The organism is Caulobacter sp. UNC358MFTsu5.1, assembly GCF_000712075.1.
In the GTDB taxonomy this organism is placed as follows: Bacteria; Pseudomonadota; Alphaproteobacteria; order Caulobacterales; family Caulobacteraceae; genus Caulobacter.
The window spans coordinates 57672-110897 of sequence record NZ_JONW01000010.1 but is presented as its reverse complement, the minus strand read 5'-3'; the positions used below and the strand labels follow the sequence as shown (position 1 = coordinate 110897).

The 53226-nt window shown below is 70.1% G+C and carries 58 protein-coding genes, 2 tRNA genes and 1 pseudogene (2 of these 61 running past the window's edge); 26 read left to right on the top strand and 35 right to left on the bottom strand.

The window, feature by feature from the left end:
* Window positions 1-509, bottom strand: the 5' portion of a protein-coding gene (locus BR39_RS0119885) for a hypothetical protein (protein ID WP_156035843.1). Its footprint begins 151 nt before the window's first position; only the first 509 of its 660 coding nucleotides appear in the window; its start codon is at window positions 507-509; its stop codon lies off the left edge, out of view.
* Between the two features lie 188 nt (window positions 510-697).
* Between BR39_RS0119885 and BR39_RS0119880 the strand changes: the two genes are divergently transcribed.
* From BR39_RS0119880 to BR39_RS0119865, 4 genes are all read left to right on the top strand, one after another.
* Window positions 698-934 carry a BolA/IbaG family iron-sulfur metabolism protein gene (locus tag BR39_RS0119880; protein WP_029915439.1) on the top strand — a complete coding sequence of 79 codons (237 nt, stop codon included), beginning with the start codon at window positions 698-700 and terminating at the stop codon, window positions 932-934.
* 5 nt (window positions 935-939) lie between these two features.
* A complete protein-coding gene (locus BR39_RS0119875; protein ID WP_029915437.1) occupies window positions 940-1836 on the top strand; it encodes a hypothetical protein in 897 nt (298 codons plus the stop codon).
* A gap of 78 nt (window positions 1837-1914) precedes the next feature.
* Window positions 1915-2256 (top strand): Grx4 family monothiol glutaredoxin, encoded by a 342-nt coding sequence (gene grxD / locus BR39_RS0119870; protein WP_029915435.1) that lies wholly within the window; start codon window positions 1915-1917, stop codon window positions 2254-2256.
* Window positions 2257-2335: 79 nt separating this feature from the next.
* Entirely contained in the window at window positions 2336-2755 is a 420-nt protein-coding gene (locus BR39_RS0119865; RefSeq protein ID WP_029915433.1) for a thioesterase family protein, read from the top strand.
* Here BR39_RS0119865 and BR39_RS0119860 read toward each other — a convergent pair.
* Together BR39_RS0119860 and BR39_RS0119855 are read right to left on the bottom strand one after the other, a co-directional pair.
* Window positions 2739-2978: a hypothetical protein gene (locus BR39_RS0119860; RefSeq protein WP_029915431.1), complete on the bottom strand. Its 240-nt coding sequence runs from the start codon at window positions 2976-2978 to the stop codon at window positions 2739-2741. The two genes, BR39_RS0119865 and BR39_RS0119860, sit on opposite strands and share 17 nt — an antisense overlap.
* 32 nt (window positions 2979-3010) lie before the next feature.
* Window positions 3011-3382, bottom strand: coding sequence for a hypothetical protein (locus BR39_RS0119855; protein ID WP_029915429.1), 372 nt, complete (start codon window positions 3380-3382; stop codon window positions 3011-3013).
* Window positions 3383-3488: 106 nt separating this feature from the next.
* Here BR39_RS0119855 and BR39_RS0119850 point away from each other — a divergent pair, with 106 nt between their 5' ends.
* Window positions 3489-4604 (top strand): serine hydrolase, encoded by a 1116-nt coding sequence (locus BR39_RS0119850; protein ID WP_051695949.1) that lies wholly within the window; start codon window positions 3489-3491, stop codon window positions 4602-4604.
* Here BR39_RS0119850 and BR39_RS0119845 read toward each other — a convergent pair.
* The 9 genes and pseudogenes from BR39_RS0119845 to BR39_RS0119810 form a co-directional block, all read right to left on the bottom strand.
* Window positions 4601-4942 (bottom strand): hypothetical protein, encoded by a 342-nt coding sequence (locus BR39_RS0119845; protein ID WP_029915423.1) that lies wholly within the window; start codon window positions 4940-4942, stop codon window positions 4601-4603. The genes BR39_RS0119850 and BR39_RS0119845 overlap by 4 nt on opposite strands.
* 94 nt (window positions 4943-5036) lie before the next feature.
* A pseudogene (locus BR39_RS0119840) lies at window positions 5037-5681 on the bottom strand (M48 family metalloprotease); the annotation flags it as partial.
* A gap of 18 nt (window positions 5682-5699) precedes the next feature.
* Window positions 5700-6002 carry a zf-TFIIB domain-containing protein gene (locus BR39_RS27475; protein ID WP_029915420.1) on the bottom strand — a complete coding sequence of 101 codons (303 nt, stop codon included), beginning with the start codon at window positions 6000-6002 and terminating at the stop codon, window positions 5700-5702.
* Between the two features lie 248 nt (window positions 6003-6250).
* Window positions 6251-6868 carry a 30S ribosomal protein S4 gene (gene rpsD / locus BR39_RS0119830; RefSeq protein ID WP_029915418.1) on the bottom strand — a complete coding sequence of 206 codons (618 nt, stop codon included), beginning with the start codon at window positions 6866-6868 and terminating at the stop codon, window positions 6251-6253.
* 164 nt (window positions 6869-7032) lie between these two features.
* The gene (locus BR39_RS0119825; protein ID WP_081916927.1) at window positions 7033-7446 is read right to left on the bottom strand and encodes a biopolymer transporter ExbD; all 414 of its coding nucleotides are present in this window, start codon (window positions 7444-7446) and stop codon (window positions 7033-7035) included.
* Window positions 7447-7503: 57 nt separating this feature from the next.
* Window positions 7504-8082 (bottom strand): transglutaminase-like cysteine peptidase, encoded by a 579-nt coding sequence (locus tag BR39_RS25910; protein WP_051695947.1) that lies wholly within the window; start codon window positions 8080-8082, stop codon window positions 7504-7506.
* 253 nt (window positions 8083-8335) lie between these two features.
* Window positions 8336-9184, bottom strand: coding sequence for an S-formylglutathione hydrolase (fghA, locus tag BR39_RS0119815; RefSeq protein WP_029915412.1), 849 nt, complete (start codon window positions 9182-9184; stop codon window positions 8336-8338).
* The gene (locus tag BR39_RS26600; RefSeq protein ID WP_156035841.1) at window positions 9181-9786 is read right to left on the bottom strand and encodes a hypothetical protein; all 606 of its coding nucleotides are present in this window, start codon (window positions 9784-9786) and stop codon (window positions 9181-9183) included. Before BR39_RS26600 ends, fghA begins: the two co-directional genes overlap by 4 nt.
* 1 nt (window position 9787) lies before the next feature.
* The gene (locus BR39_RS0119810) at window positions 9788-10897 is read right to left on the bottom strand and encodes an S-(hydroxymethyl)glutathione dehydrogenase/class III alcohol dehydrogenase (protein ID WP_029915409.1); all 1110 of its coding nucleotides are present in this window, start codon (window positions 10895-10897) and stop codon (window positions 9788-9790) included.
* 175 nt (window positions 10898-11072) lie between these two features.
* On the opposite strand from BR39_RS0119810, the gene BR39_RS0119805 reads away from it, so the two are divergent.
* The gene (locus tag BR39_RS0119805; RefSeq protein WP_156035840.1) at window positions 11073-11486 is read left to right on the top strand and encodes a hypothetical protein; all 414 of its coding nucleotides are present in this window, start codon (window positions 11073-11075) and stop codon (window positions 11484-11486) included.
* Window positions 11486-11701, top strand: a complete 216-nt coding sequence (locus BR39_RS0119800) for a helix-turn-helix transcriptional regulator (RefSeq protein ID WP_029915405.1) — start codon at window positions 11486-11488, stop codon at window positions 11699-11701. The genes BR39_RS0119805 and BR39_RS0119800 overlap by 1 nt, the downstream gene beginning before the upstream one ends.
* 93 nt (window positions 11702-11794) lie before the next feature.
* On the opposite strand, the gene BR39_RS0119795 is transcribed toward BR39_RS0119800, so the two are convergent.
* The 3 genes from BR39_RS0119795 to BR39_RS0119785 form a co-directional block, all read right to left on the bottom strand.
* Window positions 11795-13108: a DUF1254 domain-containing protein gene (locus tag BR39_RS0119795; protein ID WP_029915403.1), complete on the bottom strand. Its 1314-nt coding sequence runs from the start codon at window positions 13106-13108 to the stop codon at window positions 11795-11797.
* 64 nt (window positions 13109-13172) lie between these two features.
* Window positions 13173-14645 (bottom strand): OmpP1/FadL family transporter, encoded by a 1473-nt coding sequence (locus BR39_RS0119790; protein WP_051695946.1) that lies wholly within the window; start codon window positions 14643-14645, stop codon window positions 13173-13175.
* A gap of 76 nt (window positions 14646-14721) precedes the next feature.
* On the bottom strand, window positions 14722-15543 hold the full coding sequence (locus BR39_RS0119785; RefSeq protein ID WP_035018754.1) for an RNA methyltransferase: 822 nt from the start codon (window positions 15541-15543) through the stop codon (window positions 14722-14724).
* A 102-nt stretch (window positions 15544-15645) separates the two neighbouring features.
* On the opposite strand from BR39_RS0119785, the gene BR39_RS0119780 reads away from it, so the two are divergent.
* The gene (locus tag BR39_RS0119780; RefSeq protein WP_156035839.1) at window positions 15646-16671 is read left to right on the top strand and encodes a serine hydrolase; all 1026 of its coding nucleotides are present in this window, start codon (window positions 15646-15648) and stop codon (window positions 16669-16671) included.
* Here the strand turns inward: BR39_RS0119780 and BR39_RS0119775 are convergent.
* Window positions 16655-18049, bottom strand: a complete 1395-nt coding sequence (locus BR39_RS0119775; RefSeq protein ID WP_029915397.1) for a PLP-dependent aminotransferase family protein — start codon at window positions 18047-18049, stop codon at window positions 16655-16657. The genes BR39_RS0119780 and BR39_RS0119775 overlap by 17 nt on opposite strands.
* 140 nt (window positions 18050-18189) lie before the next feature.
* On the opposite strand from BR39_RS0119775, the gene BR39_RS0119770 reads away from it, so the two are divergent.
* The 3 genes from BR39_RS0119770 to BR39_RS0119760 are packed head-to-tail and all read left to right on the top strand — an operon-like array spanning window position 18190 to window position 19812.
* A complete protein-coding gene (locus BR39_RS0119770; RefSeq protein ID WP_197026734.1) occupies window positions 18190-18774 on the top strand; it encodes a DUF1579 domain-containing protein in 585 nt (194 codons plus the stop codon).
* Between the two features lie 2 nt (window positions 18775-18776).
* The gene (locus BR39_RS0119765; RefSeq protein WP_051695944.1) at window positions 18777-19358 is read left to right on the top strand and encodes a hypothetical protein; all 582 of its coding nucleotides are present in this window, start codon (window positions 18777-18779) and stop codon (window positions 19356-19358) included.
* A 4-nt stretch (window positions 19359-19362) separates the two neighbouring features.
* Window positions 19363-19812, top strand: coding sequence for a GNAT family N-acetyltransferase (locus BR39_RS0119760; RefSeq protein ID WP_029915394.1), 450 nt, complete (start codon window positions 19363-19365; stop codon window positions 19810-19812).
* On the opposite strand, the gene BR39_RS0119755 is transcribed toward BR39_RS0119760, so the two are convergent.
* Window positions 19809-22223: an ATP-binding protein gene (locus tag BR39_RS0119755; protein WP_369795662.1), complete on the bottom strand. Its 2415-nt coding sequence runs from the start codon at window positions 22221-22223 to the stop codon at window positions 19809-19811. The genes BR39_RS0119760 and BR39_RS0119755 overlap by 4 nt on opposite strands.
* A 298-nt stretch (window positions 22224-22521) precedes the next feature.
* On the opposite strand from BR39_RS0119755, the gene BR39_RS0119750 reads away from it, so the two are divergent.
* From BR39_RS0119750 to BR39_RS0119740, 3 genes are all read left to right on the top strand, one after another.
* The gene (locus BR39_RS0119750; protein WP_029915390.1) at window positions 22522-23736 is read left to right on the top strand and encodes an NADP-dependent isocitrate dehydrogenase; all 1215 of its coding nucleotides are present in this window, start codon (window positions 22522-22524) and stop codon (window positions 23734-23736) included.
* A 163-nt stretch (window positions 23737-23899) separates the two neighbouring features.
* A complete protein-coding gene (locus BR39_RS0119745; RefSeq protein WP_029915388.1) occupies window positions 23900-24478 on the top strand; it encodes a DUF2939 domain-containing protein in 579 nt (192 codons plus the stop codon).
* 144 nt (window positions 24479-24622) lie between these two features.
* Window positions 24623-25606, top strand: coding sequence for an AEC family transporter (locus tag BR39_RS0119740; protein ID WP_029915386.1), 984 nt, complete (start codon window positions 24623-24625; stop codon window positions 25604-25606).
* Here the strand turns inward: BR39_RS0119740 and eutC are convergent.
* Window positions 25557-26378 carry an ethanolamine ammonia-lyase subunit EutC gene (gene eutC / locus BR39_RS0119735; protein ID WP_029915384.1) on the bottom strand — a complete coding sequence of 274 codons (822 nt, stop codon included), beginning with the start codon at window positions 26376-26378 and terminating at the stop codon, window positions 25557-25559. The genes BR39_RS0119740 and eutC overlap by 50 nt on opposite strands.
* A complete protein-coding gene (locus tag BR39_RS0119730; protein ID WP_029915382.1) occupies window positions 26375-27757 on the bottom strand; it encodes an ethanolamine ammonia-lyase subunit EutB in 1383 nt (460 codons plus the stop codon). Before BR39_RS0119730 ends, eutC begins: the two co-directional genes overlap by 4 nt.
* A 210-nt stretch (window positions 27758-27967) precedes the next feature.
* Here BR39_RS0119730 and BR39_RS0119725 point away from each other — a divergent pair, with 210 nt between their 5' ends.
* The gene (locus tag BR39_RS0119725; RefSeq protein ID WP_029915379.1) at window positions 27968-28831 is read left to right on the top strand and encodes a DUF1080 domain-containing protein; all 864 of its coding nucleotides are present in this window, start codon (window positions 27968-27970) and stop codon (window positions 28829-28831) included.
* Between the two features lie 35 nt (window positions 28832-28866).
* On the opposite strand, the gene BR39_RS0119720 is transcribed toward BR39_RS0119725, so the two are convergent.
* Both BR39_RS0119720 and BR39_RS25465 read right to left on the bottom strand, forming a co-directional pair.
* Window positions 28867-29514 (bottom strand): YidH family protein, encoded by a 648-nt coding sequence (locus BR39_RS0119720; protein ID WP_197026733.1) that lies wholly within the window; start codon window positions 29512-29514, stop codon window positions 28867-28869.
* 78 nt (window positions 29515-29592) lie between these two features.
* The gene (locus tag BR39_RS25465; protein WP_035018751.1) at window positions 29593-30813 is read right to left on the bottom strand and encodes a hypothetical protein; all 1221 of its coding nucleotides are present in this window, start codon (window positions 30811-30813) and stop codon (window positions 29593-29595) included.
* A 56-nt stretch (window positions 30814-30869) separates the two neighbouring features.
* Here BR39_RS25465 and BR39_RS0119710 point away from each other — a divergent pair, with 56 nt between their 5' ends.
* From BR39_RS0119710 to BR39_RS0119695, 4 genes are read left to right on the top strand one after another with little or no spacing between them, the layout of a single operon-like run.
* The gene (locus BR39_RS0119710) at window positions 30870-31601 is read left to right on the top strand and encodes a ferritin-like domain-containing protein (protein ID WP_029915375.1); all 732 of its coding nucleotides are present in this window, start codon (window positions 30870-30872) and stop codon (window positions 31599-31601) included.
* Window positions 31601-33388: a carbamoyltransferase N-terminal domain-containing protein gene (locus tag BR39_RS0119705; RefSeq protein ID WP_029915374.1), complete on the top strand. Its 1788-nt coding sequence runs from the start codon at window positions 31601-31603 to the stop codon at window positions 33386-33388. Before BR39_RS0119710 ends, BR39_RS0119705 begins: the two co-directional genes overlap by 1 nt.
* On the top strand, window positions 33385-33597 hold the full coding sequence (locus tag BR39_RS0119700) for a DUF5989 family protein (protein WP_029915373.1): 213 nt from the start codon (window positions 33385-33387) through the stop codon (window positions 33595-33597). Before BR39_RS0119705 ends, BR39_RS0119700 begins: the two co-directional genes overlap by 4 nt.
* 2 nt (window positions 33598-33599) lie before the next feature.
* The gene (locus tag BR39_RS0119695; protein WP_029915372.1) at window positions 33600-34577 is read left to right on the top strand and encodes a class I SAM-dependent methyltransferase; all 978 of its coding nucleotides are present in this window, start codon (window positions 33600-33602) and stop codon (window positions 34575-34577) included.
* A 672-nt stretch (window positions 34578-35249) separates the two neighbouring features.
* Here the strand turns inward: BR39_RS0119695 and BR39_RS0119690 are convergent.
* Window positions 35250-35325, bottom strand: a tRNA-Ile gene (locus BR39_RS0119690).
* Between the two features lie 194 nt (window positions 35326-35519).
* Here BR39_RS0119690 and BR39_RS0119685 point away from each other — a divergent pair.
* Window positions 35520-36275: an SIMPL domain-containing protein gene (locus BR39_RS0119685; protein ID WP_029915371.1), complete on the top strand. Its 756-nt coding sequence runs from the start codon at window positions 35520-35522 to the stop codon at window positions 36273-36275.
* Between the two features lie 44 nt (window positions 36276-36319).
* Here the strand turns inward: BR39_RS0119685 and BR39_RS0119680 are convergent, their stop codons facing one another.
* Both BR39_RS0119680 and panD read right to left on the bottom strand, forming a co-directional pair.
* On the bottom strand, window positions 36320-36781 hold the full coding sequence (locus BR39_RS0119680; RefSeq protein ID WP_029915370.1) for a hypothetical protein: 462 nt from the start codon (window positions 36779-36781) through the stop codon (window positions 36320-36322).
* Between the two features lie 2 nt (window positions 36782-36783).
* On the bottom strand, window positions 36784-37140 hold the full coding sequence (gene panD, locus BR39_RS0119675) for an aspartate 1-decarboxylase (protein ID WP_029915369.1): 357 nt from the start codon (window positions 37138-37140) through the stop codon (window positions 36784-36786).
* Between the two features lie 212 nt (window positions 37141-37352).
* Between panD and BR39_RS0119670 the strand changes: the two genes are divergently transcribed.
* Both BR39_RS0119670 and BR39_RS0119665 read left to right on the top strand, forming a co-directional pair.
* Entirely contained in the window at window positions 37353-38018 is a 666-nt protein-coding gene (locus tag BR39_RS0119670) for a hypothetical protein (RefSeq protein WP_029915367.1), read from the top strand.
* A gap of 4 nt (window positions 38019-38022) precedes the next feature.
* Window positions 38023-38940 carry a M23 family metallopeptidase gene (locus BR39_RS0119665; RefSeq protein ID WP_029915366.1) on the top strand — a complete coding sequence of 306 codons (918 nt, stop codon included), beginning with the start codon at window positions 38023-38025 and terminating at the stop codon, window positions 38938-38940.
* On the opposite strand, the gene BR39_RS0119660 is transcribed toward BR39_RS0119665, so the two are convergent.
* The 9 genes from BR39_RS0119660 to glmU form a co-directional block, all read right to left on the bottom strand.
* On the bottom strand, window positions 38937-39320 hold the full coding sequence (locus tag BR39_RS0119660) for a VOC family protein (RefSeq protein WP_029915363.1): 384 nt from the start codon (window positions 39318-39320) through the stop codon (window positions 38937-38939). The two genes, BR39_RS0119665 and BR39_RS0119660, sit on opposite strands and share 4 nt — an antisense overlap.
* Window positions 39317-40183 carry an alpha/beta hydrolase gene (locus BR39_RS0119655; RefSeq protein WP_029915361.1) on the bottom strand — a complete coding sequence of 289 codons (867 nt, stop codon included), beginning with the start codon at window positions 40181-40183 and terminating at the stop codon, window positions 39317-39319. Before BR39_RS0119655 ends, BR39_RS0119660 begins: the two co-directional genes overlap by 4 nt.
* Before the next feature lie 20 nt (window positions 40184-40203).
* On the bottom strand, window positions 40204-41994 hold the full coding sequence (locus BR39_RS0119650) for a long-chain-acyl-CoA synthetase (protein ID WP_029915359.1): 1791 nt from the start codon (window positions 41992-41994) through the stop codon (window positions 40204-40206).
* 85 nt (window positions 41995-42079) lie between these two features.
* Entirely contained in the window at window positions 42080-42985 is a 906-nt protein-coding gene (locus BR39_RS0119645; RefSeq protein ID WP_029915357.1) for an aspartyl protease family protein, read from the bottom strand.
* A 73-nt stretch (window positions 42986-43058) separates the two neighbouring features.
* Entirely contained in the window at window positions 43059-44438 is a 1380-nt protein-coding gene (locus tag BR39_RS0119640; protein WP_029915355.1) for a class II 3-deoxy-7-phosphoheptulonate synthase, read from the bottom strand.
* An 84-nt stretch (window positions 44439-44522) separates the two neighbouring features.
* Entirely contained in the window at window positions 44523-45806 is a 1284-nt protein-coding gene (locus tag BR39_RS0119635; protein ID WP_029915353.1) for an O-antigen ligase, read from the bottom strand.
* Window positions 45803-47197 (bottom strand): glutathione-disulfide reductase, encoded by a 1395-nt coding sequence (gor, locus tag BR39_RS0119630; RefSeq protein ID WP_029915350.1) that lies wholly within the window; start codon window positions 47195-47197, stop codon window positions 45803-45805. Before gor ends, BR39_RS0119635 begins: the two co-directional genes overlap by 4 nt.
* Before the next feature lie 69 nt (window positions 47198-47266).
* Window positions 47267-47947 carry a ribose-5-phosphate isomerase RpiA gene (gene rpiA / locus BR39_RS0119625; protein ID WP_029915349.1) on the bottom strand — a complete coding sequence of 227 codons (681 nt, stop codon included), beginning with the start codon at window positions 47945-47947 and terminating at the stop codon, window positions 47267-47269.
* The gene (gene glmU / locus BR39_RS0119620; RefSeq protein ID WP_029915347.1) at window positions 47944-49338 is read right to left on the bottom strand and encodes a bifunctional UDP-N-acetylglucosamine diphosphorylase/glucosamine-1-phosphate N-acetyltransferase GlmU; all 1395 of its coding nucleotides are present in this window, start codon (window positions 49336-49338) and stop codon (window positions 47944-47946) included. The genes rpiA and glmU overlap by 4 nt, the downstream gene beginning before the upstream one ends.
* Window positions 49339-49425: 87 nt before the next feature.
* Between glmU and gph the strand changes: the two genes are divergently transcribed.
* Together gph and BR39_RS0119610 are read left to right on the top strand one after the other, a co-directional pair.
* Window positions 49426-50139 carry a phosphoglycolate phosphatase gene (gene gph, locus BR39_RS0119615; protein ID WP_035018794.1) on the top strand — a complete coding sequence of 238 codons (714 nt, stop codon included), beginning with the start codon at window positions 49426-49428 and terminating at the stop codon, window positions 50137-50139.
* A 46-nt stretch (window positions 50140-50185) separates the two neighbouring features.
* Window positions 50186-50260 (top strand) — tRNA-Val (locus BR39_RS0119610).
* Window positions 50261-50325: 65 nt separating this feature from the next.
* Here BR39_RS0119610 and BR39_RS0119605 read toward each other — a convergent pair.
* Window positions 50326-50655: a hypothetical protein gene (locus BR39_RS0119605; RefSeq protein WP_029915344.1), complete on the bottom strand. Its 330-nt coding sequence runs from the start codon at window positions 50653-50655 to the stop codon at window positions 50326-50328.
* A 219-nt stretch (window positions 50656-50874) separates the two neighbouring features.
* Here BR39_RS0119605 and BR39_RS0119600 point away from each other — a divergent pair, with 219 nt between their 5' ends.
* Window positions 50875-51492 (top strand): hypothetical protein, encoded by a 618-nt coding sequence (locus tag BR39_RS0119600; protein WP_029915342.1) that lies wholly within the window; start codon window positions 50875-50877, stop codon window positions 51490-51492.
* A 3-nt stretch (window positions 51493-51495) separates the two neighbouring features.
* Here BR39_RS0119600 and BR39_RS0119595 read toward each other — a convergent pair whose 3' ends face one another.
* Window positions 51496-52515: a trans-acting enoyl reductase family protein gene (locus BR39_RS0119595; RefSeq protein WP_029915340.1), complete on the bottom strand. Its 1020-nt coding sequence runs from the start codon at window positions 52513-52515 to the stop codon at window positions 51496-51498.
* 129 nt (window positions 52516-52644) lie between these two features.
* On the opposite strand from BR39_RS0119595, the gene BR39_RS0119590 reads away from it, so the two are divergent.
* Window positions 52645-53226, top strand: partial view of a TetR/AcrR family transcriptional regulator gene (locus BR39_RS0119590; RefSeq protein WP_029915338.1) — the 5' portion only. The gene runs 6 nt beyond the window's last position; only the first 582 of its 588 coding nucleotides appear in the window; its start codon is at window positions 52645-52647; its stop codon lies beyond the right edge, outside the window.

The window sequence follows — 53226 nt, the reverse complement described above, 5'->3', positions numbered from 1 at the left end:
ACACAGCCGCCTTCACGCTTCACGCGCAGCCCCGGCCAAGGGTGACGCGTGACGGCGGCGGGACGGTCACGGCGCGGTGGTCCGCAGAGGGTCGGCCAATAGCGCAGGGCCAGGGCCCGCCCGTCCGCATCGCGCTTCAGCGCGGCGACGCCGAAGTAGAGATAGGCGTTCTGGGACGGCGCGGCGGCGTCCTGGGAGGTCTGAAACTGGTACTGCGCGATCATGGGATCACCGCCCGCGAGCATCTGCTCTGTCCCGTCGGACGCCCACAGGACGCCGGTCCAGTCGGCCGGCGCCAGCACGAAATTCGTGCAGTCAGGCCAAGCCGTGCTGGGCGCCGCCGGGTCGACCCGGCAATCAAGCTTGTCCTCCATCCACCAGCCGGCCCGGACCGCTCGAGCGCCCACCGCGTCCTTGGCCGAGAACCAAGGCGTTTCGGAGAACACGAGGTTGTCGCAGCCGCCGAGGAACATCGCCGCCGCCACGGCCAGCATCGAAATCGATCGCATCGAGAAGTCCCCGGGGCGTCTTCACGTGGATATCACGACATAATCACGCCGCCGTGATCATTCCGTGAGATTCCGTTATCCCGCAAGTCGGAAAGCAACGTTCCGCTCCGGCCGGGCATTTTCGCCGTATGCCCGTTCTTAAGGTTTACGCGGCATACCCAGGGTCGAGAGATTCGGAGTTCATCGCCGTGCCCATGTCCTTCCCCGACCTCGAAGCGCGCCTGCACGAAGCCTTCCCGGACGCCGAGATCGTCCTGACCGACCTCGCCGGCGACGGCGACCACTACAAGGCGCGCATCGTTTCGCCGGCCTTCCGCGGCCTGAACCGGGTCAAGCAGCACCAGATGGTCAACCGCGCCCTGGCCGACGTGCTGGGCGGGACGCTGCACGCCCTGGCCCTCGAAACCGCCGCCCCCACGGAGTAGACGCCATGCGCTACCGCCCCTTCGGAAGCGCGGGCGTGGCGGTCTCGGCGATCACGCTGAGGCTGGAGGACCAGCCCCGCCTGCGCGGCGCCGACTGGCGCAAGCTGATCTTCGCGGCGCTGGAAAGCGGCATCAACAGCTTCGAGATCGACGGCGTCTCGCCGGCCCTGATCGAGGGCGCCACCGAGGCCTTCTCGACGGTCGAGCGGCGGCTGCTGTTCGTCGCCTGGCGGCTGCGCGGCTCCAGCGACCGCGCCCTGCGCGCCCAGGCCGTGCACGACATGATCGAGCAGGCCCTGGACCGCACCGGCCTGGGCCACCTGGACCTGGCCACCCTGGACGATCCCGACACCAACGCCTTCCCCGCCGAGACCCTGGAGCAGCTGAAGGCCCTGCGCGCCGCGCGGCTGATCCGCCTGCTGGGCGTGGCCGGGGCCGGCGACAAGTTCGACGCCTATGTCGCCTCGGGCCAGTTCGAGGCCATGGCCACGCCGTTCAACCTGGCCTCGGGCTGGGTGGAGCGCAATCGCGTCCGCGCCGCCATGACCCGCGAGATGGCGGTGATCGGGCTGGACTACTGGCCCGACGTGCTGCGCGAGGAGCACAAGGCCAGCTTCCTGCCCAAGCCGTCGCTGTGGCGGCGCAGGACCGACCCGCTGGCCGACGTCGGCGGCTACGACTTCCTGCGCAGCACGCCCGGCTGGAACGCCCAGCAGATCTGCCTGGCCTACGCCCTGACCGAACCGTCCCTGGCCACCGTCCACGTCACCGCCGGCACGCCCGCCGAGGTGGAGGGCCTGGCCGCGATCGTCGAGCGCGACCTGCCCACCGGCTGCGCCGCCCAGATCGAGATGGCCCGCTTCTCGGCCCAGCGCGCCGAGGGGTCAAAGCGTCGCGCCTGAACCTTCGCGGCCCCGCCAAGGCTTGACCCGAGGGGTCGCGGCGCCTAGCTGAGAGCCTACGCCCAAGGATTTCCTTTAATGACCGACGTCGCCTCCTCCCCCGCCCTCGACTTCATCGCCAAGACCGTGGCCGAAAACCCCGTGGTCCTGTTCATGAAGGGCGTGCCGGACCAGCCGCGCTGCGGCTTCTCGTCGATCGCCGTGCAGATCCTCGACCATCTGGGCGTGTCGTTCGTCGGCGTCGACGTGCTGCAGGACGACGAACTGCGCCAGGGCATCAAGACCTTCACCGACTGGCCGACCATTCCCCAGCTCTACGTCAAGGGCGAGTTCGTCGGCGGCAGCGACATCGTCCGCGAGATGTTCCAGTCGGGCGAGCTGAAGACCCTCTTCGCCGACCAGGGCCTCATCGAGGCGTGAGCCCTCCTGCGGAGGACTCACTTCCTTTGAAGAACCCACGCCCTTATCCCGAAACCGCTCACACTTTCGGGGGGCTCGCTTGAGCCGGGTCTTCGTCCCGCCGGGCGACGCCTACAGCCTGACCTTCGAACCGAAGGCGTCGGACATCGACGCCAACGGCCACGTCAACAACGTGGTCTATCTGGCCTGGGCCCAGGACCTGGCCATCGCCCATTGGGACGCCTGGGCCACGCCCGAGGAGCGTGCGCCCTGGAGCTGGGTCGCCCGCCGCCACGAGATCGACTATCGCCGCGAGCTGCTGCCGCACGAGACCGCCACGGGCTACACCTGGGTGGGCGAGCTGAAGGGCCCGCGCTTCGAGCGCTACATCCGCATCGACGGCCCGGACGGCGAGATGTGCGCCCAGTGCCGCACCGACTGGGTGCTGATCGACATCGCCGCCAAGCGCCCCGCGCGGGTGCTGCCCTGGATGGTCGAGCGGTTCACGCCGAAGGGCTGACCGGGCTCTTCGCGGGCCGGTAGATCTTCAGCATCCGCAGGGCGCCGCACCGCGAGCAGAAGCCCAAAGTGTGCTTCTCGCCCGCCGCCTTGTAGCGGATGCCGCCGGCCGCCAGCAGCGACTTCTCGCGGCCGCAGACCGTGCAGCGCATCTTCCACTCGGCGGACTCCCGCGCGATGTCGTCCCCCAGGTTCCGGAATGCGCGCGCGATCGCCTTGAACATGCCCGCAGGATGATGCGCCCGGCGGCCCGCCGTCAACGCGCCACCGGATTGAGCACGGCCAGACGCCCCTGCCTCGCCAGTCCCAGTTCCTGATAGCTGAAGCGCACGTCCACCGTGGTCGGCGCGCGCCGGCACAGGTCCAGCCGCTTGCGCGCGAAGGCCACCGCCGGCTGGGCGCCGGACCGGTCGACATAGAAGGTGAAGTCGTCCCGCGTCGTGCAGCCGGTGGAGGCCACGCTCAGGGTCAGCCCCGAGGCGTCGGCCTCGACGGCGTTCAACGCTTCCAGCTCGCCCGCGTCCTGGCCCTTGCCGGCCACCAGGGTCACCCCGCCGCCCGAGGTCGCGCAGCCGCCCAGGACCAGCAGCAGCCCTCCGGTCAGCAGTCGGCGTCGGTCGAGGTTCATGTACAACCTTGGCAGGAACGGCAAACTAGGCCCTAGTTTGCCCACGGCTTGGCCGCGCGCAACCGACGAGACCCCAGTGCTTCGTAAATTCGCTTCGATCGCTTCGATGGCCGCCTGTGTGGCCGCCGCCTCCCCGGCCCTCTCAGCCGACTACAAGGCTCTGGACGCCGAAGCCGCCCGGCTGATGGCGGTCGGCAAGATCCCCGGCCTGGCCTACGCCGTGATCGAACATGGCAAGGTCGTCCACGTCAGCGCCCAGGGCTGGGCCAATGTCGAGCAGAAGCGACCGCTGCGGACCGATACGATCATGTACGCCGCCTCGATCAGCAAGGCGGCCTTCGCCCAGTACGTGCTGATGCTGGTCGACGACGGCAAGCTGGACCTGGACAGGCCGATCAAGGCCTATCTGCCCAAGCCCCTGCCGGACTATCCGCGCTACGCCGACCTGGCCGGCGACGCCCGCTGGGAGACGATCACCCCGCGCCGGCTGCTGACCCACAGCTCGGGCCTGGCCGACCAGCGGTTCTACGATCCCGAGAACAAGTTCCGGTTCAATCTGGAGCCCGGAACCCGCTACGCCTACTCCAACGAGGGCATCAACCTGCTGCAATTCGTCATCGAGCAGGGCCTGGGCCTGAACGTCGGCGACGAGATGAACCGGCGGATCTTCGTCCCCCTTGGCATGACCCGCAGCAGCATGATCTGGCGGCTCGACTTCCGGCCCAACCTGGCCGACGGCTATCACGAGGACGGCAAGTTCGAAGAGCACGACGAACGCGGCAGCGTAAAGGCCGCCGGGTCGCTGGACACCACGATCGACGACCTGGCGAAGCTGGCCGCCGCCATGGTCTCGGGCCAGGGGCTGTCGGCCAAGGCGCGGGCCGAGCGGACCAAGCCCAGTTTCCCGATCGTCAGCAAGACCCAGTTCCCGCCGTTCCTGATCGTCGACAATCCCGACAACGTCAAGATCGGCCTGGCGGCGGGCCTGGGCGTGGTGGTGTTCGACGGTCCGCAAGGCCACGCCTTCTACAAGGGCGGCCACAACGACATCACCGACAATCAGTTGGTCTGCATCGAGCGCGGCGAACGCTGCATCGTCCTGCTGACCAACAGCGGCGTCGGGCAGCGGATCTTCCCGCCGCTGGTCGCGGCGGCGCTGGGCGACACGGGCATGCCCTGGGCGTGGGAATATGGCCGCGCCCTGCCCGTGGAAGCGCCCTAGGCGGCGACCTTCGTCGTCAGGGTCTCGCGCAGGCGGGCGGCCACGTCGCCCAGGGTGATGCGCGACAGGGCCGCGTCGACGTCGGGCGCGCCCTCGGCGGCCATCGAGCTGGCCAGGCCGGCGGTGAAGTCGGTGATGGCCGTGATGTGCTGGGCCAGCATGTCGACCATGTGCAGTTCCTGCATGACCTTCAGGCGGCTCTCGGCCGGCACGGTCTCCAGGATCTGGCCCAGGGCGCTGTCCAGGTGACCGCAGGACACCGCCGCGATCGACATTTCGGCCGACAGGGCCTCCAGCAGGCCGACAATGCCGGTGGTCTTCTCGATCGTCGTGGTCATGGCTTTTCCCCCAAGCGTATCAAACGGATAGCGCTCGGGCGTTGCCGCAGGGTTAAGGCCGACGGAAACCATGGCGACCGATTGTCGCGAAAGCTCAGCTCCAGGGGCCGATCCTGCGCCCGTCACCAACAGCGTCTCCCGCCGGCACGGCCGTGCCGACCCGGCCGCGCGTCGCCTGGCTGACGCCCAGCCGCAGCAGGGCCTCGACGCGGTTGCGGGTGGCCGGATGGGTCGAGAACAGGTTGTCGGCGCCCTTGCCCGCCAGCGGATTGATGATGAACAGGTGCGCCGTGGCCGGATTGCGCTCGGCCTCGTGATTGACCGCGCCGCCGCGGGCGTAGGCCTCGATCTTCTCCAGCGCCCGGGCCAGGGCCCGGCCGTCGCCGGCGATCTCGGCCCCGATCCGGTCGGCCTCGTACTCGCGCGAGCGGCTGATGGCCATCTGCACCAGCATGGCGGCGATGGGGGCCAGGATGGCCAGGGCGATCGTGCCGATCAGCCCGCCCGGCCGCTCGTCGTCGTCGCGCGAACCGCCGAAGAAGAAGGCGAAGTTGGCCAGGGCCGAGATCGCGCCGGCGATGGTGGCCGTCACGGTCATGGTCAGGGTGTCGCGGTTCTTCACGTGGGCCAGCTCGTGGACCATCACGCCGCGGATCTCGTCGCGGTCCAGCAGGCCCAGCAGGCCCGTGCTGGCGGCCACGGCGGCGTGGGTCGGGTCGCGCCCGGTGGCGAAGGCGTCTTGGGCTCTGGGTCGTGATCAGTCGAAGATGTCGAACAGGTCGAAGCGCTTCTTCTTGCCGTAGTGGCCCTGTCCGTGGTGGCGGCGCTCGTCGTCGTGCCGGTAGTCGCCGCGATGGTCCGGGCGCTCGCGGGGCCGTTCGTAGTCGGGAAGACGCGGCGCGGCGGGCTGGGGTTCGCCCCGCTCCATGGCCATCAGCTTCTCCAGCTCGCCGCGGTCCAGCCACACGCCCCGGCATTGGGGGCACATGTCGAACTCGACGCTGGCGCGTTGCACGGCCTGCATGGAGGCGTCGCAGTTGGGGCACATGAGAAGCGGCATTCGGCGGTCCCTGTCCAGTTGCTGGATGGGTGTCCTCGAAGCTGAACCGGCGGTGGAGGGGGGGGACAACCGGACCCAAGCATCGAGAACACCCGATGCGGTCCGACATCACGAGTGCTTGCATCACTCGCCAGAGGGGCCCGGCCCGCTCCTGAGAGTTAGGAGCCCCGGAAAACGGTTCAAGGGCCAAAAACGAAAAAGGCCCCGGATTTCTCCGGGGCCCTTCCGTTCGTCTTCGAGGTCGACGCTTACGAAGCGTAGAATTCGACGACGAGGTTCGGTTCCATCTTCACCGGATACGGCACTTCGGCCAGTTCCGGAGCGCGGACGAAGGTGGCCGACAGGCCCTTCTGGTCCACGGTGACGTAGTCGCAGAAGTCACGCTCCGACGAAGCGACGGCTTCCAGGACCAGGGCCATGTTGCGCGACTTTTCGCGGACGGTGATCACGTCGCCGGCCTTGCAGCGGTAGGACGCGATGTTCACGCGCTTGCCGTTCACCTGCACGTGGCCGTGGTTCACGAACTGACGGGCGGCGAACACGGTCGGCACGAACTTGGCGCGGTAGACGATGGCGTCCAGGCGCGACTCGAGCAGGCCGATCAGGTTTTCCGAGGTGTTGCCCTTGCGGCGGGCGGCTTCCTCGTAGGTGCGCGAGAATTGCTTCTCGGTCAGGTTGCCGTAGTAGCCCTTCAGCTTTTGCTTGGCGCGCAGCTGCAGGCCGAAGTCCGAAACCTTCTGCTTGCGGCGCTGGCCGTGCTGGCCGGGGCCGTAGGACCGCTGGTTCACCGGCGACTTCGGCCGGCCCCAGAGGTTTTCGCCCATACGGCGGTCGATCTTGTACTTGGCGCTATGGCGCTTGGACATAAGTCACTCTTCATATCGATCCGGGCCGGCTCCCTCGGAAGGGTGCGATCTCAACGGCGGCTTCGGGTCATTCCGTCATGCGATTTTCGCGCCGTCCGGCAAGCCGGCGGCGAGAAGGGGCGGTATATGACGGAGGGGCGGCGGGGAGTCAACGGCGAGAGCCGTCAGTGCAGGTCTTCGTTGATGAACTCCGGCCGGTTCAGTCCCGCCGCCCGCAGCTGCGCCATCATCGCGAAGACGCGGCCGTAAGGCACCTCGGCGTCGGCTCGCACCGAGAGCGCGTAGGTGTCCAGTCCGCGCGTCTGGTCACGGAGCAGGCCCACCACCTGGTCGTCCCTCACCCGGCGCTCGCCGACATAGGCCGCGCCGTCGCTGTCCAGGCTGACGAAGAAGCCGTGGATTGGCTTGCAGGCGCCGAAGCAGTCCATGGGCGGCTGGTCGTGGCGAAGGGCGGGCCCCGAAGACTGACCGACGACGAGGACCATCACGAACAGCGCCAGCAACACCGGAACCATCGGCGTCAGGTTGATCGCCGCGATCGGCCGCGCCTCGAACCGTCCGGTCAATCGTCGCGCCATTGATCGCTCCCCCACGCGCCCAGACTGGTCCGGGCGGACGGCGGGCGCAAGCCTCGGCTACCGGGTCGCCGCGACGGCGGTGTTCATCAGGCCCGGCGTGAAGCGTCGCAGCGATCGCGCCACCTCGATCGGATACACGCCCATGTTCCGGGGGCTGTAGTGCTTCCAGCGCCCGACCCACGGCGACAGGTTGTCCAGGACGTAGGTGTCGTCGATCACCAGCACGGCGTGGGCCTGCTTGCCGTAGCCGAACACGGCCAGCTGCATGCGCGAGGCGCTCCAGCCCAGTTGCTGCAGCACGCGCGCCTTGGTCAGGGCGAAGTCCTCGCAATCGCCCTTGCCGTCGGCGGGGCTCTCGACCCAGACGTCATCGACCCCGTAGTGGTCCAGGTCGTCGACGATCGCGATGCGCTTGTTGGTCTCGCGCGTCACGCACTGCAACTGGGCTTCGCCGGTCAGCGCGGCGCAGCGCGTGGCGCGGGCCCGGGCGCTGGAGCCGACGATGTAGGCGGCCGCGAGGAACCCGCACAGTGCGCCGAAGCCCGCGCCGAACAGGAACGCCTTGCGAAGGGTTACGACACGACCCTTCGAGTCCGCGGATTGTCTGGGCCGAAATCGGCTATGCCAAGCGAACATGACAACTCTCACGCCACTCCACTAGCGCTACAGTTGCATTTCTATGTGTTCATTTAGTGGCGAACGGCCAAGTTACCGACTACAGCAACAATCTAAGCCGTAATACCCCAAGTAATTCGCACGGATACACAGAAGATTCGGTGGCGAATCGAAAGTTGACCACCCCGTCACTGACGACGAATTCGACTAACATTGCTCAATTACGATGCAAATACCGCATACCCATTAACCACGAGCGGAATGGGCGTTCGCCCTAGAGCTTGGCGGCGTGCCACGCCACGTGGTCGCCGAGGAAGGTGGCGATGAAGAAGTAGCTGTGGTCGTAGCCGTCCTGCCGCCGCACCGTCACCTTGCGGCCGGCCTTGGCCGCGGCGGCCTCGATCAGCTCGGGCTTGAGCTGGCTTTCCAGGAAGCTGTCGGCCAGGCCCTGGTCGATCAGGATCTCGTCGAAGCCCTCCCCCGCCCCGTCCTCGATCAGGGCGCAGGCGTCGTGGGCGCGCCAGGCCGCGCGGTCGCCCCCCAGATAGGCGGTCATCGCCTTGTCGCCCCACGGGCAGTTCAGCGGCGAGACGATCGGCGAGAAGGCGCTGACCGACCGGAACAGGTCCGGATTGCGCAGGCCCAGGGTCAGGGCCCCGTGGCCGCCCATCGAATGGCCGGAGATCCCCCGCCGCGCCGGGTCCAGCGGGAAGGCGCCGTCGACGGCCTCCAGCAGGTCCTTGGTGACGTAGGAATACATCTTGAAGTGCGGCGCCCACGGCGCCTGGGTGGCGTCGACATAGAAGCCCGCCCCCTGCCCCAGGTCGTAGGCCGGATCGTCGGCGACGGCGTTCCCTTGCAGATCGGGGCCGCGCGGCGAGGTGTCGGGCGCGACGATGGCCAGGCCGTGTTTGGCCGCGTGCTCGTAGACGCCCGACTTGATGGTGAAGTTGTCCTCGGTGCAGGTCAGGCCCGACAGCCAGATCAGGTACGGGAACGGCCCCTCGCCGTCCGGCGTCCACACCGTGAACTTCATCGGCGTGCCGGTGCTGGCGCTGTCGTGCCGGCAGTAGCGCAGCGTCCCGCCCTGGGTGCGATGAGTGGCGAGGGTTTCGACGGTCATGGGCGCATCCCGCTCACTTTGATAAAATCCGCATCCCAGAAGAGGTAGAGAGCATTCAGGAAACTAGTATCCAATTCCGAAAATAACTCGCGAGGTTTGCGATCGAAGAAGCTCACCCACTGGGAAGCATCAGAATTCGGGTAGATCAGTAGTGTTAGCGCACCATCAGCTGCGTAACCCTTCCCACGCTTCTCATCGATGGCATTTTGCAGCTGTGCAGCTAAATCCTCTTGAGCTCGCGCTAAGCCGCTCTCTGAATAACGCCCTATCTGGTGGGCACCTTCGGCTTGCTTGGCGAACCGCTTTCCGTTGGAAGCAGGGCAAGCTTCCGTCACCTCGAGAAGCATTTCGCCACCGGCATGCCTGATCCGAAAATCCGGCCGGTCCTCATGAGCCACACTTATCGGGAAACGCAATTCGCTGCTGGCAACGAGGTGCAGGACAAAGCGCCGCGTCAGGAAGGCTTCATTCGAGACTGTAGATCGTCTCGAGGGTCCAATTCGCGGGCCGTTATGCAGACCAACGTCGCCAAATTGACGTTCTAGGTCCGCAAGCGAATGCGCGTTCGTTGCAACGAGCTTCGCTTGCGGATCAAACACCATCCTAGAACGTCACCACCGTGCGGATGCTCTCGCCGGCGTGCATCAGGTCGAAGGCCTCGTTGATGCGCTCCAGCGGCAGGACGTGGGTGATCATCGGGTCGATCTGGATCTTGCCGTCCATGTACCAGTCGACAATCTTCGGCGTGTCGGTGCGGCCGCGCGCGCCGCCGAAGGCCGTGCCGCGCCACACCCGGCCGGTGACCAGCTGGAACGGACGCGTGGCGATCTCCTTGCCGGCCTCGGCCACGCCGATGATGACGCTTTCGCCCCAGCCGCGATGGCAGGCCTCCAGCGCCTGGCGCATGACCGTGGTGTTGCCGGTGGCGTCGAAGGTGTAGTCGGCCCCGCCGTCGGTCAGGGCCACCAGGTGGGCGACGATGTCGCCGTCGATGGTCTTGGGATTGACGAAGTGGGTCATGCCGAACTTGCGGCCCCATTCCTCACGGGCCGGGTTGATGTCGACGCCGACGATCATGTTGGCGCCGACCAGCTTGGCGCCCTGGATGACGTTCAGGCCGATGCCGCCCAGGCCGAAGACGATGACATTGGCGCCCGGCTCGACCTTGGCGGTGTTGGTCACCGCGCCGACGCCCGTGGTCACGCCGCAGCCACAGTAGCAGGCGGTCTTGAACGGCGCGTCCTTGCGGATGCGGGCCACGGCGATCTCGGGCAGGACCGTGTAGTTCGAGAAGGTCGAGCAGCCCATGTAGTGGTGGATGGTCTGGCCCTTGTAGGAGAAGCGGCTGGTGCCGTCGGGCATCAGGCCCTTGCCCTGGGTGGCGCGGATGGCCGTGCAGAGGTTGGTCTTGCCGGACAGGCAGCTTTTGCACTGGCGGCATTCGGGCGTGTAGAGCGGGATCACGTGGTCGCCGACCGCCAGGCTGGTGACGCCGGGGCCGACCTCGACCACCACCCCCGCGCCCTCGTGGCCCAGGATCGAGGGGAACAGGCCCTCGCTGTCCAGGCCGTCCAGCGTGTAGGCGTCGGTGTGGCACACGCCCGTGGCCTTGATCTCGATCAGCACCTCGCCGGCCTTGGGGCCTTCCAGGTCGACCTCGACGATCTCCAGCGGCTGCTTGGCGGCGAAAGCGACGGCGGCGCGGGTCTTCATGGCGAGGTCTCCGGAATCTGAAGTCGGCGGCACATTGCCAAGGCTTCGCGCCGAAGGTCGAGCCCGCACGTCCCGGCCTCGGGAAATTTTTCGGCGAGAGGTGTTAAAAATATTTGACTCAAAGACGATCAAGGTGCACTCAATGTACAAGATTTTTTACATCAAGGAGCGACCGATGCCGTATCGCGAGAAAAGCGCCTGGATCTCGTTCTGGACCACCCTGGTCGTCTACGGGGTCTATTTCACCCTCTTCGCCCATTCCGCCCTGGCCGGGCGGCCGTTCGGACTGCACGGGGCCTTCACCCTGTGCATCGCGATCCTGGTGACGCTGCAGATCGTGCTGCACGTGGCCGCCGCGATCCAGGCGCCCGACGACGCCCGGACGGCCGAGGACGAACGCGAACGCCTGATCAGCCTGCGCGCCACGTCGGGGGCCTTCTACGTCTTCCAGGTGGCGGCCATGCTGGCGGCGGTGACCGTCTATTTCTTCGACAAGGTGACCATGGCCAACGCCGTCCTGGCGGCCCTGGCGGTGTCGGAGCTGGCCCGGCACGGCGGCATCATCCTCGGCTACCGGCGGGCCTGCTGATGCCGGCCCCGCCCCCGATCCGCAACGACATCCGCCGCCTGCGCTTCGAGAACGGCGAGATGACCCAGGCCGACCTCGCCGCCCGGATCGGCATGACCCGCCAGACGGTCGCCGCCATCGAACAGGGCAAGTACTCGCCGTCGCTGGAGGCCGCCTTCCGCATCGCCCAGGTGTTCGGCGTGGGGCTGGAGCGGGTGTTCCAGTGGGAAGGTTGAGTTGGGAGCCATCCGCTCCCTCTCCCAAAGCTCGTCATCCCGGGCCTTGCGCCCGGGATGACGGACGTAAGGTGGATTGAACGTCGATAGACCCTAGGCCTTCTCCACCGGCTTGAACCGGAATCGGCCGTCCAGCAGCTCGGCCTTGGGCAGGTAGGTCCGCAGGTACAGGGCGAACGGCCCCGACTTCGGCGCCGGCAACCAATTGGCCGACCGGTCGCCGCCGGGATCGGTCCGGCCGATCCACAGGGTGACCGAGCCGTCCGCCTCGCGCTTCAGGCCCGGGGTGCGGTCGCCGATCGCGTAGCGCCGGAGCGGGTTGTCGGTGAAGAAGAACTGGCCGTCCGGCGGGGCCTCGTACATCGACAGCGACCAGAAGCCGTCCAGCGGCAGCTCGGCCGGCAGGGTGAGGCGATAGGGGCCGTCGCCGGTGAACAGGCCCGCCCCGTCGTCGCCCGCCGCCTTCAGGTACATGGCCTCGGCCACCGGCAACGCCCCCAGCCCCATCAGGGCGACGATGGCGCGGTAGATGTAGTCCTGGCCGTAGTCGCCGAGATTGGCGCGCGGATAGGCCCAGCCGTTGGTGAAGACCTGCCGCCCCTTGGCGAACTGGGCGATCATCCGGGCCTGGTCGGCGCCCTCGACCATGGCCGTGTCCTGGGCCGAGATCGGGCGATCCGCGCGGCGGGGCTCGAAGGGCGGCGTCAGCAGACCGCGCGTCCGGCGCAGGAAGGCCAGGTCGGTCGCGGGGAAGCCCTCCTGGCCCAGCAGCGCCCGGGCGCCGTCGAAATAGAGCACGGGCTCCGCGTCGCGGGTCGGATAGGCCGGCGGCGGCGGCGCCTTCGGCCCCGTCAGCACGAATCCGTCCTGGACCTTGTGCGCCGCCGGCAGGTCGGCCGCGTCGCTCACCAGGGTGCGGATCAGCAGCCAGGCGTGGGGCGTGGCCACGCGCACCGGGTTGGGCCCCTTCGACGGCTGCCCAGGTCCGACCAGGGTAAAGGTTCCGCCCTCGCCGCCCACCGTGCGCAGGCCCAGCACGGCGTTGTTGTTGGTGAACATGTCCATCACCGCCGCCGACCAGTAGCGCGCGCCGGTCGGCGGGACGGTCAGGGTGACCGGACCCTGGGTCAGGTCCAGGAAGGCGTGCGAATAGAGCGTGTCGTTGTTGGGCGTGGTCACCGCCCGCGCGGCGTGGTCGGCCAGCACCCGCATGTGGCTGAGCTTGTTGATCGCCGCGCCAGGCGCCCGGAGCAGCCGCGCCCGGGTGGTGGCCATCTCGATCAGCGGCAGGGCGTAGAGCCAGGCCTCGGCGCCGGGCGAGATCTGGAAGCCCTGGCCGAAGGTCGGCCCGGCCATCGCGGTCAGGCCGGCCGCACCGGCGCTCAGCAGCAGCATCCGACGGTCCATGCCGCCCCTCCCAACATCTGTTTGACGGGAGAAGACGACGGAAGCCGGCGGGCCGCAAGCCCCGCTAGAAGGTGAACCGCGCCCCGCCGCCGATCACCAGCCCCTTGCCCTCGGACCGGCCGCGCAGCGACAGGTTCATCGGGAAGGCCGTGCCGTCGTACAGCACCTGGTCGCTGTGGATCGCGCTGTCCTTCAGCTTGATGTAGGCGGCGCTGAGGTCGAAGTGCATGCCGGGCCGGGGCGTGATGGTCGTGCCGACGCTGTAGAGCTTGCGGTCGCCGTCCGGCACGCGCGGGTCGCGATAGAGGTCGTTGGTCGGGGTCGGGTCCTTCTGGGCGCCCGCCCGCACGGTCAGCCAGTCGGTGACGGCGAAGTCCGCGCCGACCGCCACATTGGTGGTGTCGTTGTAGAACTCGTGCACCGTGATCGACTTGGGCAGCAGCGCGCCGGGCAGCAGCTGGCCGGCGCCCTTCAGGTCGACGCGGACGTTGTCGAAGTCGCTCCAGCCGAAGCGCTGGACCTGGGCGTGCAGGGCCAGGCGCTGCATCGGGCGCAGGGTGACGCCGGCCGTGGCGATCCACGGCAGGTCGAAGTTGGTGGTGGCTTCCTGCTTGCTGGTGACCAGGGCGAACGGACCCTGGAAGCCGTAGATGGTCACGTCGCCGTCCAGGTGGTGCTTGTAGCCCGAGCGGTAGCTGGCGCCGATCGTCGCCCACTTGGCAGGCCGCAGCTGGGCCCCGGCGTTCCAGCCGAAGCGGGTGTCGCTGCCCTTGACCTCGATCTTGCCGTCCGGGAACGGGGCGATCAGGTCGGGCGCCATCTGGCTGAAGGTGGCGTCGAAATAGTCGACGTTCCCGCCCACCCCGACATTGAGCCAGTCGGTGACCCGCATCGACACGGCGGTCTGCATGTTGATGTTCAGGAACCGCGACTTGATGGCGCCGTAACGCACCCAGCTGTCGCCGTCATAGGTGGTGATGGCGTTGAACGGGGCGTTGATCCCGATGCCCACGGCGATCCGGTCGGTGACCGGCATGGCGAAGGCGAAGTTGGGCACCACCGACTTGGGGATCGGGTCCTTGGCCACGGGATTGCCGCCTACGGCCTGGGGCGGAAGAAGCGCGATGTTGGGCAGGCTGTTCAGGGTGGGGATCAGCACCCCGTTGGTCAGGCCGGGCAGCACGCCGCTGAGCAGGCCGGTGACGCCGCTGGGCAGGCCCGGGATGGGCGTCCCCAGCACCGACGGGATGTTCAGGGTGGGCCGCTGCAGGGTCGAGCCCTCGTCGGTCACCGTGCCGTCGACCTTGACGCCCGACAGGCCCGTATAGACCTCCTTGCCCTCCAGCCGCCCGATGGCCGCCGGGTTCCAAAACATCGACTCCGCGCCGGTGTCGGTGACCTCGCCCGAATAGGCGCGGCCCATGCCCTTCACCGACTGCTCCTGGATGTAGAACGCCCCCGCCGCCGCGCTCGAGGCGCAGACCATCACGCTCCCGGCCACGCCCAAGGCGAGCCAGGTCCGAAGACCCTTGATCACTGCACGTCCTCCCTGTCGGCCATCCGACATTGGCCGTCTCGAGCCCGAAACGTGGCTTGGGAGAATTTGGTTCCGGCTAGGTTTCGGAGCCTTCTTCGCCTTCCGTAACGGAAGTTTCGCCCGCTTTCCGGGCCTTCTGCTCGGCCAGCTTGGCCAGCACCCGGCCCCGCCCTTTCGACAGGGCGGTGACCACGCCGCGGAAGGTGCGCACCTCCTGCTCGGTCAGCCGGGCCCGCGCCAGGGGGGCGCGCAGGTTGCGGACCATCGACGGCTTCTTCTCGGGCGGATGGTAGAAGCCCGCCTTCTCCAGCTCGTCCTCCAGCTGGCCGTACAGGCCCAGCAGGCTGGACTGGTCGGCCGGCTCGGCGACGTTGTACTCGAACCGCGACCACGGCCGGTCGTCGACCGTCATCTTCCATTCGTAGGCGTTGATCGACACGGCCTGGGCCAGGTTCAGCGACCGGAAACGCTCGTCGATCGGGATCGAGACGATGGCCTGGCACAGGGCGATGTCGTCGGTCTCCAGTCCCGCCCGCTCGCCGCCGAACAGCAGGCCCACCGCGTGGCCCTGGGCGACGTCGGCCGCCAGGTGGCCGGCGGCCTCGCGCGGGGTGTAGACCGGCAGGCGGGTCTCGCGCGGCCGGGCCGTGGTGGCGAACACCAGCTTCAGGTCGGCGATGGCGTCTTCCAGGCGATCGAACACCTTGGCCTCGTCCAGCGGCCAGTTGGCGCCCGAGGCGCTGGCCCAGGCGCGCTCCTGGGGCCAGCCGTCGCGCGGCTTGACCAGGCGCAGGTCCGACAGGCCGAAATTGGCCATCACCCGGGCGACGGCCCCGATGTTCTCGGCCAGTTGCGGCTGGTTCAGGATCACGCAGGGCGGGAGGTGCTTCGAAGTCATCGCCACCCTTTGCCGCCGGACCGCCGCGCGGCGCAAGCCCCACGATGGCGGTTCGCGCGTTTAGCCCCGGTCCAGCTCGTGCTGAAGCTCACCGGGATCGCCATGCTCCGCCCCCTCGCCGCCCTTCTCCTGACCTTCGCCCTCGTCGCCCCGCTGGCCGGCTGCGGCGAGCCGCCGATGCTGGGCCAGGAGGATCCGCTGTTCGACCGCCAGAAGCTGACGGCCCAGTTCCAGCCCATCGCCGACCGCGTCGCCCCGGGGCAGCTGGGCGTGGGGCTCGAGGACCTCGGCACCGGCCAGATCATCTCGTTCAACGGCGAACGGCGCTTCCCCCTGCAGAACGTCGCCAAGGCCCCGCTGGGCGCGGCGGTGATGGCCGAGGTCGAGGGCAAGCGCCTGCGGCTGGACGACGTCCTGCTGATCGAGGACGTCGACCTGTCGCCGCCGCCCAGCCCGCTGGCCGACGCCTGGACGGGCCCCTCGACCCACACCGTCCAGGAGCTTCTGGAGCGCGCCATCCGCGACGGCGACAACACCGCCGCCGACATCCTGATGAAGCGGGTCGGCGGCCCCGGGGCGGTGACCGCCTGGCTGCAGGGCCGCAAGGTCATGAACCTGGACATCGACCGCTACGAGCGCCAGCTGCAGCCCGACAGCCTGGGCCTGGCCTCGTTCCGCGCCGGCTGGAAGGGCGAGGCCGCCTACCGCGCCGCCCTCGGCCAGGTTCCGGCCGCCGAGCGAAGCCGGGCGGTCCACGCCTATCTGGCCGATCCGCGCGACACCGCCACGCCCCTGGGCGCCCTGCGCTTCCTGGAGGCCCTGAACCAGGCCGAGCTGTTGAACGCCGACTCCCGCCGCCTGCTGGGCGGGATCACCCGCCAGGTGACCGCCGGACCCGACCGCCTGAGGGCCGCCCTCCCCCGCGACGCCCAGCTGGTCCACGTGCCGGGCACGGCCCGCACCGACCAGGGCTTCACGCCGGTGGTCAACGACATCGGCGTCTACACCCTGAAGGACGGCCGCAAGTTCGCCGTCGTGGTCTTTATCTCGGGCTCGCCCCTGCCGCTGGCCGAGCAGGAGAAGGCGATCGCCGACGTGGGCCGCGTGGTGATCAAGGCCGCGAAGTAGAGGCGCGGATCGCCTCGGCCAGGATCGCGACCGCCTCGTCGATGCGCCCGGCCTCGATCTGGCCGTAGCCCAGCGCCAGGCCCGGCGCCGACGCGTCCCCGGCCGTGAAGGCGGCGAGGTCCTCCACCGCCACGCCCGACCGCGCCGCTCGCGCGATCACCGCCGCGACGTCGACGCCGGCGGCAAGACGAGCGGCCAGGTGCAGGCCAGAAGCGGGCGCGACCAGGTCCAGCAGGCCGGCGCCATCGCGGGCCAGGGCCCGCAACAGGACCGCGCGCCGCTCGGCGTAGACGCCCCGCATCCGCCGGACATGGCGGGCCAGATGCCCCTCGCCGATGAAGTCGGCCAGGGTGGCGTGCTCGATCGCCGGCCCGTGCCAGTCGCTGTGGGCCCGGGCCTCGGTCAAGGCCGCGCGGAAGCGGCCGGGGGCGACGACGAAGCCGATGCGCAGGGCCGGCAGCAGGCTCTGCGAGAAGGTGCCGACATAGACCACGCGCTCGTCGCGATCGAGCATCCGCAGGGTGTCCAGAGGCGGGCCGTCGAAGCGGAACTCGCCGCCGTAGTCGTCCTCGACGATCACCGCGTCATGGGCGGCGGCGAAGGCCAGCAGGGCCTGGCGGCGCCGCGGCGACAGGGTCACGCCGGTCGGGAACTGGGACGGCGTCACGCAGATCAGGGCCGCGTTGGGCGGCAGGGCCTCGACCACCAGCCCCTCGGCGTCGACCGGCACGGCGCGGACGTCGGCCCCGGCGGCGGCGAAGGCCGCGCGGGCGGCGGGATAGCCGGGATCCTCCACCACCACGACCCGGCGCTCGGGCGGGGTCAGGGCGCGGATCACCAGGTCGAAGGCCTGCTGGGCGCCGACCGTGACGACGACGTCCGCCGGGGCGCAGGCGATGGCGCGGGCGAACGACAGGTGGCCGGCGATGGCCTCGCGCAGGGCCGGATGGCCGCAGGGCTCGCGATAGACGGTAGGGTCGCGCGAATAGCGGCGCAGGGCCCGGCCGGTCAGCCGCCCCCAGATGTCGAACGGGAACCGCGTCGCGTCGGGCCGGCCGGGCCGCAGGTTGTGGGTGACGGCGGGCGCCGCGCGGATCGTCTCCCCGCCGGCCGGCCTGGACGCGGCGGGCGCCACGAACGTGCCCGCGCCCGGCCGGGCGACCAGGCAGCCCTCGCCCAGCAGCATGTCGTAGACCGCCATCACCGTGTTGCGCGACAGGCCCAGCTGGTCGGCCAGGGCGCGGCTGGCCGGCAGCTGGACGCCGGGCGCCAGCCGGCCGGCCAGGATCGCCTGGCGCAGTTGCTCGTGCAGCCGGCGGCGCATCTCCCGCGATCCGGCGGCCGGCAATTGCAGTTCGAGTTCGAGAACGCCGTTCATCGTCGCTGTTGTGCGCGAGCGCCGCCGCCGGCTCAAGGCCGAGCAGCGCCCGCAAGGTGGCGCCCTAAGGTTCGCCGCCACTGGCTCTCGTCCGACGCCGCGTCCCTGCCATGCTCCTCGCGAACAGGGAGATGCCGACGATGACCGCTGGAATGAACGTCCTGGGCGCCGCGATCCTGGGCCTGGCGCTGGCGACCGCCGCCCCCGCCCTGGCCTCGCAGGACAACGTCAAGGCCAAGCCGCCGGCCGACCTTTCGGGCCTGCACGCCTTCGACCTGAGGGTGGGCAAGTGGCGCGTGAGCCATCGCCGCCTGAAGGAGCGCCTGGCCGGCAACACCGAGTGGCAGGAGTTCACCGGCGAACAGGTCTGGTGGAAGACCCTGGACGGCCAGGGCAACGCCGACGACAACCTGCTGCGCCTGCCGGCCGGCGACTATTGGGGCTTCACGATGCGGGCCTACGACCCGGCCACGGGGCTGTGGGCGATCTGGTGGCTCGACAGCCGCAACCCACACGGTCCGCTCGATCCGCCGGTGAAGGGCCGCTTCATCGACGGCGTCGGGACCTTCTATGCCGACGACACCCTGCGCGGGAAACCGATCAAGGTGCGGTTCACCTGGTCGGGCATCACCGCCACCTCGGCCCATTGGGAGCAGGCCTTCTCGCCTGACGGCGGCAAGACCTGGGAGACCAACTGGTATTCCGACTTCACCAAGGCGGACTGAGCATGGCCCGTCCCGATCCCGACCGGCGGACGCTGCTGGCCCTCGCGCTGGCGGCGTCGCCCGCCCTCGGCGCGGCCCGCCGGAGCTTCGCGCAAGATCTCGGGCCGCCGGGCGGCGGTTCGATCCGCGACTTCGACTTCTTCCTCGGCTCGTGGCGCGTGGCCCACCGGCGGCTGCGCAAGCGGCTGGCCGGGAGCGACGACTGGGAGACGTTCGAGGGCTCGACCGTCTGCCAGGCCCTGCTGGGCGGCGTCGTGAACCTGAACGAAAGCCGGGCCCGGCGCGCCAGCGGACCGACCAGCGGCCTGGGCCTGCGGGCCTACGACGCCAAGACCGACACCTGGGCCGACTGGTACCTCAGCGCCGCCGATCCGCTGACGATCGACAAGCCGGGCATCGGGCGGTTCCGGGACGGGGTCGGGACCTTCCTGTCCGACGACGTCTTCGAGGGCCGTCCGATCGTGGTGCGCGGTCGGTTCTCGTCGCTGTCGCCCGACGAGGCGCAATGGGACCAGGCCTTCTCGCCCGACGGCGGCAAGACCTGGGAGGTCAACTGGGTCATGCGCTATTCGCGGATGGCGTGAGGCCATGGAGATTCGCCGCGCCCTGCCCGCCGACCTGCCGGCCCTGGCCCCGATGTTCGACCGCTATCGCCAGTTCTACGGCCGGGCGTCCGATCCGGAGCGCGCCTCGGCCTTCCTGGCGGCGCGGATGGACCGCGGGGAGTCTGTCGTGTTCCTGGCCCTCGAGGCCGGGCGCGCCGTGGGTTTCGTCCAGCTCTATCCCGGCTTCTCGTCGGTGGGCGCGGCCCGGACCTTCGTGCTCAACGACCTCTATGTCGAGCCGGACGCCCGGCGCGGCGGCGCGGGACGCGGCCTGGTCGCGGCGGCGATCGCCCATGCCCGGGCGGCGGGCGCGGCCGGCCTGTCGCTGCAGACCGGCGTCGGCAACCAGGCGGCCCAGCGGCTCTACGAGCGCCTGGGCTGGCGGCGGCAGACGGATTTCCTGGAATACGGGCTGAGCCTGGCCGAACCCTAGCCCGCGACGCTCAGGGCCGAGGCGCCGCGCGTCATCCGCGTCCGCGCCAGGGCCTCCAGCAGTTGGGCGGGGCGGACCGGCTTGGCCAGGTGGAGGTCGGCGCCGACGGCCTTGGCGGCCGTGACGTGCTCCTCCATGGCGTTGGCCGTCAGCATGATCAGCAGCACCGGCGGGACGCCGGCGGCGGCCTCGCGCTCGCGGATCAGCCGGGTGGCGGTCAGGCCGTCCATGACCGGCATCTGCATGTCCATCAGGATCGCGTCGAAGCCGCCCGGCGTGAAGGCGTCCAGCGCCGCCTGGCCGTCCTCGACCATGGTCAGGTCCACGTCGAACGGCTGGAGGATGATCTCGACCACCTTCTGGTTGGTGGGGTGGTCCTCGGCGACCAGCACCCGCAGGCCTTCCAGCGAGACCTCCTCCTCGTCGTCCGGCGCGGCGTCCTCGACGGCGCGGACGCGTTCCAGCGGCAGATCGACCTGGAAGATCGCCCCGCGGCCCAGCACGGCGCGGGCGTCGATGCGGCCGCCCATCATCTCGGCCAGGGCCGCGCAGATCGACAGGCCCAGGCCCGTGCCGCCGAACTGACGGGTGATCGACTGGTCGGCCTGGACGAAGCGCTTGAACAGCCGCTGGCGCACGGTGTCGTCGAAGCCGACGCCGGTGTCGCTGACGATGAAGCTCAGGCCGTCGGCCGTGCGCTCGACGTTCAGCGCCACCTCGCCCAGGGCCGTGAACTTGACGGCGTTGGCCAGCAGGTTGTTGAGGATCTGGCTGATCCGGCCGGCGTCGCCCAGATAGCTGCCCGCCACGCCCGGCTCGATCGACCAGCGGAACAGCAGCGACTTGGCCTCGGCCGAGGCGCGGTGCAGCTCGGCCACGCCGCCCACCAGGGTGGCCAGGTCGAACGGCGCCGGGGTCAGCTGGAACTGGCCCGCCTCGATCTTGGAGACGTCCAGGATGTCGCTGAGCACCTGCTCCAGCAGCCGGCCCGACGAGGTGACCAGGGCGGCCAGCTCGCGGCGGCGTTCGGGGTCGTTCTCCTCGGCCAGCCGGTCGCCGATGGCGATGACCCCGTTCAGCGGCGTGCGCAGCTCGTGGGACATGTTGGCCAGGAACACCGACTTGGCCTGGTTGGCGCGCTCCAGCTCGATCGTGCGCTCGGCGACCCGCTCCTCCAGCGAGCGCAGCAGCTCGATATTGCCGTCGCGCTGGCTGCGCAGGGTGCGGGCCAGGGCGCCGATCTCGTCGGTGCGCGTCTCGATCGGCTCGGCCTGCTCGACCTCGCCGGTGCGGTGGGCGTCGGCCAGGACCCGCAGCGGCCGCTCGACCGTCAGGCGCATCACCCGGTACAGCAGAGCCACCTGGGCGATCACCCCCAGCACGCCGAACAGCAGCACCCAGGACGCCGTCTTGACCGCCGACCACACCAGGTCGTCGGACGGGAAGCTCATCAGGAAATACCAGTCGGGCTCCTTCAGGCGTCCGTAGGCGATGACCCGGTCGCCGTGGCGCAGGGCCCCGGTGTCGGCCCCGATCGCCCGAATCTGCCGGACCACGTCGGCGACGTGCTCGTCGGCCTGGGCGCGCACCAGGGTCTGGGCGTCGACGACGCCGTCCTTGGCCAGTCCGGGGGCGGCGATCAGCTCGCCGTCCGAGGACACGATCATGTTGCGCCCGCCCGGCAGCGCGTCCTCGACGGCCCGCAGCAGGTAGGAGTCCAGCGACAGGCTGGTGCCCCAGGCCCCCAGCTGCTTGCCGCGATAGTCGAAGGGCGTCATGCACGCCGAGTTCAGGCCCCGGCCGCTGGGGTCCGACAGCACCTTGCGCAGCTTGGTGCACTTCATCACCCGCTGGGCGTTCTGCTGCGGCAGGGTCAGGAGGGTCATCTCCTCGCCGCTGACGTCGAAGGTGGGCGGAGCCTTCTGGCGGTAATAGGTCAGGCGGTCCGCGCGCCGCGGTCCGAACATCACCAGACGGGTGTCGGGCGTGAAGAAATAGAAGTTGTCGTAGCGGTTCAGCTCGGCCTCGCCGGTGTGCGAGACGGTCTGGACGGCGGCCACGAACAGCGCCTTCTGCTGCTGGGTCAGGCTGTCGGCGTCGCGCAGGAAGCCGCCGATCCCGTAGGTGTAGTCGCCGGCCACCATGCCGCCGTCGTACAGCGCGTCGGGCGTGCGCCGCGTGCCGTCGCCGAACTTCGGGAACAGGGCGTCGAACTCGCCGTCCACCTTGGCGGGATCGATCGTCGCCAGGCGGCGGGCCAGGGAGTCGGACGCCGCCTCGTGCACCTTCACCAGGTCGGAGAACAGGCGGTCCTCGGTCTTGACCCGCTCGGCGGCGTATTCGGCCAGATGGCGGACCTGGGCGTCGGCGGCGGAGCGCTGGACGAAGACGAAAGTCACGGCCGTGGCCATGCCCGTCACCGCGATGGACAGGATCGCGACAATCGCCAACAGCCGCCGCGCGAGCGGCGACGTGACGTCGGCTATGGCTCCCCGCTTCTTCACGCCTTGTTCGTACCCCAAGAACCTCAATAAGGATTTACACCTGGATCAAAGACTTAGCTCGCCGAAACGGCTTCGTCACAGGTTCGGTTCGACCTCGGCTTTCCCCCCGGCTCGCAACAGTCTATAGGCACGCCGTCCGCGCCGCTCCCAGGCCCTGTGCGCCAAAGAGTCACAGGCGCGCCACCGCGAGAGGAAAGACCCCGCAATGGCCAAGATTAAAGTCGCCAACCCCGTCGTCGACATGGACGGCGATGAAATGACCCGGATCATCTGGAAGCTCATCAAGGATAAGCTGATCTTCCCGTACCTGGACCTGGAGCTCGACTACTACGACCTGTCGGTCGAAAACCGCGACGCCACCAACGACCAGGTCACGATCGACGCGGCCGAGGCGACCAAGAAGCACGGCGTGGCCGTCAAGTGCGCCACCATCACGCCCGACGAAGCCCGCGTGACGGAATTCAATCTGAAGAAGATGTGGAAGTCGCCGAACGGCACCATCCGCAACATCCTGGGCGGCGTGATCTTCCGCGAGCCGATCATCTGCCAGAACGTGCCGCGCCTGGTGCCGGGCTGGACCCAGCCGATCATCGTCGGCCGCCACGCCTTCGGCGACCAGTACAAGGCCACCGACTTCCTGTTCCCGGGCAAGGGCACGCTGTCGATCAAGTTCGTCGGCGACGACGGCCAGACCATCGAGCACGAAGTGTTCAAGAGCCCGTCGGCCGGCGTGGCCATGGGCATGTACAACCTCGACGAGTCGATCCGCGACTTCGCCCACGCCTCGTTCGCCTACGGCCTGAACCGCGGCTATCCGGTCTACCTCTCCACGAAGAACACGATCCTCAAGGCCTATGACGGCCGCTTCAAGGACATCTTCCAGGAGATCTACGACGCCGAATACGCCGACAAGTTCAAGGCCAAGGGCATCCACTACGAGCACCGCCTGATCGACGACATGGTCGCCTCGGCGCTGAAGTGGTCGGGCGGCTACGTCTGGGCCTGCAAGAACTACGACGGCGACGTGCAGTCGGACATCGTCGCCCAGGGCTTCGGCTCGCTGGGCCTGATGACCTCGGTGCTGATGACCCCGGACGGCAAGACGGTGGAAGCCGAAGCCGCCCACGGCACCGTCACCCGCCACTACCGCCAGCACCAGAAGGGCGAGTCGACCTCGACCAACTCGATCGCCTCGATCTTCGCCTGGACCCGTGGCCTGGCCCACCGCGCCAAGCTGGACGACAACGCCGAACTGGCCAAGTTCGCCGCCACCCTGGAAAAGGTCTGCATCGACACCGTCGAGAGCGGCTTCATGACCAAGGACCTAGCCCTGCTGGTCGGCGACAAGCAGTCGTGGCTGACCACCGAAGGCTTCCTCGACAAGATCGACGAGAACCTGAAGAAGGCGATGGCGGCCTAGGCCGCCGCCGGTCTTCGACCGATCGCCAAACGCCCCTCGGGAAACCGGGGGGCGTTTTTCGTTGGACCGCCCGTCCAGCGCCCGTCTCGCGCGAGAAACCTTGCGGCGCGCCGGGGATTAGGGTGTCTATGCGAACCTTAACCTTCTTCGCGCGGGGGCGGCGATGACTGTGCAAAAGCGGATCTGGGACCTGCTGGTCCTGGGCATCGTCATCTTCGCCGCCGCCTTCGCCACCGCTCCCTGGTTCGCCTTCCGCGCCCTCAAGGCCGCCGCCCAGTACGAGGACGTGCAGGCGATCAGCGAACTGGTCGACTTCCCGGCCGTCCGGGGCAGCCTGACCGCCGAGCTGAACGACAAGACCCCGGCCGCCGCGGCCCCGGCCGAACCGCCCTCGCTCTGGCGCGACCCGCTGGGCGTCTTCAAGCGCGCCATCGCGCCGATCGCCCCGCCCGAGCCCAAGGTCGACCGCTACCTGACCATCCAGGGGCTGTCGGCCCTGACCCGCGGCTACGCGCCCGGCGCGGCCCCGCCCGTCCCGCCCAGGCCGGCGACGGCCATGGACAAGGCCAAGGCCGCCGTGGCCGGGCCGCACGCCATGATCGCCTATTGGGACCCCAACCGCGTGCGGATCAGCGTCAAGCGGCCCGGCCAGCCGGCCAGGACCACGGTCTTCACCTTCCGCCGCGACAAGCTCTTCACCTGGCGGCTGGTGCATATCCGCCTTCCCGTGGACGAGCGCTGAGCCGGGCTCCCGTCGTGCGCCGCTGGACCGCCCGCCTTCGCCGGTGGTATCGAGCCTTGCCTTGTTTCGGCCCCGACTCTCTTTCGGGCATCAATCCCGCCGGGTGGCGCGCTTATCGCCGTCCCGCAGTTCCATGGTAGCGCCTTGATCCATCTCCTGCTCGACGTGCCGCAGCGGGTCTTGCCGTTCTTCCTGCTGGTCGCGGCGGGCGTCACCCTGGCCCGGCTGCGCCTGTTCGACGCCCGGATGTCGGCGGGCCTGTCGACCTATGTCTACTGGATCGGCTTCCCGGCTCTGCTGGTGCACTCGCTGTCGCGGGTCGGCGCGCCCGACCGGTCCCTGGCCCTGGGCCTGGCCGCCTACGGCGCCTGCGCCCTGCTGGTGGTGGTCCTGATGGCGGCGCTGGGCGGCGCCCTGAGGTGGACGCGCGAGGAACGGGCCGGCGGCTCGCTGTCGGCCAGCCTGGGCAACAGCGCCTTCCTGGGCCTGCCCATCGCCGCCGCCGTGCTGGGTCCCGAGGCCGCGCGGCTGTCGGCCGGCGCGGTCGCGGTGGACTTCGTCGTCGTGGCGGCCATCGGCGTGGGCCTGCTGGGCTGGGCCGGCGGCCGCTCGACCTGGCGCTCGCTGATGCAGGCCCTGCGCAATCCCATCGTCCTGGCGGCCATGACCGGTTCGGCCATGGCCCTGCTGGGCCTGTCCCTGCCCGGCGTGCTGGACCGGGCCGTGGCCGCCGCGGCCGCCTCGGGCAGCCCCGTGGCCCTGGTCGCCCTCGGCGTCGCCCTGGGCCTGACCGGGCTCCCCGCCGCCGGCGTCCCCTGCGAGCCGACCGAGGAAGAGCCCCCGCCGATCCCGCGCTGGACCCCGATCATCGTCGCCGCCGTCGGCAAGCTGCTGGTGCTGCCGCTGCTGGTCTGGTTCGCCGCCGACCTCGTGGACGCCCCCCTGCCCTTCCGCCTGGGCGCGACCCTGCTGGCCGCCACCCCGACCGCGGTCAACGTCTTCATCCAGACCAAGGCCTACAGCGTGTTCGAGCGCGGCGGGGCGCGGATCGTGGCCCTGACCACCGCCGTCTCGTGCGTCAGCCTGTCGGCGATCGCGATCCTGCTGGAGCGATACGCGGGGGCGTGACGGCCTCGAGGGCGGCGATGTCGCTCTCGTCCTTCAGGCCCACGCCGGTCAGGCCCAGCCGCAAGGCCTCGCGGGCGTGCCAGGCCAGCTTGAACGCCGCCGCCTCGTAGCTCAGCCCCTCGGCGCGGATGTTCGACACGCAGTTGCGCTCGGCGTCGCTGCGTCCGACCTTGGGCGCGAAGGTGATGTAGGCCCCCAGGCTGTCGGGCGACGACAGGCCCGGCCGCTCGCCGACCAGCAGGATCGCCAGCCGCGCGCCCAGCAGCTCGCCGACCGCGTCGCCCAGCGCCACGCGGGCCTGGCGGGCGACGATCACCGGAGCCAGCCGCCAGCCCGCCGCCCGCACCGCCGGCAGCAGGGCCTCGATCAGGGGCGCGGCGTGGGCGTGGACGGCGGTGCTGGACAGGCCGTCGGCGACCACGATCGCCAGGTCGCAGGCCCCGCGCGTCCGGGCCACCAGGGCGGCGCGGCCGGTCTCCGACAGGGTCCGCCCCAGGTCGGGCCGGCGCAGATAGGACGCCCGGTCCGGCGCGGCGCTGTCGACGATCACGGTCTCCAGCCCCAGGGCCTGGATCGCCTCCGCCGTCGCCTCGGCCTCGAACGGGGCGTGGACCGCGTCCCGGGCCTGGGCGTGGGCCAGGGCGAAACCCAGCACCTCGGAGGTCGGCAGGCTGGAGCCCGTCCGCCCCAGGGCGATACGGGCCGGCGTGTGGCGGCGCAGGGCGGTCCAGGGATCGGGCGTGACGCCTGGAAGTGAAGGGGGGGCGCTCATCCGACGCGCCCGGCGGTCAGCAGCGGATGGCCGGCGGCCCGGGGCGCCAGGCGTCCATCCGCCCCGACGATCCGCGCCCGCTCCAGCCAGGCCTCGAACTCCGGCGCCCGTTTCAGGCTCAAGAGCTCGCGGACATAGAGGGCGTCGTGGAACGAGGTGGACTGGTAGTTCAGCATCACGTCGTCGGCGCCCGGCACGCCCATCACGAAGGTGACGCCCGCCGTGGCCAGCAGGGTCAGCAGGCTGTCCATGTCGTCCTGGTCGGCCTCGGCGTGGTTGGTGTAGCAGACGTCCACCCCCAGCGGCGCGCCCAGAAGCTTGCCGCAGAAGTGGTCCTCCAGCCCGGCCCGGATGATCTGCTTGCCGTCGTAGAGGTATTCGGGGCCGATGAAGCCGACCACGCTGTTGACCAGCAGCGGCTCGAAGGCGCGGGCCACGCCGTAGGCCCTGGCCTCCAGCGTCTGCTGGTCCACGCCGTGATGCGCGCCGGCCGACAGGGCCGAGCCCTGGCCGGTCTCGAAGTACATGACGTTGTCGCCGACGGTTCCCCGGTTCAGCGACCGCCCCGCCTCCAGCCCCTCGCGCAGCAGCTCCAGGGTGACGCCGAAGCTGGCGTTGGCGGCCTGCGTCCCCGCGATCGACTGGAACACCAGGTCGACCGGCGCGCCGCGCTCGATCAGCTGGATGGCCGTGGTCACGTGGGTCAGGACGCAGGACTGGGTCGGGATCTCGAACCGCCGGATCAGGTCGTCCATCAGCCGGGTCAGGTCGCCCAGCACCGACAGGCTGTCGCTGGCCGGGTTGATGCCGATCACCGCGTCGCCGCAACCGTACAGCAGGCCGTCCAGGATCGAGGCGGTGATCCCGGCCGGGTCGTCGGTCGGATGGTTGGGCTGCAGCCGCACGGCCATGGTCCCGGGCAGGCCGATGGTGTTGCGGAACCGCGTCGTCACCTGGCGCTTGGAGGCGGCCAGGATCAGGTCCTGGTTGCGCATCAGCTTGCTGACCGCCGCCGCCATTTCGGGCGTCAGGCCCGGCGCCAGGGCGGCCAGGGCGGCGGGCGTGGCCAGCTCCGACAGCAGCCAGTCGCGGAACGCGCCCACGGTCAGCGACGCCACCGGCGCGAAGGCCGCCGCGTCGTGGCCGTCGAGGATCAGGCGCGTGACCTCGTCGGCCTCGTAGGACACCAGGGCCTGGTCCAGGAAGGCCTTCAGCGGCAGGTCGGCCAGGGCCGTCTTGGCGGCGACGTTCTGCTGGGCGCTGGTCGCGGCGATCCCCGCCAGGGCGTCGCCCGAACGCGGCGGCGAGGCCTTGGCCATCAGGTCGGCCAGGCTCTCGAAGGTCCAGGTGGTTCCGCCCAGGGTCGCGCGATAGGCCATGGCGGCGAGGGTGGCGCCGATAAGCGCGGCTGGGAAGCGGACGCCAAAGGACCGGGGTGGTTGCGGAGCCAAGCTGCCGTTTCCGCGGGCATTGACGGAGACAGGTCCACGGACCTGTCTCCGGCCGCATCTACGACCTCATGGCGCTTGAACCGACAACGCTGTCAGATACCTTGCCGCCGGCCTCGGAGAAGGGGCGCGGGAGGACCCATGTTCAAGACCCTGGCCTTCACCCTGGCGCTGGCCGCCACGCCCGCCCTCGCCGCGCCGAGCAAGCCCCTGACCCTGGCCGACGTGCCCAAGGCCGCCGGCCCCGCCGTCACGCTGTTCAACGGCAAGGACCTGAAGGACTGGGACGCCTGGCTCGGCTACGCCGACCCGGCCCTGACCTACAAGCGTCCGCCCGTCGCCCCGATCGGCGTCGGCGCCCAGAGCGCCGACATCTTCAAGGTGGTGGTCGAGGACGGCCGCCCGGCGCTCTATGTCAACGGCAGGACCTGGGGCAGCCTGGTCCGTCGCGGCGACTTCCACGATTACCACCTGCGGCTCCAGTACAAGTGGGGCAAGGGCCGCTGGGCGCCGCGCGAGACCCAGGCGCCCAACAACGGCCTGCTCTATCACAGCCACGGCGCGCCCGGCGCGGTCTGGGGCACCTGGAGCCAGGCGGTGGAGTTCGAGATCATGACCGGCTCGATCGGCATGGTCGTGCCCGTCGGCGAGGCGATCAGCACCACGACAGACGCCGTCGACGATCCCGCCCTGATCCCGCCCAAGCTGCGGTTCACGCCCGGCGGCCGGGTCCAGACGGTCCAGGGCGGCACGGGCAACTGGAACGTCGAGGCCTACAGCGACGCCGAGAATCCCGCCGGCGAATGGAACACCCTGGACCTCTACGTGCTGGGCGACCGCGCCGTCCACGTTGTCAACGGCGTGCCCGTGCTCGAGGTCCGCGACCTGAAGGCCGACGGCCGCCCCCTGACCCACGGCGCGATCCAGCTGCAGTCGGAAGGCGCCGAGACCTTCTTCCGCGACATCGTGATCGAGCCGATCACCAGCCTGCCGAAGGTGAAATAAGGTCCTCCCCCTGAGGGGGAGGACCTTTGGCTCGACTACCCGAACACCGCCACGCTGAAGACCATGTTGGCGATCGCCGCGAAGCCCAGCAGCAGCAGGCCCAGCGAGACCATGAAGGTGACCGAGACCGGGAACCGGCTGTCCGCATGGACCAGCCCGTTCCGCTTCATGTCCTGCCGGGTCTTCTTCAGCTCCAGCATGAACTGCACGTGGTGGACCATGCCGACGATCAGCATGACGATGCCCAGCAGCACCAGGATGACGCCGAAATTGCGCGGGGCGTTGGGGTTGGCGATCGTGCCCGCGTCATGGAGCTTCTGGAACGTCTGGTAGATCGTGAAGCCGAAGCCGATCAGCGACAGCGAGGTTCGGATCACCGACATCAGGGTCCGGTCGTCGCTCATCCGCGTGCGCTGGAACGACATGCCGGTGCGCCGCATCGACATCTCGGTGCGGTGGGTGGAGAGGTCGGTCCGGAAGGTCGACAGGTCGGTGCGGTATTCCGACAGGTCGGTCCGGTGCTCCGACAGCTGGGTCCGGAAGGTCGAGAGCTTGGTGCGGTGGGTGGAGTACTGGGTCGAGGCGACTTCGGGCTTGTCGCTCACCTGCGGCAACGGCGGCACGGGCGGCAGCTCGATGCGCGCGGGGCGCTTGGGGACGTCCTTGGCCGGCTTGGTGGACATGATCATACGCATCCCGGCGGGTTGGCGGTCGGACGCGAGAGTCGCGGGGCCGAGGGCCAGGGTCCATCCGGGTTTCCCCTAGTTCGACGTGACGCGGTTCCCTGAGGCGCTTGATGAGGCGCTCGATACGCCCCGCGCCGCCAGATAACCGGCCACCGCCTTGGCCATGGCCCGCGAGGCCCGGGCGTCGGGATGGCGATTGTGGGGGATCAGCCAGGCGGGATCGATCCGCACGATCATGTAGGGCAGGTCCGCCCCGTCGAGGACGCGGCGGCGCAGGTCGGCCTCGACCGGCGTCTCCGGCCGCATCTGCGGGACCAGGATCAACGGAACGGCGCCCCGTTGCCGGGCCAGGGCGACGGTGTCGGCCAGGGCGGCCCGGCTGATGGCCACGCCCCGGTCGATGCTGCGCTCGGAGCGATAGGGGATCGCCCGCCGCGCCACCTCGGCCAGTTTCAGCGAAGGGGTCGGCGGGCGGACGGCCAGGGAGCGGCTGAGGTGCGGTCGGTCACGGTCCAGGGTCCGGCGCAGCAGGGACGGCATGAACAGGGCGACCACCGCCACGGGGCGCCGGAAGTCGGCCTGCTCGTCGCGCAGCCGCAGATAGGACTGGTCGGTGGCGTAGCCCTCGACCGCGAGGTTGGCGCTCTGCACGCCCGTCAGGGCTTCGACCTGGGCGGGCAGCGACTCCTCCCACGTCAGGCCGTGGCCGACCATGACGGACTCGCCCGTGAACAGGATGGTCGGCCGGGCGTAGTCCACCTGGTCGCCCAGACGGCGGACGCGATGGCCTTCGGCGTCGAAGGCGTAGGCGATGTCGCGGCCGCCCAGTCGTCCGACGCCTTCGCGCGAAGGGACGAACACCCAGCCCAGGCGGGGATCGCGTTGGCGCAGCGGCTCGCGCGGGGCCGGCACCTCCTGGGTCCCCAGCCAGGGCAGGCGCGACAGCAGGAACTCGCTGGCCGCCAGCGACAGCGCCACCGCCAGGGCCATGGGGGCGACGTCGTAGGCCAGGCGGGCCGAGGTCGTGTCCGTCAGCTTCCGGCCGGCCCACGGCCGCACGACGAAGACCAGCGCCAGACCCAGGGCCGCCGCCGCCCCGCGCAGGAGGTTCAGGATCAGGACCTGCCGTTCGCGGGGGGTGTAGAAGTCCGGCAGCACGTGCCGGTCCAGCCAGTGCGTGTCGGCCGCCGCGGCCCAGCCCAGCAGGGCCAGGCCGAGCACGACCACGACCAGCTCGGCGACCAGGCCGCGCGCCCTCGACGGCGCGGCGACGGGGCCTTTGGCCCGCTCAGCCAAGTGTTGATCCTCCCTCGCGGATGATATTGGATGACCGACAGAAGGGACCCTGCCCCATGCAATCCCCGCTGTCATCGGTCCACCGATGGGTCTGGCGCGACGCCCGGCGGCGCGCCAACAATCTCCTGCGCTTCGCGGAGGTGGAGGCGGACGGGGGCCGCGACCTGGTCCGGGCCGCCGAGCAGACGAAAGACCCCCTCCTCCGCCGCCTGTTCCTGGTCCACGCCCTGGACGAGCAGCGTCACGCCGGCCTGTTCCGCCAGCGCGGCCTGGCGCTGCTGTCCGGCCTTCCTCGCGGGTCGGACGGTCCCGCCAACACCGACTGGCTGGCCCCGGGCGAGCGCGGCCTGGACGACCTGCGGGTCGAGCAGGAAGCCGACGGCGCGCTGCTGGCCTTCCTGCACCTGTCCGAAAAGGCCGCCGCCCGCGACTTCACGCACTACATCGCCGTGCTCGACGGCGATCCGCCGACCCGCGAGGTCTTCGAGAAGGTGTGCCACGACGAGGCGTTCCACATGAACTACACCCACGCCCAGCTGCTGCGCGTCGCGCCGAAGGACCACGGACGCCTGCTGTGGATGGCCCGCCTGCGCCGCCTGTGGTCGCTGTACCTGCGGTTCGCCGGCGCCCTGGCCTCGGTGATCGGCACGGTGGTGCTGACCCTGCAGTACTTCGTGCTGCTGCCGCCCTTCGCCCTGATGGCCCGCCGCGCCCAGCGCCGCGAGCCCGAGGGCTGGAGCCCGATCGCCGCCGAGCGCAACGGCGCGGCCCTGAAGCGGCAATACTGATGAAGATCCTCGGCGTCTCGGCCCACTATCACGACGCCGCCGCAGCCCTGGTGGTGGACGGCCTGCCGGTCGGCGCCGTGCAGCAGGAGCGCCTGTCGCGCCGCAAGAACGACGCGGCCTTCCCGCTGGAGGCCATCGAGTGGTGCCTGGACAGCGCCGGCCTCGAGCCCGAGGACCTGGACGCCGTGGTCTTCTACGAGCGGCCGATGCTGAAGTTCGACCGCATCCTGGTCAGCGCCCTGCGCGCCTTCCCCCACGGCCGGGGCGCCTTCGCCCACGCCATGAAGAACAGCCTGGGCGAGAAGGCCTGGGTGCGCGGCCTGATCACCGCCCAGCTGGGCGTGGGCCGCGACAAGGTGCTGTTCACCGAGCACCACCAGTCGCACGCCGCCGCGGCCTTCCTGACCGCCCCCACCCGCCATGCGGCGATCATGACCACCGACGGGGTCGGCGAATGGGCCACCCTGACCGTCGGGCGGGGCCAGCGGACGCCGGGCGGCCCGACCAGCCTCGTCCTCGACCGCGAGGTGCGGTTCCCCCACTCGCTGGGCATGCTGTACTCGACCTTCACCGCCTATCTCGGCTTCGCGGTCAACGAGGGCGAGTACAAGGTCATGGGCCTGGCCGCCTACGGCCGGCCGACCATGGCCGACCAGGTCCGCAAGGTCATCCGCCGCACCGGCGACGGCGCCTTCGCCCTGGACCTGGACTATTTCGCCTTCCACACGACGGTCGCCCGCTCGTACTCGAAGCGCTTCGTCGACCTGTTCGGTCCACCCCGCCAGGCCTACGAGCCGATCGACCTGGCCACGCCCGAGGGCCGCCGCTTCGCCGACGTCGCCGCCAGCGTCCAGGCGGTGCTGGAGGAGATCCTGGTCGACATGACCCGCCGCCTCCACGCCGACACCGGTCTGCCCGACCTGTGCCTGGGCGGCGGGGTGGCGCTGAACGGCGTGGCCAACGCCCGCATCTTGGCCGAGAGCGGCTTTGAGCGCCTGTTCGTGCCGCCCGCCCCCGGCGACGCCGGCTCGGCCCTGGGGGCGGCCCTCTACGCCGACCGCATCCACTTCGGCAATCCCGACCGCGACGTGCCCGACCACCCGTTCTGGGGTCCCGCCATCGACGACGGCGAACTGGCCCGCCTGGCCGGCGAGGACGGCCTGCCGGTCGCCACCCTCGACGAGGCGGCCCTGGTCGAACAGACCGCCGACGACCTCTCCGCCGGCCGCGTGGTCGGCTGGATGGAGGGCGCGCTCGAATTCGGCCCCCGGGCTCTCGGCCACCGCAGCATCCTGACTGCGCCGCACGACGTGGCCATGCGTGACCGGCTGAACCGCGACATCAAGTACCGCGAGGAGTTCCGCCCCTTCGCCCCCGTCGTGCCGATCGAGGCGGCCGACCGCTATTTCGAGCTGCCGCCGGCCGGGGCGCGGCTGGCGCGGTTCATGTCCGGCGTCTTCCCCGTCCGCCCCGAATGGCGCGAGCGGCTGGCGGCGGTCACCCACGTGGACGGCACCGCCCGGGTCCAGACCGTCGAGCGCGACATGGCTCCTCGCCTGCACGCCCTGCTCGAAGCCTACGGCCGCCGCTCGGGCATGCCGGTGCTGCTGAACACCTCGTTCAACCTGGCCGGCGAGCCGATCGTCAACCGGGTGGTCGAGGGCTATTCGACGTTCCGGCGCTGCGGGATCGACGTCCTGGTCGCCGGCCGCGCCCGGATCGTCAAGCGCGCCCTGGCCCAGGCTTCCCCCCAAGAACCGAATGAACCACAGGAGGAACTCGCATGATCCGCCGTCGTGGACGCATCCATCGCCAGATGATCGTGCTGGGCAGCATGGCCGGCTCGACCGCCGACCTCGTCAAGGGCCTCTGGCGTGACCGGTCGGGCCGCCGCTGGCTGGCGCCCCTGGCCGTCTTCCTGTGCCTGACCGGCGCGATCCTGATCCTGGCCGTCACCGTCGAGGCCCTGGCGCCGTTCGTCTACGCGATCTTCTGAGCGTGGAGGACGCGACCGGCGCCGACCTACGGGCCCTGCTGGCCTGCCCGGCCTGCGGCGGCGTCCTGGCGGCCGACTGGACCTGCCGAGGCTGCGGCGCCCGCTACGGCGCGGCGGACGGCGTCGTCGACCTGCGCCTGCCGGGCGACGCCCGCACCGAGGCCGTCCGCGCCTTCTACGGCCACGCCCCCTTCCCCGGCTATCCGCCGCGCGACAGCCTGGACGGCCTGCGGGCCCGGGCCGAGCGCAGCCCGTTCGCCCGCCTGCTGGACCGCGCCATCCCCGGCGACGCCAGGATCGTCGAGGTCGGCTGCGGCACCGGCCAGATGAGCCTCTACCTGGCCCGCGCCGACCGGCTGGTCATCGGCGCCGACCTGACCCGCGCCTCGCTGGACCTCGGCGCGGCGGCCGCCCGGCGGTTCGGCTCGCGCGACGTCCAGTTCGTCGAGACCGACCTCAACGCCCCGGGGCTGGCCGAGGGGGCGTTCGACGTGGTGGTGAGCCTGGGCGTGCTGCATCACACCCCCGACCCGAAGGCCGCCTTCGCGCGGCTGGTGCGGCTGGCCCGGCCCGACGGCGGCATGATCGTGCTGGGCCTCTACAACGCCGTCGCCAGGCTGCCCCTGCGGCTGAGGCGCGCCGTCGCCCGCCTGACCGGCTTCCGCTGGATCCCCTTCGACCCGGTGCTGCGGTCCCGCCAGTCTGAACCCGAGCGCCACGCCGCCTGGCTGCGCGACCAGTACCGGCACCCCGAGGAGCACCGGCATACGCACGGCGAAGTGCTGAAGTGGTTCGCCGAGACCGGCGTCGACTATGTGCGGGCCTATCCGAGCACGGTGATTGGCGACGAGCCCGACGACCTCTTCGAACCGGCGGCCGACAACTGGGGGTTCGAAGCCTGGCTCAGCCAGATGGGCTGGATGAAGACGCTGGGGCCGGAGGGGGGGTTGTTCGTGATGATCGGGCGGCGGACGCCATGAGCGTGCCGCGTACAGCAGCCGGGGACATGCCCTTGGGCGTGTCCCCAGGTCTTGGCTTAGTGCGAGCTGATGGGGACACGCGCGAGCGCATGTCCCCGGCCGGGGAACCTGGCGGGTGATGGGAAGGGTGCGAAGCGCCCGGGCCTCGCCCGGAATAGCTTTGATGTTGTTACCGTTTCGACGAAGTCAGGCGCTTCGCGCGGAGCCGTTATCCGGAAGCCTTCGGGGCGCCGATTTTTAACCGGCTCCGATGGAGGCCCCCGACGGGCGGAAGGTTGGCGCCTTCCGGACCGCCTGGGCGATTTCAGCCCAGGCCTGGCGACTTGATCCGCCTACCCCGAGCGCCGGAGCTTCGTCGCGGCTGAGGCGAACCTGCTCCAACTCCAACCCAAGGCGTCCTTGTGGGACACGACGGACAAAGCCTTCCCGCTCGTCCACCCCCGAAAACCGTTCGGTCGCCGGCCGGACGCCCTTCCCACGCCTTCAGGTGACATCAGGATACGGGCGCCTGGAAGGGTGAGGATAAGTTCGGTCGAAAAAGTTCAGGGCGTTGAAAACGCTGAAGTCTGTTCGCTATCCGCCGAGCGTAGACGCCGTTCCCTCCCCCTCGTGGGTCGGGTGGGGCCTGCTGACTCAGCCGCGCCGACCTTGAATCTTCACACGCTGGAAAATTGGTAGGCCTGGAGGGACTCGAACCCCCAACCAGACCGTTATGAGCGGTCGGCTCTAACCATTGAGCTACAGGCCCCCAAGACCGTCGGGCGGCGCGACGCGCGGCCCCTTCGGGAGGACGGGTCGATTAGCATGGGCTGCACGCGGCTTAAAGGTCCGGTTCAGGTTGAGCCTGTCAGGAGTGGGGCGTCCGTCGTCGGCCGCGCTTGCCGGGGTCGGCGGACGGGATGCTAGGGTCGCGGCGCCGCAGCCGCATGGAGAACGACGACTATGACCGCCCTCACCGCCCGCACGGCCTCGATCGCCCTGGCCGGCGCCCTGCTGACCTCCGCCGCCGCGGCCCTGCCCGCCTCTGCTCAAGGTCTTGGCGCCGACAGCGCCGACGCGGCGTTCCGCGCCACGACGCTGAACCTGTCGGCCCAGGGCGAGACCAAGGTCACGCCCGACCTGGCGACCATCACCCTGGGCGTCCAGACCGACGGCGCGACCGCCGCCGGGGCCATGAGCGCCAACGCCGTCCAGATGAACAAGGTGATCGCCGCCCTGAAGAAGGCCGGGATCGCCGACCGCGACATCCAGACCTCCAATCTCAGCGTCAATCCGCAGTACGTCTATGTGGAGAACAATCCGCCGAAGCTCAGCGGCTATCAGGCCAGCAACCAGGTGACCATCCAGGTGCGCGACCTGACCAAGCTGGGCCAGACCGTCGACGCCACGGTCGGCGCCGGGGCCACCAATGTGGGCGGGATCAGCTTCGGCCTGCAGAACCCGCAGGCGGCCGAGGACGCGGCGCGGCTGGACGCGGTCAAGGCCCTACAGGCCAAGGCCGACCTCTACGCCCGGGCCACCGGCTACAAGATCGTCCGCCTGGTCAGCCTGGGCGAAGGCGGCGGCTACACGCCCGCCCCGCCCCCGATGCCGATGTATGCCATGGCCCGCATGGACAAGGCCGAGGTCAGCCCGGTCTCGGCCGGCGAGCTGAAGGTGCAGGTCAGCGTTTCGGCGACGTACGAACTGGCGAAGTAGATGCGGCTGGGGACATGCCCATGGGCATGTCCCCAATCGTTGCGCTACAGCCCCGCCTTGGCGAAGGCCTCTTCGACCCGCTCCTGCACCTCGCGGCCCGGCAGGGCGCGTTCGCCCTCCATCACCGCGACGTACGACAGGCCGTGGTCCGGCTTGCCCGCCCCGACCGGCACCGGGCCCATGGCCCAGCCGACGGTGTTGACGCCGGGGCCCGAGGAGCAGCTAGCGAAGCGGGCGGGCTTGCCGACCGCGCCTTCCAGCACGGTCTGGGCCGTGGTGGTGGTTCCGCCGCAGGTGGGCAGGTTGCGGGCGCAGGTGATGTAGCCGCCGCCGGTCCAGACCACCTTGCCGGCCTTGTTCGCCAGCAGCACGCAGGTGTTGGGACCGCCGATGGCGCGGCCGACGGCTTCCGACAGCAGCTGCTCGTCGACGCCGCCGGGCAGCTTCGGAGAGCAGGCGGCGAGCAGGAGCCCCGCCGCGATCAGGACAACGGCGGGCGCGCGCATGCTCAGGCGGCCTTCTTGATGCGGTTGCCGTCTTCCAGCAGCACCACGGTGGGGGCGTAATTTCGAGCTTCTTCCGCTGGCATCTGGCAGTAGGTGACGACGATCACCGTGTCGTTCTTCTGGACCAGGCGGGCGGCCGCGCCGTTGACGCCGATGACCTTGGAGCCGCGCGGCGCCTCGATGGCGTAGGTGGTGAAGCGGGCGCCGGTGGTGATGTTCAGCACGTCGACCTGCTCGTTGGGCAGGATGCCCGAGGCGTCCAGCAGGTCGCGATCGATGGCGATCGAGCCTTCGTAGTCGAGGTCGGCCTGAGTGACGGTGGCCCGGTGAAGCTTGGCCTTCATCATCGTCAGCAGCATGGCGGAATAACCCTATCCATTTGATATATTATGGGATTTTCCGGGCCGCCACACACATGACCCGTGATCAGTCCGGCCATATAGACAGGAAGCGGCCCGCATTCAATCGCTCCCCGGCGTCAGGCGGGCCGGCGCCCTTCGCCGAACAAAGGTTAACAGCGACGCTTGGGCGTCGTATGGTCGAGATAACGGCGTGATGCGAGGGGGCTCTCATGCGACTGGTGACAGGCTTGATGCTGGGCGGGATCGTGGCCGCCGGCGCGTTGGGGGCGGCGCTGTCCCAGACGCGGATCGACCCGGCGACCGGGGCGCAGGTCCCGGGCGCGGCGGCTCCGACCGCGGCCCCGGCGGCGACACGGCCCGGCATCGCGGTGCTGAACCGCGCCCCGCCGCGCGGCGGCCAGGTCGACTGGAAATCGGCGATCGGCGGCCTGCGCCAGAGCGGCGGCGGCAATCCCGCGCCCAACCTCAACCAGGCCGCCATCGACATGACCCGGGTGCCGATCCTGCTGCCCACCGACGGCGACCTGACGGCCGGGGCGCGGATCTATTCGTTCGGCGACTACTACACGATCACCGCCGACGCCCCCGGTGCGGGCGTCTCGCTGACCGGCACCACCGCCGTGGTCCCCCTGCCCGCCGCGACGCCGCTGAAGGTCACGCCGATGGGTCCGGAAGGCGCCACCTCGCAGCGCACGGTGGACGGCCAGCTGATCAGCTTCGTCCGCTACGGCGTGCTCTACACGGTCGAGGTGCGGTGCGACGCGCCCACCGACCCCCGCTGCGCCGACGACAACTACGCCCGCGGCCTGGCCGCCAAGACCACCGCCGTGGTGATGGGCGCGGCCGCCCGCGCCGCCGCCGGCCTGGGGGGCTAAGACCATGCGCAAGCTGCTCCTGCTGTCCCCGCTGGTCCTGGCCCTTTCCTTGGGGGCCCTGGCCCTCGGCGCCTGCGACGACACCAAGCCCGCCGCGCCGGGCTCGACCGGCGGCGAGGTCAAGACGCCCGCCTCGCCCGAACCCGGCCCGCCCACGCCCGAGGACCAGCCGTCCGACGGCGGGGCCGAGCAGCCGTCCAGCGAGCCGATCCCGCCCGCGCCCGGTCCCCCGGCCCAGCCGCCGACGCCGCCGGCCCCCTCGCCCGCGACCTTCAACCACGACGCCCCGGGCGTGATCCCGACCGGCCAGGGCCACGGCTATCTGGACCGCACGGTGTGGTCGCCCAACATGTGCTGGCCGCTGCAGGACGACGCCTTCGCCAATTCCCAGGTCTACGGCCATGGCGGCGGCATGGGTCCGGCCGGCACCAGCCAGTGCGACGCGGTCAACTACAGCCTGCCCTGGCACGACACCTTCTGCGAGGCCCGCTCGCGCGACAATCCGCTGTGCGCCGGCGGCGGCACGGGCCACCAGGGCCAGGACATCCGCCCGGCCGCCTGCAAGAAGAACCAGTACTGGGCGGTGGCGGCCGAGAAGGGCGTGATCACCGACATCGGCAGCTACACGGTCACCCTGACCTCGTCGGCCGCCCCGCACCGGGTCTATCGCTACCTGCACATGCAGATGGCGGCCCTGGCGGTGCACGAGGGCGACACGGTGGTGGCCGGCCAGAAGCTGGGCAAGGTCAGCAACGACTTCGGCGGCACGCCCACCACCATCCACCTGCACTTCGAGCTGCGGGCCGGGGTGGCGGGCACGACCACCGACGGCAAGGCCGTGGTGCTGCACACCTTCCTGCCGCCGTACATGAGCCTGGCCGAGGCCTATCAGCGCAAGCTGAACGGGGGGAGCTGCTCCTAGCCGGCGGTTCCGGCGAACAGGATCAGGTTGCCGTCCGGGTCGCGCACGACGAAGGTGCGCGCGCCCCAAGGCTCGGTCCGCAAGGTCTGGTGGAACGGGGCGCCCGCCGCCTGGAAGGCGCGGAACAGCGGCTCGGCGTCGTCCAGCGTCAGGGTGGCCGCCAGGGCGTCGGGCTCGCGTTCGCGGAAGCCGGCGTCGAACACCGGCCCCTCGACCCCGCGCAGGTTCAGCCGGGCCCCGCCCCGGACGACCTGGGCGTAGAACGGCGGATCGCCGTGCGAGAAGGCCAGGTCGAACCCCAGGACCTCGACATAGAACCGGCAGGCCGCGTCCAGATCGGCGACGAACAATTGGGGCTCGGCGGCGGTGATCACGGTCATGGCCTCTCTCCTGTCCACGCCTTCAGGAACCCTATCATCTCGGCCAGCACCGGCGCCTTGCGCCTGAACGGCCGCGACAGGGCCAGCATCGGGCCGGCGTGGGCCAGTCCGGCGTAGCAGCGCTCCTCGACGGCCACCCCGGCCTCGCGCAGGGCGGCGGCCAGACGGCGGGTGTTGCGCGGGCGGACCAGGGTGTCGTCCTCGCCGGTCGCCAGGAAGGCCGGCGGACTGTCGGGACGGACGTGGGCGCCGGGCTGGGTGGCCGCCAGGTCCTCGGCGCCGCCGAAGGTCCGCTGGGTGACGGGCTTGTCCAGCGGCAGGAAGGCGTAGGGCCCCGACAGGCCGGCGAAGGCCCGCACCACCCTGGGATCGACGCCCGCCGCCGTCAGGTAGCGGTCGTCCAGGGCCAGCATGGCGGCGTTGTAGGCTCCGGCCGAGTGACCGGCCAGCACGATGCGCCCAGGGTCCCCGCCCAGGGCGCGGGCGTGGTCGACGGCCCAGCGCACGGCCAGGGCGCCGTCCTCCAGGAAGCCCGGATAGGCCGCCTCCGGATGCAGGCGGTAGTCCGGGACCAGGGTCAGGAAGCCCTGGGCCGCCAGGGCCCGCCCGGCCCAGCCGTAGTCCCGCCGGTTCCCCGCGTCCCACGAGCCGCCGTAGAAGAACACCAGCACCGGCCACGGCCCGTCGCCCCGCGCCGGGGCGTAGGCGTCCAGCTTCAGGCGCGGAAGCGGGCCGAAGGCGGCGTCGGCGGCGACGCGCCAGGCCGGGTCCTTCGGGATCACCGCGCCGAACAGGGCGACCGGCGCGAGGTTCTTGCGGGCCCAGGCGGCCAGGGCGGCCTGACGTCCCATCGATCCGACCATCCGCGCCCTCCCGGGGTGGCCTACAGCTTGTAGCCGCCGGCCAGGATCTTGGCGTGCACCGCCTTGGTCAGCTTGATGTAGCCCTTGCTGGGATCGCGGAAGTACAGCGGATCCTTGGTGTTGGCCGGGTCGAAGCCGTCCTTGACCAGGTCGATCTTGCGGTACTTGAAGGTGCCGGTCGTCTCGATCTCGGGCTGCAGGCGCACGAAGATCGGCCGGGCGTAGACGGGCAGCTCGCGGTCGACATATTCGGCCAGGGCCGCGATCTCGAACTCGGGGCCCACGACCAGGGCCGCCATGCCCGCCTTGCCGTCCAGGTCGCCCACCGGCACGCCGTAGACGTTGACCTCCTTGACGCCGGCCACGGCCGACAGGCGCTCGGACACCTCGCTGGTGGCGACGTTCTCGCCCTTCCAGCGGAAGGTGTCGCCGATGCGGTCGACGAAATAGAGGTAGCCGTCGCTGTCGCTGCGCATCAGGTCGCCGGTGCGGAACCAGGCGTCGCCCTTGTCGAAGACGTCGTGCAGGATTTTCTTCTCGGTGGCGGCCTTGTCGGCGTAGCCGGTGAAGTTGCTGCGGGCGTCGCTGGCGATGTGGCCGATGCACTCGCCGATCTCGCCCGGCGCGGCCTCGATGCAGCAGCCGTTGGGGCCGCGCACCGGGGTCTCGGTCTCGACGTCGAACTTGACGATGCGGATGTTGAACTTCTTGCGCAGATAGCCCGGGATGCGGCCGATGGCGCCGCGCCGGCCGTCGAAGTTGAACAGCGAGACGTTGCCCTCGGTCGCGCCGTAGAACTCCAGCACGCCGCCGACCTTGAAGCGGTCCAGCATCACGTCCCAGACGTCCGGGCGCAGGCCGTTGCCGAAGATCAGCCGGATCTTGTGGGCGTGCTCGTTGGGCGTCTCGGGGTGATTGGCCAGGTAGCGGCACAGCTCGCCGATATAGACGAACATCGTGCAGTTGTTGGCGACCACGTCGTCCCAGAAGGCGGTGGCCGAGAACTTCTTGCGCAGCACCACCGCCCCGCCGTTCAGCAGGGCCGCGCCCATGGCGCAGAGGCCGCCGGTGGCGTGGTACAGCGGCAGGGTGATGTAGATGCGGTCGGTGGCGCGCGCGTCGGTCGAGCCGGCGAAGCCCCGCATGTAGAGCTGCGCCCGCATGTGGGTGATGCGCGCGGCCTTGGGCATGCCGGTCGTGCCGCTGGTGAAGATGTAGAGCGCGGTGTCCTTGGCGGTCAGGCCGTTGCGGGCGGTCAGGCGGTCGGGCCGCAGCTGGCTGCAGCTCTTCAGGGCGTTGGCCAGGTCGCGCTGGTCGCCGGTGGCCGGGCCCAGCACCCATTGCTGGACGTGGCGGCCCAGCGAGGCCTTCACCTGCTCGAAGCAGGGCGAGGTCTCGGGATCGACGATGCAGTGCAGGGCCTGGGAGATGTTCAGGCAGTGGGCCAGGGCCGGGCCGGTCAGCTGGTTGTTGATCAGGGCGGTGGCCACCCCGACCTTCGACAGCCCGTACCAGATCGCCAGGTATTCCAGGCGGTTGGGCATGAACAGCGCCACGGTCTGGCCGCGCGTGATGCCCTGCCCCTTGGCCCAGTGGGCGTAGCGGTTGGCGATGGCGTCCAGCTCGGCGTAGGTGACCGACTTGCCCTCGAAGACGATGGCCTGGCTGTCGCGCCACTTGTCGACCGCCGCCTCCAGATCGTCGCAGATCAGGTTCGGGCTTTCCGGCGCGATGGATTTCACGCGTTTGAGCGTGCGCGAGAGTCCCTTCAGGAACTTCAACTCGCGTTTCAACCTGGCCGGCAAACTCATCGACGCACTCCGTTCAAACAACCATTGGAGAGCGCTGAGCGGCGGGTCAAGACATGGCGGCGTCCAAGAACGCCGGTTGGCGCGTCTAGGCCGACGGCAGGCTGAAGTGCACCTGGCCGCGCATGAAATCCAGGGCCACCGAGTCGAAGGCGTTGAGCACGTCGATTCCGATCAGGATCGCCGGCCGGTCCGAGAGGCCCCAATAGTCGAACGTATGCACCGGGCCGAACACCACCGGCAGGTTGCGCAGATTGACCTTGCCCAGGCTGACGGTCTTCAGGGCGGCCAGCCGGCCGGCCATGGTCTGGCCGGTCAGGCTCTGCAGCTCGATGTCCGCCCACTCGCTGCTGACCGCCCGCCGGCGCACCGCCTGGCGCATCAGGGCCATGTTGCCGACCGTGGTCGTCGAGCCGGTGTCGAGGAAGGCCAGGGTCAGGGCGCCGGACACCGAGGCCTCGATCAGGTGCAGGCCGCTGCGCGTGGCCCGGATCGGCACCGACACCGTCGATTCGTCGGTGCGCGGCGCGACGGGACCCAGCCGCATCTCCTCGCGGGCGAAGTCCAGCACCAGCCCCTGGGCGCCCAGCCAGTCCAGCCCCAATATGCCCGGCGCCTGGATGAAGCGGCCCGGCAGCACCGAAAGGGTCAGCCCCTTGCGGACCCGGCGCCCCACGGCGATGGAAGCCGCGGTCACGGTCGATACGCGCTCGGTCCCCGCTATGCCGTGCAGATTGACGGGCTCGCCGGCCGGCAGGCCCAGCATGGCCGCCAGCTCTCCGGAGATCACCGAGGCGTTGGCCCCGGTGTCGATCAGGAAGGGATAGGGACCCAGGTCGTTGATCCGGACCTGCACCGTCAGGCGACGTACATAGCCCAGCGGCGTGGTCTTGTCCGCCTGCGGAGGATCGGGAAGCGAACGCGCCAGGACCGGCGACGCGGTCAGGGCGAGCAGGCCGGCCAAGGCGCGCCGGCGAATGATGGGACTGTCCACGGGACCAGCCTCCTTCCAGGAGAAGGAGGCTATACCCGTGGCGAGGTCTCCACCAGCGTTTCAGAAACCGTCGTTATCCTGCGGCGAGGCGGCGCTGATCGTCGCGGGCGGACTTCAGCTTCTCGGCCACCAGGAACGCCAGCTCCAGGGCCTGCTCGCCGTTCAGCCGCGGGTCGCAGTGGGTGTGGTAGCGGTCGGCGAGATCGCCTTCCGACACGGCCCGCGCGCCGCCCAGGCATTCGGTGACGTTCTGGCCGGTCATCTCCAGGTGCACGCCGCCCGGGTGGACGCCCTCGGCGTTGGCGATCTCGACGAACGACTTCACCTCCGAGAGGATGCGGTCGAACGGCCGGGTCTTGTAGCCGGTCGAGGCCTTCAGCGTGTTGCCGTGCATCGGGTCGGTGGCCCAGACCACCGAACGGCCGGCGCTCTTGGTGGCCTTCATCAGGCGCGGCAGGCGGTCGGCGATCTTGTCCGAGCCGAAACGGCCGTACAGGGTCAGGCGCCCCGGCTCGTTGTTCGGGTTCAGCACGTCGATCAGGCGCAGCAGGTCGTCGCCTTCCATCGTGGGGCCGCACTTCAGGCCGATCGGGTTCTTCACGCCGCGCATGAACTCGATGTGGGCGCCGTCCAGCTGGCGGGTGCGCTCGCCGATCCACAGCAGGTGGGCGCTGGTGTCGTACCAGTCGCCCGAGGTGCTATCGACGCGGGTCATGGCTTCCTCGAAGCCCAGCAGCAGGGCCTCGTGGCTGGTGAAGAACTCCACCCGGCGCAGGTCCGGCTGGGTCTCGGGCGTGACGCCGACCGCCGACATGAAGGTCAGCGCCTCGGAGATCTTCTCCGACAGCTCGCGGTAGCGCGCGCCCTGTGGGCTGTCGCCCACGAAGCCCAGGGTCCAGCGGTGGATGTTGTAGAGGTCGGCGTAACCGCCGCTGGCGAAGGCGCGCAGCAGGTTCAGGGTCGCGGCCGACTGGCCGTAGGCGCGCAGCAGGCGATCCGGATCAGGCACGCGATCCTGGGCCGTGAACTCCATGCCGTTGATGTTGTCGCCCCGGTAGGACGGCAGGGTGACGTCGCCGATCGTCTCGATCGGCTCCGAGCGCGGCTTGGCGAACTGGCCGGCGATGCGGCCCACCTTCACCACCGGCTTGCCGCCGGCGAAGGTCAGCACCACCGCCATCTGCAGGATCAGGCGGAAGGTGTCGCGGATGTTGTCCGCGTGGAATTCCTTGAAGCTCTCGGCGCAGTCGCCGCCCTGCAGCAGGAAGGCGCGGCCCTCGGCCACGTCGCCCAGCAGGGTCTTCAGGCGGCGCGCCTCGCCGGCGAAGACCAGCGGCGGCATCTGGCGAAGGGTCTGCTCCACGCGCTCGACCGCACCCGCGTCGGGGTAGTCGGTCGGGACGTGTTTCGCGGGCATGCCTCTCCACGACGACGGGGTCCAGCGGCTGGTCATAACGGTCTCGAACTTCTCAAAAGGGAGCGGCTTTTACCTTAGGCGCTGCTGAAAGGCAAAATCGTTGCGATGCGGGATGGAAAATCACCCTTGCTGGGCAATTTCATCCAAATCCGTCCATTCGGACCGGGGCACCGCGCGGGCCAGGCGACAGGCGATCAGCGTCAAGGCGCCCAGGGCCAGCCACCACTCCTGCCAGACCCCGAAGCTCAGGCCGCCGATCACCAGGTAGCTGACCAGGGCGCCGGCGGCCATCGCGGCCTCGGCCCGCGACCGCTCGCTGAGCCGCACGACGCCATAGGCCAGCCAGCAGAAGAACACGCCCGCCAGCGCCGCCCCGATCGCCCCCAGTTCCAGCCACAGCTGGAGCTGGGCGTTGTGGGTGTGCAACGGGATGCCCGGCCCGAAGGTCCGGCTCGCGTCCAGCCCCCAGCCCCGGAAGGGGTGGCTCTGGATGTGGTCGGCCGCGAAGGTCCAGATGTTCAGGCGCATGTCCCACGAGGCCGGCACCATCCTGTGCAGCCAGGCGACGAAGCCCGTCTCGACCGCGATCAGCACCGCCAGGGGGGCCAGCACGAAGGGGGCCGCGACCAGTCCCACCAGCACCTTGGCCCCGTTCCGTCCGGCCAGGTAGACCATCGCCCAGATCGCCCCGCCCGCGGCCAGGGCCACGAGGCAGGCGTCCGAACTGCAGACCTTGGAGGTGACGACGGTCGCCAGCACCAACAGCCCGATCAGGCCGCGACGCGACAGGCGCGACAGGATCAGCGCCGCCGGCCAGAACAGCAGCGCCAGGATGTAGGTCGACAGCGAGACCTTGACCATCGCCAGGTCCGGCCGGATCGCCTCGCCGGTCGCCAGGTGCAGTTTCTGGTAGATCGTCGCGCCGCTCAGCGAGTCCAGCGCCGCCACGACGGACAGCGCCACCACCCCGTAGGCCAGCACCGTCGCCGCCCGCCGCGCGCCGGCGTCCGAGAGGCCGCGCAGTCCCACCACGGCCGCGCCGTAGGTCGCGACCTGCAGGAACAGCTTCATGGCCGTCAGGGTCTCGAGATCGTCGTAGCCCTTGAGTTTCGACACATCGATCGCCGCCGGGCTCCAGCTCAGGCTGATCGCCGCCCACACGGCCATGGCCACCAGGATCAGCAGCGGCGGCGCGGCGGCCCGGGTCAGGCGAAGGCCCGGCAGGACCAGCAGGCCGGTCAGGGCCAGCAGCGGCGCGAACCCCAGCGGCGCGATATAGGCCAGCAGCGGCGTCATCACCGCCACGAACACCGCCACACCGCTCAGCCAGGGCGTGCGTCGGTCCGAGCCGTCCGACGGAGCGTCCCCAAGGCGGTTCAACGCGAGCGAGGGGATCGCGATCATACGGTCCCCATCTCGGACGGCATGTACTTCTCGCGCATCGTCACCAGTTCCTCGGCCAGGGTCGGGTGCACCGCGCAGGTGGAATCCCATTGCTGCTTGGTCACGCCCATCTTCACGGCGATGGCGGCCATCTGGATGATCTCCGGCGAGTCCGGCCCGACCACGTGCACCCCGACGACCCGTTGGTCTTCCTGCCTGACCACCAGCTTCATCAGGCAGCGGTCCTGGCCGCCGTAGAAGGTGACCTTCATCGGACGGAACACGGCGCGGTAGATGTCGACCTTGCCGAAGGCCTGGCGGGCCTCGGCCTCGCTCATGCCCACGGCGCCGACCGGCGGTTGCGAGAACACCGCCGAGGCCACCATCTCGTGGTCGAAGCTGGTGGGGTTGTCGTAGAATTCGGTCTGGGCGAAGGCCGCGCCCTCGCGGATGGCCACCGGCGTCAGGTTGATGCGATCGGTGACGTCGCCCACGGCCCAGATGTTGTCGGCGGTCGTGCGGGACTGTTCGTCGACGACGATCGCGCCCCGTTCGTTGAGCTGGACCCCGACGTTCTCCAGGCCCAGGCCCGCCACATAGGGATCGCGGCCGGTCGCGAACATCACCAGGTCGGTCTCGAAGGTCAGCTCGTTGTTGAAGGTGCTGACCAGACCGGCGTCGGTCTTCTCCAGCTTCTCGTGCGAGCAGCCCAGCACCACCTTGATCCCGCGCTTCTCGAGTTCCTCGGCCAGGTGCGAGCGCACGTCGTCGTCGAACCCGCGCAGGATGTTGGCGCCGCGGTAGCAGAGCGTGGTCTCCACGCCCAGGCCGTTGAAGATGCTGGCGAACTCGACGGCGATATAGCCGCCGCCCACCACCATCACCCGCTTGGGCAGTTCCGGCAGGTGGAAGGCCTCGTCCGAGGTGATGCCCAGCTCCGCGCCCGGGAAGTCCGGCTTCCACGGCCGGCCGCCGGTGGCGATCAGGATCTTGCGGGCGGTGTAGCGGCCGGCGTCCTTGCTGCCCTGCTTGGGCAGGACCTCGACCGTGTGCTTGTCGACGATCTGGGCGCGGCCGTGCAACAGGTGGGCCCCGGCCTTCTGCAGGTTGGTGACGTAGATGCCCGACAGGCGGGCGATCTCGACGTCCTTGTCGTGCAGGAAGCCCTTCCAGTCGAAGCTGGCCTCGCCGATCGTCCAGCCGTAGCCCTTGGCCGTCTTCAGCTGGGCCTTCACCTCGCTGGCGTAGACCATGAACTTCTTGGGCACGCAGCCGCGGATCACGCAGGTGCCGCCCACCCGGTATTCCTCGGCCACGGCCACCTTGGCGCCGCTCATGGCGGCCAGGCGCGCGGCGCGCACGCCGCCGGAGCCGGCGCCGATGACGAAGAGGTCGAAGTCGTACTCAGCCATCGCGGCGCTCCGGAATCACTTGAGGCGGGCTCGGCTCGGCCATGAGCCCGAAAGAGGGCGGATATGGGTCTAGGGGACCAGCTTGACCACCCCCTGGTCGGTTCCCAGCAGCGCTTCGTCGGCCAGGTCCAGGAACAGGCCGTGGTCGACGACGCCGGTCACGGTCTTCAGGGCGGCGGCCAGGGCGGCCGGTTCGGCGATCACGCCGGACGGCAGGTCGTAGATCACGTTGCCGCCGTCGGTGACCACCACGCCCCGTTCGGCCATGCGCAGGCGCGGCGGCAGGAGGTCGAACTCGGCGGCGATGTCGGCCAGGCGGTGGCCGGTATGGACGTGGCCGAAGCGCACGACCTCGATCGGCAGCGGGAACTTGCCCAGGTGGTCGACCTTCTTGGCGGCGTCGGCGATGACCACGCAGCGCTTGGACGCCTCCCAGACCAGCTTCTCGCGCAGCAGGGCCGCGCCGCCGCCCTTGATCAGCGACAGGCCGGGCCCGACCTCGTCGGCGCCGTCCACGGTCAGGTCGATGGACTTCACGTCGTCCAGGGCCGTCAGCGGGATGCCCAGGTCGCGGGCCAGGTTGGCGGTGGCCTCGGAGGTCGGCACGCCCCGGATGTCCAGCTTGCGCGCGGCCAGGGCCTTGACGAACCAGGCGGCCGTCGAGCCGGTGCCCAGGCCCACCACCATGCCGGGTTCGACCAGCTGGGCCGCGGCCTCGCCCGAAATCCGCTTCTGATCGTCGGCGCTCATTTGCTGTCCTTCTTCGCCTGCGTCTTGGCTTTTTGGGCGGCCTTCATGTCCCGGAACTTGGTCGCCCAGCCCGTCTTGTCGCTTTGCGGCGCGCGGCTCAGGGCCAGCGCCCCGTCCTCGACGTCCTTGGTGATGACCGAGCCCGAGCCGGTCATCGCCCCGTCGCCCACCCGCACCGGCGCCACCAGGGCGCTGTTTGAGCCGATGAAGGCGCCGGCCCCGACATGGGTCTCGAACTTGTCGAAGCCGTCGTAGTTACAGAAGATCGTGCCGGCCCCGATATTGGCTTTTGGGCCAATCGAGCCGTCGCCCAGATAGGACAGGTGGTTGGCCTTGGCGCCGGCCCCGACCTTGACCTTCTTGACCTCGACGAAGTTGCCGATGTGGGCGTCCGGACCGATCTCGGCCCCCGGACGCAGGCGGGCGTAGGGACCGATCAGGGCCCCCTCGCCGACGGCCGCGCCCTCCAGGTGGCTGAAGGCCTTGATCACCGCGCCCGAGGCGACGCTGACGCCGGGGCCGAACACCACGAACTGCTCCACCGTGACGCCGGCCGCCAGCTTGGTGTCCCACGACAGATGGACCGTCTCCGGCGCGGGCATGGTCACGCCCTCGACCAGGAAGGCGTTGCGGCGGGCGGCCTGCCAGACCGCCTCGGCGGCGGCCAGCTCGGCCTGGGAATTGACCCCCTGCACCGAGGCTTCCGGCGCGAAGGCGGCGCGGGTCGACAGCGAACGGTCATGCGCCAGGCCGACCACGTCGGTCAGGTAGTATTCCTTGTTGGCGTTGTCGTTGCCCACATTGGCCAGCAGGTCGAACAGCACGGCGCGGTCGGCGGCCAGGACGCCGGAATTGCAGTGCTTGACCTGCTTGACGGTGTCGTCGGCGTCCTTGGCCTCGACGATGCGCAGCAGCACGTGGCCGGGGGCCAGGATCAGCCGGCCGTAGGCGCCGGGATGGGCGGCCTCGAAGCCCAGCACCGCCACGTCCGCGCCCTTCGCGCGCAGATCGAACAGGGGCTGGATGACGGGGGCGCTCAGCAGGGGGCAGTCGGCGAAGGTCACCACCACGTCGCCGTCGAAGTCGGCCAGGGCCTCGCGGGCGGCCAGCACGGCGTGGCCGGTGCCTTGCGGCGGGTCCTGCAGGACCGTGGCGGCCTCGCCCAGGCGCTTCCTGGCGTGCTCGCCGACCTGCGGGCTGTGGGCCCCGACCACCACGACGATGCGCTCGCAGTTCAGGGCCTGGGCGGTGTCGATGGCGTGGTCCAGCAGGGTCCGCCCGCCGATCCGGTGCAGGACCTTGGGCGTGGGCGACTTCATCCGCGTGCCCTGGCCGGCGGCCAGGATGACGGCGGCGCGGGGACGCGCCGGTGAAGAAGCGGGGTTGGTCATGGGCGAAGCGACTCCCGAAGCACGGACCAAAGTTGCATTAGCCGCGCGTTTAGCCGAAAGGCCAGAGCCATGCATGCCCAGAACGACATTCTGACGACCGACCTCCTGAACGGCGCGACCATCGCCTTCGACCTCGACGGCACCCTGGTCGACACCGCGCCGGACCTGGTGGCCTCGCTGAACATCATCCTCGGCGAGGAGGGCCTGCCGCCCCTGCCGTTCGACGACGTGCGCAAGATGGTCGGCCGTGGGGCCAAGGCCCTGCTGGAGCGCGGCTTCGCCGCCGCCGGCGCGCCGCTCGACGCAGATCAGGCCCCCAAGCTGGTCGAGCGCTTCATCGCCCTCTATCTGGGCCGCATCGCCCACGAGAGCACGCCCTTCCCCGGCGTGGTCGACACCCTGGTCGCCCTGCGCGCGGCCGGCGCCAAGCTGGCGGTCTGCACCAACAAGCTGACCCACCTGTCGGTGGCCCTGCTCGACGCCCTGGACCTGACCCAGTATTTCGACGCCGTGGTCGGCGCCGACAGCGCCCCGGCCGCCAAGCCCGACCCGCGCCACGTGCTGGCGACGATCGCGGCGGTCAGCGGCGATCCGACCCGCGCCGTGATGGTCGGCGACAGCATCAACGACGCCCTGGCCGCCAAGGCCGCCAAGGTCCCCGCCCTGCTCGTGACGTTCGGCTACACCGAGGCGCCGGTCGAGACCCTGGGCGGAGATCTGTTGATAGACGCCTTCTCCGACGTCTCTTCGGCCTGCATCGCGCTTTTGGCCCCTTGCGCCCCCGAAAACGCCGGGCTATAGGCCCCCTCCTCTCGCGGCGGGGTCTTCACCGACCTCCCCACACGGCGGATGCGTAGCTCAGCGGGAGAGCACCTCGTTCACACCGAGGGGGTCACAGGTTCAATCCCTGTCGCATCCACCATTTCCCCCATCCCAGCCAGATCGACGTCCCCGGCGGGATCGCGCCGTCGTCCGCGCCCGCGCCCGTCAGGCGCCGGTCTCGTCCACGACGATGGCGACCGTCTTGCCGCGCGACAGCGGGTCCCAGCCCGCCGCGATGGCCGAGGCGATGGCGTTGGCGATGAGGGTCGGGGCGATCCGAGACGGCTTCAGCAGCGGGGCGCCGTAGCGCGGCTGGGGGCCGGGCGGGAACTCGACCAGGGCTTCGCGCTTGCCCTCCTGGTGGCGCACGACGATGGCCATGCCGTGCCGCTCGGCGGCCTCGCTGGACCAGCCGGGCTGACGATGGAGACGCCAGACATAGGGCTCTCCGCCGACCACGATCTCGAATTCAGAGGTCTGTTTGGTTCGCGACATCGGAAGGTGTTAGCCCGCCCGGCCCGCTTCATCCAGCCCACGGCGACGCGCGATCCATTCAACCTTTGAGGATATACTGGCGATTGCTCGCCCTTTAGTCTTGTGAATCACCGATTTCGAGCGTTCTCTAGCGCCCAAGCTTGGGGGACCGAGACGTCACGACTCTCGAGCCCATGCCGGACCGCCGTCCCACAACAGGGGCCACAACAGAGGTAAGACATGACGATCTTTCCGACCCGCCGCGTCCTGACCGCTTCGGCCTTCGCCGCCGCCGCCCTCCTGACCGCGACGGCCTGCACCCCCAGCAAGCCCGCGCCGGCGCCCAGCCAAGACATCACCAAGGAAGAGGTGGCGGCGGCCGAGAAGGCCTGGGGCAAGGCCCTGGTGGACATCTCGCTCGCCTACGACACCGGCGGCATCGAAAAGGCCAAGCCGCTGGCCCGCACGGTGATCGACACGGCCTACGGCTACGATCTGGGCCCGGTGCTGTTCAAGCCGACCCTGACCCAGGAACCCCAGACCTTCCGTCTGACCAAGGAAGGCGCCCTGGCCTATTTCGTCGGCGACGATCCCAACTTCCCGAAGGACAGCGGCTTCGCGCTCAAGCACTGGCGCGACGTGAAGGTCGAAGACGTCGGCCTGCAGATCAACGGCAGCGTCGCCAACACCATGGGCAAGGTCACGTTCACCGACAACAAGGGCTGCTTCATCACGGTCGACAAGACCTGGGTCTTCAAGAAGGACGGGAAGAACGTGGTGCGGATCATCGTGCACCATTCGTCCCTGCAGTTCCCGGAGACGGGCGCGTTGACCTGCCCCAAGTCCGAGAAGGGCTAGGCCTCAGGCCGCGACGAACGCGTCCAGCGGCAGCGCCCGCAGATAGTCGGCGGCGTCGAAGACCTGGCCGGGCGCCACGGCCCCGGCCGCCTCGACGCCGCCCGCCAGCAGGCGCTCGACCGCCTCGCAGACCAGGGGCGCGGTGAAGCCGTAGATGTCGCGGCCGACCGCCGTGGCCCGCCGCGTCTCGCCGGCGCGCGACACGATCGCCTCGACCGCGAACCTCTGGGCCGACAGCCCGCGGTCATCGACGGCGGCCGGCGGCGGCGTCGATGAGTCCCGCACGTCCTTCAGGGCTGTCTCGCTGAGGAAGGTGTCCAGCCGGGCGACCTTCAGGTGCCGGGCGACGACCACCACCTCGGAGAACGGGACCGCGACCATCGCCTGCCGCCCGAGGGGCTCGGGGAAGGTCCAGTCCGCGCGCGGCGCGGGATCGGCCAGCGGCGCCAGCCGGCCGTCGGCGATCACCTGGCGTGGCGCGGTGTTGCGCGCGCCAGTGACCCGCGTGCCCTCGGTCGGCCACCAGCGGTCGATGCCGATGCCGATCCGGACCGTGTCGGCCTGCGACCAGTCGCCCAGCGCCGCCGTGACCAGCAGGTCGGCGAACCCGCCGTAAAAGGCCATGGCCGGCAGGGCGACCAGGCCGGCGGCGCGGAACGGCGCGTCGAACCGGTCGAACACCGCCTGGGCGCTGGGCTGCTCGGCCGAGACGTCCAGATAGTGCGCGCCCGCCCGCAGCGCCGCCGACGCCACCGGCTCGGCGGTGTCGAGGAACGGCCCCGCGCAGTTGATCACCGCGGCCACGCCCGCGAAGGCCCGGTCCAGGGCGGCGGGATCATCCACGCTCGCCGCGTGGATCTCCACCGTCCCGCCTGGGAAGGCCGCCTCCAGCGCCTCGGCGCGGCGGCCCACGGCCACGGGCGCCAGACCCCGCCGCAGCAGTTCGTCGACCACGAACCGCCCCGTGTGGCCGGCGGCGCCGAACACGGCCACGCGCCCCTTGGAACCCTCGACTCTCGACATCGTGAACCTCGCTACAGACCTGTCTGTTCGCAACAGCTACATACAGGTCTGTAGCGCGTCAACCCACCCCGTGCTATGGACCGGCGAAGAGGTGTTGTGATGACGCAGGAAACCGGACGCGCGGCGTCCATGGACAAGACGAACGCGGGCAAGCCCGACACGGTCGACGTGCGCGAGCGCATCCTCGATACGGCCTCCGGCCTGTTCTACCGGGAAGGCGTCCGGGCGGTCGGGGTCGACCTGGTGGTCGCCGCGGCCGGCGTGGCCAAGACCAGCCTCTATCGCCACTTCCGGACCAAGGACGACCTGATCGCCGCCTTCCTCAAGCGCGAGGACGAGGACTTCTGGCGCGTCTGGGGCGAGGTCGCGGACAAGCATCGCGCCGATCCGGCGGGCGAGCTGGACGCCCACATGGCGTGGATCGCCGAGCGGGTCGCCCGGCCCCGCTATCGCGGCTGCCCGCAGCTGAACGTCGCCGCCGAGTTCCCCCAGGCCGACCACCCGGCCCGGCTGGTGGCCACGGCGCACAAGACCGAGTTGCGCGACCGCCTGCTGGGGATCGCCCAGCGGCTGGGCGTCGCCCGCGCCGAGACCCTGGCCGGGCAGCTGGCGGTCCTGATCAACGGAGCCTTCGTCAGCGGACCGATCCTGTCGGCGGAAGAGGCCCTGGCCTTGCTGCAGGGGGCCGCCCGGGCCCTGGTCGCGGCGGCG

What these genes read in the sequence shown, in the direction of transcription:
- BR39_RS0119875 (WP_029915437.1), top strand. Translation starts at nt 940, where the DNA reads ATGCGCTACCGCCCCTTCGGAAGCGCGGGCGTGGCGGTCTCGGCGATC.
- grxD (WP_029915435.1), top strand. Translation starts at nt 1,915, where the DNA reads ATGACCGACGTCGCCTCCTCCCCCGCCCTCGACTTCATCGCCAAGACC.
- BR39_RS0119860 (WP_029915431.1), bottom strand. Translation starts at nt 2,978, where the DNA reads ATGTTCAAGGCGATCGCGCGCGCATTCCGGAACCTGGGGGACGACATC.
- BR39_RS0119855 (WP_029915429.1), bottom strand. Translation starts at nt 3,382, where the DNA reads ATGAACCTCGACCGACGCCGACTGCTGACCGGAGGGCTGCTGCTGGTC.
- BR39_RS0119850 (WP_051695949.1), top strand. Translation starts at nt 3,489, where the DNA reads ATGGCCGCCTGTGTGGCCGCCGCCTCCCCGGCCCTCTCAGCCGACTAC.
- BR39_RS0119845 (WP_029915423.1), bottom strand. Translation starts at nt 4,942, where the DNA reads ATGACCACGACGATCGAGAAGACCACCGGCATTGTCGGCCTGCTGGAG.
- BR39_RS27475 (WP_029915420.1), bottom strand. Translation starts at nt 6,002, where the DNA reads ATGCCGCTTCTCATGTGCCCCAACTGCGACGCCTCCATGCAGGCCGTG.
- rpsD (WP_029915418.1), bottom strand. Translation starts at nt 6,868, where the DNA reads ATGTCCAAGCGCCATAGCGCCAAGTACAAGATCGACCGCCGTATGGGC.
- BR39_RS0119825 (WP_081916927.1), bottom strand. Translation starts at nt 7,446, where the DNA reads ATGGCGCGACGATTGACCGGACGGTTCGAGGCGCGGCCGATCGCGGCG.
- BR39_RS25910 (WP_051695947.1), bottom strand. Translation starts at nt 8,082, where the DNA reads ATGTTCGCTTGGCATAGCCGATTTCGGCCCAGACAATCCGCGGACTCG.
- fghA (WP_029915412.1), bottom strand. Translation starts at nt 9,184, where the DNA reads ATGACCGTCGAAACCCTCGCCACTCATCGCACCCAGGGCGGGACGCTG.
- BR39_RS26600 (WP_156035841.1), bottom strand. Translation starts at nt 9,786, where the DNA reads ATGGTGTTTGATCCGCAAGCGAAGCTCGTTGCAACGAACGCGCATTCG.
- BR39_RS0119810 (WP_029915409.1), bottom strand. Translation starts at nt 10,897, where the DNA reads ATGAAGACCCGCGCCGCCGTCGCTTTCGCCGCCAAGCAGCCGCTGGAG.
- BR39_RS0119805 (WP_156035840.1), top strand. Translation starts at nt 11,073, where the DNA reads ATGCCGTATCGCGAGAAAAGCGCCTGGATCTCGTTCTGGACCACCCTG.
- BR39_RS0119800 (WP_029915405.1), top strand. Translation starts at nt 11,486, where the DNA reads ATGCCGGCCCCGCCCCCGATCCGCAACGACATCCGCCGCCTGCGCTTC.
- BR39_RS0119795 (WP_029915403.1), bottom strand. Translation starts at nt 13,108, where the DNA reads ATGGACCGTCGGATGCTGCTGCTGAGCGCCGGTGCGGCCGGCCTGACC.
- BR39_RS0119785 (WP_035018754.1), bottom strand. Translation starts at nt 15,543, where the DNA reads ATGACTTCGAAGCACCTCCCGCCCTGCGTGATCCTGAACCAGCCGCAA.
- BR39_RS0119780 (WP_156035839.1), top strand. Translation starts at nt 15,646, where the DNA reads ATGCTCCGCCCCCTCGCCGCCCTTCTCCTGACCTTCGCCCTCGTCGCC.
- BR39_RS0119775 (WP_029915397.1), bottom strand. Translation starts at nt 18,049, where the DNA reads ATGAACGGCGTTCTCGAACTCGAACTGCAATTGCCGGCCGCCGGATCG.
- BR39_RS0119770 (WP_197026734.1), top strand. Translation starts at nt 18,190, where the DNA reads ATGACCGCTGGAATGAACGTCCTGGGCGCCGCGATCCTGGGCCTGGCG.
- BR39_RS0119765 (WP_051695944.1), top strand. Translation starts at nt 18,777, where the DNA reads ATGGCCCGTCCCGATCCCGACCGGCGGACGCTGCTGGCCCTCGCGCTG.
- BR39_RS0119760 (WP_029915394.1), top strand. Translation starts at nt 19,363, where the DNA reads ATGGAGATTCGCCGCGCCCTGCCCGCCGACCTGCCGGCCCTGGCCCCG.
- BR39_RS0119755 (WP_369795662.1), bottom strand. Translation starts at nt 22,223, where the DNA reads ATGGCCACGGCCGTGACTTTCGTCTTCGTCCAGCGCTCCGCCGCCGAC.
- BR39_RS0119750 (WP_029915390.1), top strand. Translation starts at nt 22,522, where the DNA reads ATGGCCAAGATTAAAGTCGCCAACCCCGTCGTCGACATGGACGGCGAT.
- BR39_RS0119745 (WP_029915388.1), top strand. Translation starts at nt 23,900, where the DNA reads ATGACTGTGCAAAAGCGGATCTGGGACCTGCTGGTCCTGGGCATCGTC.
- eutC (WP_029915384.1), bottom strand. Translation starts at nt 26,378, where the DNA reads ATGAGCGCCCCCCCTTCACTTCCAGGCGTCACGCCCGATCCCTGGACC.
- BR39_RS0119730 (WP_029915382.1), bottom strand. Translation starts at nt 27,757, where the DNA reads ATGGCCTATCGCGCGACCCTGGGCGGAACCACCTGGACCTTCGAGAGC.
- BR39_RS0119725 (WP_029915379.1), top strand. Translation starts at nt 27,968, where the DNA reads ATGTTCAAGACCCTGGCCTTCACCCTGGCGCTGGCCGCCACGCCCGCC.
- BR39_RS0119720 (WP_197026733.1), bottom strand. Translation starts at nt 29,514, where the DNA reads ATGTCCACCAAGCCGGCCAAGGACGTCCCCAAGCGCCCCGCGCGCATC.
- BR39_RS0119710 (WP_029915375.1), top strand. Translation starts at nt 30,870, where the DNA reads ATGCAATCCCCGCTGTCATCGGTCCACCGATGGGTCTGGCGCGACGCC.
- BR39_RS0119705 (WP_029915374.1), top strand. Translation starts at nt 31,601, where the DNA reads ATGAAGATCCTCGGCGTCTCGGCCCACTATCACGACGCCGCCGCAGCC.
- BR39_RS0119700 (WP_029915373.1), top strand. Translation starts at nt 33,385, where the DNA reads ATGATCCGCCGTCGTGGACGCATCCATCGCCAGATGATCGTGCTGGGC.
- BR39_RS0119685 (WP_029915371.1), top strand. Translation starts at nt 35,520, where the DNA reads ATGACCGCCCTCACCGCCCGCACGGCCTCGATCGCCCTGGCCGGCGCC.
- BR39_RS0119680 (WP_029915370.1), bottom strand. Translation starts at nt 36,781, where the DNA reads ATGCGCGCGCCCGCCGTTGTCCTGATCGCGGCGGGGCTCCTGCTCGCC.
- panD (WP_029915369.1), bottom strand. Translation starts at nt 37,140, where the DNA reads ATGCTGCTGACGATGATGAAGGCCAAGCTTCACCGGGCCACCGTCACT.
- BR39_RS0119670 (WP_029915367.1), top strand. Translation starts at nt 37,353, where the DNA reads ATGCGACTGGTGACAGGCTTGATGCTGGGCGGGATCGTGGCCGCCGGC.
- BR39_RS0119665 (WP_029915366.1), top strand. Translation starts at nt 38,023, where the DNA reads ATGCGCAAGCTGCTCCTGCTGTCCCCGCTGGTCCTGGCCCTTTCCTTG.
- BR39_RS0119660 (WP_029915363.1), bottom strand. Translation starts at nt 39,320, where the DNA reads ATGACCGTGATCACCGCCGCCGAGCCCCAATTGTTCGTCGCCGATCTG.
- BR39_RS0119655 (WP_029915361.1), bottom strand. Translation starts at nt 40,183, where the DNA reads ATGGTCGGATCGATGGGACGTCAGGCCGCCCTGGCCGCCTGGGCCCGC.
- BR39_RS0119650 (WP_029915359.1), bottom strand. Translation starts at nt 41,994, where the DNA reads ATGAGTTTGCCGGCCAGGTTGAAACGCGAGTTGAAGTTCCTGAAGGGA.
- BR39_RS0119640 (WP_029915355.1), bottom strand. Translation starts at nt 44,438, where the DNA reads ATGACCAGCCGCTGGACCCCGTCGTCGTGGAGAGGCATGCCCGCGAAA.
- BR39_RS0119635 (WP_029915353.1), bottom strand. Translation starts at nt 45,806, where the DNA reads ATGATCGCGATCCCCTCGCTCGCGTTGAACCGCCTTGGGGACGCTCCG.
- gor (WP_029915350.1), bottom strand. Translation starts at nt 47,197, where the DNA reads ATGGCTGAGTACGACTTCGACCTCTTCGTCATCGGCGCCGGCTCCGGC.
- rpiA (WP_029915349.1), bottom strand. Translation starts at nt 47,947, where the DNA reads ATGAGCGCCGACGATCAGAAGCGGATTTCGGGCGAGGCCGCGGCCCAG.
- glmU (WP_029915347.1), bottom strand. Translation starts at nt 49,338, where the DNA reads ATGACCAACCCCGCTTCTTCACCGGCGCGTCCCCGCGCCGCCGTCATC.
- BR39_RS0119605 (WP_029915344.1), bottom strand. Translation starts at nt 50,655, where the DNA reads ATGTCGCGAACCAAACAGACCTCTGAATTCGAGATCGTGGTCGGCGGA.
- BR39_RS0119600 (WP_029915342.1), top strand. Translation starts at nt 50,875, where the DNA reads ATGACGATCTTTCCGACCCGCCGCGTCCTGACCGCTTCGGCCTTCGCC.
- BR39_RS0119595 (WP_029915340.1), bottom strand. Translation starts at nt 52,515, where the DNA reads ATGTCGAGAGTCGAGGGTTCCAAGGGGCGCGTGGCCGTGTTCGGCGCC.